The 53,325-nt window shown below is 60.7% G+C and carries 53 protein-coding genes; 18 read left to right on the top strand and 35 right to left on the bottom strand.

Features of this window, described 5'->3' with window-relative positions:
* From nuoI to V7Q10_RS03890, 16 genes are all read right to left on the bottom strand, one after another.
* Nucleotides 1-328: NADH-quinone oxidoreductase subunit NuoI (nuoI, locus tag V7Q10_RS03965; protein WP_333867747.1), on the bottom strand; the 328-nt coding region annotated here is incomplete at its 3' end.
* Between the two features lie 2 nt (nucleotides 329-330).
* Nucleotides 331-1,368, bottom strand: coding sequence for an NADH-quinone oxidoreductase subunit NuoH (nuoH, locus tag V7Q10_RS03960; RefSeq protein WP_333867746.1), 1,038 nt, complete (start codon nucleotides 1,366-1,368; stop codon nucleotides 331-333).
* Nucleotides 1,369-1,383: 15 nt separating this feature from the next.
* Nucleotides 1,384-1,785 (bottom strand): hypothetical protein, encoded by a 402-nt coding sequence (locus tag V7Q10_RS03955; RefSeq protein ID WP_333867745.1) that lies wholly within the window; start codon nucleotides 1,783-1,785, stop codon nucleotides 1,384-1,386.
* A gap of 1 nt (nucleotide 1,786) precedes the next feature.
* The gene (gene nuoG / locus V7Q10_RS03950) at nucleotides 1,787-3,808 is read right to left on the bottom strand and encodes an NADH-quinone oxidoreductase subunit NuoG (protein WP_333867744.1); all 2,022 of its coding nucleotides are present in this window, start codon (nucleotides 3,806-3,808) and stop codon (nucleotides 1,787-1,789) included.
* Nucleotides 3,809-3,985: 177 nt separating this feature from the next.
* Nucleotides 3,986-4,432: a DUF5333 domain-containing protein gene (locus V7Q10_RS03945; RefSeq protein ID WP_333867743.1), complete on the bottom strand. Its 447-nt coding sequence runs from the start codon at nucleotides 4,430-4,432 to the stop codon at nucleotides 3,986-3,988.
* An 11-nt stretch (nucleotides 4,433-4,443) separates the two neighbouring features.
* The gene (gene nuoF, locus V7Q10_RS03940; RefSeq protein WP_333867742.1) at nucleotides 4,444-5,739 is read right to left on the bottom strand and encodes an NADH-quinone oxidoreductase subunit NuoF; all 1,296 of its coding nucleotides are present in this window, start codon (nucleotides 5,737-5,739) and stop codon (nucleotides 4,444-4,446) included.
* A gap of 12 nt (nucleotides 5,740-5,751) precedes the next feature.
* Nucleotides 5,752-5,970: a DUF5337 domain-containing protein gene (locus V7Q10_RS03935; RefSeq protein WP_333867741.1), complete on the bottom strand. Its 219-nt coding sequence runs from the start codon at nucleotides 5,968-5,970 to the stop codon at nucleotides 5,752-5,754.
* 6 nt (nucleotides 5,971-5,976) lie between these two features.
* Nucleotides 5,977-6,222, bottom strand: coding sequence for a hypothetical protein (locus tag V7Q10_RS03930; protein WP_333867740.1), 246 nt, complete (start codon nucleotides 6,220-6,222; stop codon nucleotides 5,977-5,979).
* Nucleotides 6,223-6,229: 7 nt separating this feature from the next.
* Complete coding sequence (gene nuoE, locus V7Q10_RS03925) at nucleotides 6,230-7,315, bottom strand: NADH-quinone oxidoreductase subunit NuoE (RefSeq protein ID WP_333867739.1); 1,086 nt, start codon at nucleotides 7,313-7,315, stop codon at nucleotides 6,230-6,232.
* Nucleotides 7,315-8,553 carry an NADH-quinone oxidoreductase subunit D gene (locus V7Q10_RS03920; RefSeq protein ID WP_333867738.1) on the bottom strand — a complete coding sequence of 413 codons (1,239 nt, stop codon included), beginning with the start codon at nucleotides 8,551-8,553 and terminating at the stop codon, nucleotides 7,315-7,317. The genes nuoE and V7Q10_RS03920 overlap by 1 nt, the downstream gene beginning before the upstream one ends.
* Nucleotides 8,550-9,158, bottom strand: a complete 609-nt coding sequence (locus tag V7Q10_RS03915; protein WP_333867737.1) for an NADH-quinone oxidoreductase subunit C — start codon at nucleotides 9,156-9,158, stop codon at nucleotides 8,550-8,552. Before V7Q10_RS03915 ends, V7Q10_RS03920 begins: the two co-directional genes overlap by 4 nt.
* A 9-nt stretch (nucleotides 9,159-9,167) precedes the next feature.
* Entirely contained in the window at nucleotides 9,168-9,701 is a 534-nt protein-coding gene (locus V7Q10_RS03910) for a NuoB/complex I 20 kDa subunit family protein (protein ID WP_333867736.1), read from the bottom strand.
* The gene (locus V7Q10_RS03905) at nucleotides 9,692-10,057 is read right to left on the bottom strand and encodes an NADH-quinone oxidoreductase subunit A (protein ID WP_333867735.1); all 366 of its coding nucleotides are present in this window, start codon (nucleotides 10,055-10,057) and stop codon (nucleotides 9,692-9,694) included. Before V7Q10_RS03905 ends, V7Q10_RS03910 begins: the two co-directional genes overlap by 10 nt.
* 279 nt (nucleotides 10,058-10,336) lie before the next feature.
* A complete protein-coding gene (locus V7Q10_RS03900) occupies nucleotides 10,337-11,572 on the bottom strand; it encodes a DegT/DnrJ/EryC1/StrS family aminotransferase (RefSeq protein WP_333867734.1) in 1,236 nt (411 codons plus the stop codon).
* Nucleotides 11,569-12,816, bottom strand: coding sequence for a TCR/Tet family MFS transporter (locus V7Q10_RS03895; protein WP_333867733.1), 1,248 nt, complete (start codon nucleotides 12,814-12,816; stop codon nucleotides 11,569-11,571). The genes V7Q10_RS03900 and V7Q10_RS03895 overlap by 4 nt, the downstream gene beginning before the upstream one ends.
* Entirely contained in the window at nucleotides 12,813-13,487 is a 675-nt protein-coding gene (locus V7Q10_RS03890) for an HAD hydrolase-like protein (RefSeq protein ID WP_333867732.1), read from the bottom strand. The genes V7Q10_RS03895 and V7Q10_RS03890 overlap by 4 nt, the downstream gene beginning before the upstream one ends.
* Nucleotides 13,488-13,571: 84 nt before the next feature.
* Here V7Q10_RS03890 and glmU point away from each other — a divergent pair, with 84 nt between their 5' ends.
* From glmU to V7Q10_RS03875, 3 genes are read left to right on the top strand one after another with little or no spacing between them, the layout of a single operon-like run.
* Complete coding sequence (glmU, locus tag V7Q10_RS03885; protein WP_333867731.1) at nucleotides 13,572-14,921, top strand: bifunctional UDP-N-acetylglucosamine diphosphorylase/glucosamine-1-phosphate N-acetyltransferase GlmU; 1,350 nt, start codon at nucleotides 13,572-13,574, stop codon at nucleotides 14,919-14,921.
* Nucleotides 14,922-16,751 (top strand): glutamine--fructose-6-phosphate transaminase (isomerizing), encoded by a 1,830-nt coding sequence (glmS, locus tag V7Q10_RS03880; RefSeq protein WP_333867730.1) that lies wholly within the window; start codon nucleotides 14,922-14,924, stop codon nucleotides 16,749-16,751.
* Nucleotides 16,748-17,419 (top strand): DNA alkylation repair protein, encoded by a 672-nt coding sequence (locus V7Q10_RS03875; RefSeq protein ID WP_333867729.1) that lies wholly within the window; start codon nucleotides 16,748-16,750, stop codon nucleotides 17,417-17,419. Before glmS ends, V7Q10_RS03875 begins: the two co-directional genes overlap by 4 nt.
* A 7-nt stretch (nucleotides 17,420-17,426) precedes the next feature.
* On the opposite strand, the gene V7Q10_RS03870 is transcribed toward V7Q10_RS03875, so the two are convergent.
* Entirely contained in the window at nucleotides 17,427-17,849 is a 423-nt protein-coding gene (locus V7Q10_RS03870) for a hypothetical protein (RefSeq protein ID WP_333867728.1), read from the bottom strand.
* 85 nt (nucleotides 17,850-17,934) lie between these two features.
* On the opposite strand from V7Q10_RS03870, the gene moaA reads away from it, so the two are divergent.
* Entirely contained in the window at nucleotides 17,935-18,939 is a 1,005-nt protein-coding gene (moaA, locus tag V7Q10_RS03865) for a GTP 3',8-cyclase MoaA (protein ID WP_333867727.1), read from the top strand.
* Here moaA and V7Q10_RS03860 read toward each other — a convergent pair whose 3' ends face one another.
* From V7Q10_RS03860 to argE, 7 genes are all read right to left on the bottom strand, one after another.
* On the bottom strand, nucleotides 18,940-19,788 hold the full coding sequence (locus V7Q10_RS03860; protein ID WP_333867726.1) for a LysM peptidoglycan-binding domain-containing protein: 849 nt from the start codon (nucleotides 19,786-19,788) through the stop codon (nucleotides 18,940-18,942).
* Entirely contained in the window at nucleotides 19,785-20,447 is a 663-nt protein-coding gene (locus tag V7Q10_RS03855; RefSeq protein WP_333867725.1) for a rhodanese-like domain-containing protein, read from the bottom strand. The genes V7Q10_RS03860 and V7Q10_RS03855 overlap by 4 nt, the downstream gene beginning before the upstream one ends.
* A 176-nt stretch (nucleotides 20,448-20,623) precedes the next feature.
* Nucleotides 20,624-21,790 carry a M20 aminoacylase family protein gene (locus tag V7Q10_RS03850; protein WP_333867724.1) on the bottom strand — a complete coding sequence of 389 codons (1,167 nt, stop codon included), beginning with the start codon at nucleotides 21,788-21,790 and terminating at the stop codon, nucleotides 20,624-20,626.
* A gap of 9 nt (nucleotides 21,791-21,799) precedes the next feature.
* Nucleotides 21,800-22,972 (bottom strand): M20 aminoacylase family protein, encoded by a 1,173-nt coding sequence (locus V7Q10_RS03845; RefSeq protein WP_333867723.1) that lies wholly within the window; start codon nucleotides 22,970-22,972, stop codon nucleotides 21,800-21,802.
* A 58-nt stretch (nucleotides 22,973-23,030) separates the two neighbouring features.
* Nucleotides 23,031-24,278, bottom strand: coding sequence for an Hsp70 family protein (locus V7Q10_RS03840; RefSeq protein ID WP_333867722.1), 1,248 nt, complete (start codon nucleotides 24,276-24,278; stop codon nucleotides 23,031-23,033).
* Nucleotides 24,279-24,380: 102 nt separating this feature from the next.
* Nucleotides 24,381-25,724: an NAD(P)/FAD-dependent oxidoreductase gene (locus V7Q10_RS03835; RefSeq protein ID WP_333867721.1), complete on the bottom strand. Its 1,344-nt coding sequence runs from the start codon at nucleotides 25,722-25,724 to the stop codon at nucleotides 24,381-24,383.
* A complete protein-coding gene (gene argE / locus V7Q10_RS03830) occupies nucleotides 25,721-26,878 on the bottom strand; it encodes an acetylornithine deacetylase (RefSeq protein ID WP_333867720.1) in 1,158 nt (385 codons plus the stop codon). The genes V7Q10_RS03835 and argE overlap by 4 nt, the downstream gene beginning before the upstream one ends.
* A 228-nt stretch (nucleotides 26,879-27,106) precedes the next feature.
* On the opposite strand from argE, the gene V7Q10_RS03825 reads away from it, so the two are divergent.
* The 6 genes from V7Q10_RS03825 to V7Q10_RS03800 all read left to right on the top strand — a co-directional run bounded on the left by V7Q10_RS03825 (nucleotide 27,107) and on the right by V7Q10_RS03800 (nucleotide 33,845).
* A complete protein-coding gene (locus V7Q10_RS03825) occupies nucleotides 27,107-28,117 on the top strand; it encodes an ABC transporter ATP-binding protein (RefSeq protein WP_333867719.1) in 1,011 nt (336 codons plus the stop codon).
* Nucleotides 28,110-29,162, top strand: coding sequence for an ABC transporter ATP-binding protein (locus V7Q10_RS03820; RefSeq protein ID WP_333867718.1), 1,053 nt, complete (start codon nucleotides 28,110-28,112; stop codon nucleotides 29,160-29,162). The genes V7Q10_RS03825 and V7Q10_RS03820 overlap by 8 nt, the downstream gene beginning before the upstream one ends.
* A complete protein-coding gene (locus V7Q10_RS03815; protein WP_333867717.1) occupies nucleotides 29,159-30,859 on the top strand; it encodes a peptide ABC transporter substrate-binding protein in 1,701 nt (566 codons plus the stop codon). The genes V7Q10_RS03820 and V7Q10_RS03815 overlap by 4 nt, the downstream gene beginning before the upstream one ends.
* Nucleotides 30,860-30,932: 73 nt before the next feature.
* Nucleotides 30,933-31,940, top strand: a complete 1,008-nt coding sequence (locus tag V7Q10_RS03810; RefSeq protein ID WP_333867716.1) for an ABC transporter permease — start codon at nucleotides 30,933-30,935, stop codon at nucleotides 31,938-31,940.
* A complete protein-coding gene (locus V7Q10_RS03805) occupies nucleotides 31,933-32,844 on the top strand; it encodes an ABC transporter permease (protein WP_333867715.1) in 912 nt (303 codons plus the stop codon). The genes V7Q10_RS03810 and V7Q10_RS03805 overlap by 8 nt, the downstream gene beginning before the upstream one ends.
* A 59-nt stretch (nucleotides 32,845-32,903) precedes the next feature.
* Nucleotides 32,904-33,845, top strand: a complete 942-nt coding sequence (locus tag V7Q10_RS03800) for an asparaginase (protein WP_333867714.1) — start codon at nucleotides 32,904-32,906, stop codon at nucleotides 33,843-33,845.
* Here V7Q10_RS03800 and V7Q10_RS03795 read toward each other — a convergent pair.
* From V7Q10_RS03795 to V7Q10_RS03780, 4 genes are all read right to left on the bottom strand, one after another.
* A complete protein-coding gene (locus tag V7Q10_RS03795) occupies nucleotides 33,826-35,106 on the bottom strand; it encodes a DUF3422 family protein (protein WP_333867713.1) in 1,281 nt (426 codons plus the stop codon). The genes V7Q10_RS03800 and V7Q10_RS03795 overlap by 20 nt on opposite strands.
* Nucleotides 35,107-35,263: 157 nt before the next feature.
* The gene (locus tag V7Q10_RS03790; protein WP_333867712.1) at nucleotides 35,264-36,697 is read right to left on the bottom strand and encodes an NAD(P)(+) transhydrogenase (Re/Si-specific) subunit beta; all 1,434 of its coding nucleotides are present in this window, start codon (nucleotides 36,695-36,697) and stop codon (nucleotides 35,264-35,266) included.
* 12 nt (nucleotides 36,698-36,709) lie between these two features.
* Complete coding sequence (locus V7Q10_RS03785; RefSeq protein ID WP_333867711.1) at nucleotides 36,710-38,287, bottom strand: Re/Si-specific NAD(P)(+) transhydrogenase subunit alpha; 1,578 nt, start codon at nucleotides 38,285-38,287, stop codon at nucleotides 36,710-36,712.
* Nucleotides 38,288-38,426: 139 nt separating this feature from the next.
* Nucleotides 38,427-38,945: a methyltransferase family protein gene (locus tag V7Q10_RS03780; RefSeq protein ID WP_333867710.1), complete on the bottom strand. Its 519-nt coding sequence runs from the start codon at nucleotides 38,943-38,945 to the stop codon at nucleotides 38,427-38,429.
* Between the two features lie 48 nt (nucleotides 38,946-38,993).
* Here V7Q10_RS03780 and kynU point away from each other — a divergent pair, with 48 nt between their 5' ends.
* The 3 genes from kynU (at nucleotide 38,994) to V7Q10_RS03765 (ending at nucleotide 42,266) form a co-directional block, all read left to right on the top strand.
* A complete protein-coding gene (gene kynU, locus V7Q10_RS03775; RefSeq protein WP_333867709.1) occupies nucleotides 38,994-40,187 on the top strand; it encodes a kynureninase in 1,194 nt (397 codons plus the stop codon).
* A 221-nt stretch (nucleotides 40,188-40,408) separates the two neighbouring features.
* Nucleotides 40,409-41,242, top strand: a complete 834-nt coding sequence (gene kynA, locus V7Q10_RS03770) for a tryptophan 2,3-dioxygenase (protein WP_333867708.1) — start codon at nucleotides 40,409-40,411, stop codon at nucleotides 41,240-41,242.
* Nucleotides 41,243-41,438: 196 nt separating this feature from the next.
* Nucleotides 41,439-42,266 carry a L,D-transpeptidase gene (locus tag V7Q10_RS03765; protein WP_333867707.1) on the top strand — a complete coding sequence of 276 codons (828 nt, stop codon included), beginning with the start codon at nucleotides 41,439-41,441 and terminating at the stop codon, nucleotides 42,264-42,266.
* 68 nt (nucleotides 42,267-42,334) lie between these two features.
* Here the strand turns inward: V7Q10_RS03765 and V7Q10_RS03760 are convergent, their stop codons facing one another.
* Complete coding sequence (locus V7Q10_RS03760) at nucleotides 42,335-43,099, bottom strand: gamma-glutamyl-gamma-aminobutyrate hydrolase family protein (RefSeq protein WP_333867706.1); 765 nt, start codon at nucleotides 43,097-43,099, stop codon at nucleotides 42,335-42,337.
* Nucleotides 43,100-43,314: 215 nt separating this feature from the next.
* On the opposite strand from V7Q10_RS03760, the gene V7Q10_RS03755 reads away from it, so the two are divergent.
* A complete protein-coding gene (locus V7Q10_RS03755; RefSeq protein WP_333867705.1) occupies nucleotides 43,315-44,217 on the top strand; it encodes a DMT family transporter in 903 nt (300 codons plus the stop codon).
* Here V7Q10_RS03755 and V7Q10_RS03750 read toward each other — a convergent pair.
* A complete protein-coding gene (locus V7Q10_RS03750) occupies nucleotides 44,214-45,425 on the bottom strand; it encodes a pyridoxal-phosphate-dependent aminotransferase family protein (RefSeq protein WP_333867704.1) in 1,212 nt (403 codons plus the stop codon). The two genes, V7Q10_RS03755 and V7Q10_RS03750, sit on opposite strands and share 4 nt — an antisense overlap.
* A gap of 124 nt (nucleotides 45,426-45,549) precedes the next feature.
* On the opposite strand from V7Q10_RS03750, the gene ygfZ reads away from it, so the two are divergent.
* Nucleotides 45,550-46,308, top strand: coding sequence for a CAF17-like 4Fe-4S cluster assembly/insertion protein YgfZ (gene ygfZ, locus V7Q10_RS03745; RefSeq protein WP_333867703.1), 759 nt, complete (start codon nucleotides 45,550-45,552; stop codon nucleotides 46,306-46,308).
* A 73-nt stretch (nucleotides 46,309-46,381) separates the two neighbouring features.
* On the opposite strand, the gene V7Q10_RS03740 is transcribed toward ygfZ, so the two are convergent.
* Together V7Q10_RS03740 and efp are read right to left on the bottom strand one after the other, a co-directional pair.
* Nucleotides 46,382-47,203, bottom strand: coding sequence for an inositol monophosphatase family protein (locus V7Q10_RS03740; protein WP_333867702.1), 822 nt, complete (start codon nucleotides 47,201-47,203; stop codon nucleotides 46,382-46,384).
* Nucleotides 47,204-47,267: 64 nt separating this feature from the next.
* Nucleotides 47,268-47,831, bottom strand: a complete 564-nt coding sequence (gene efp / locus V7Q10_RS03735; protein ID WP_333867701.1) for an elongation factor P — start codon at nucleotides 47,829-47,831, stop codon at nucleotides 47,268-47,270.
* Nucleotides 47,832-48,047: 216 nt separating this feature from the next.
* On the opposite strand from efp, the gene V7Q10_RS03730 reads away from it, so the two are divergent.
* Complete coding sequence (locus tag V7Q10_RS03730) at nucleotides 48,048-48,374, top strand: DUF6280 family protein (protein ID WP_333867700.1); 327 nt, start codon at nucleotides 48,048-48,050, stop codon at nucleotides 48,372-48,374.
* Between the two features lie 75 nt (nucleotides 48,375-48,449).
* On the opposite strand, the gene V7Q10_RS03725 is transcribed toward V7Q10_RS03730, so the two are convergent.
* The 3 genes from V7Q10_RS03725 to V7Q10_RS03715 all read right to left on the bottom strand — a co-directional run bounded on the left by V7Q10_RS03725 (nucleotide 48,450) and on the right by V7Q10_RS03715 (nucleotide 51,459).
* A complete protein-coding gene (locus tag V7Q10_RS03725) occupies nucleotides 48,450-49,220 on the bottom strand; it encodes a hypothetical protein (protein ID WP_333867699.1) in 771 nt (256 codons plus the stop codon).
* A gap of 171 nt (nucleotides 49,221-49,391) precedes the next feature.
* A complete protein-coding gene (locus V7Q10_RS03720) occupies nucleotides 49,392-50,774 on the bottom strand; it encodes a TolC family outer membrane protein (protein ID WP_333867698.1) in 1,383 nt (460 codons plus the stop codon).
* Between the two features lie 52 nt (nucleotides 50,775-50,826).
* Nucleotides 50,827-51,459 carry a protein-L-isoaspartate O-methyltransferase family protein gene (locus V7Q10_RS03715; RefSeq protein ID WP_333867697.1) on the bottom strand — a complete coding sequence of 211 codons (633 nt, stop codon included), beginning with the start codon at nucleotides 51,457-51,459 and terminating at the stop codon, nucleotides 50,827-50,829.
* 191 nt (nucleotides 51,460-51,650) lie between these two features.
* Here V7Q10_RS03715 and V7Q10_RS03710 point away from each other — a divergent pair, with 191 nt between their 5' ends.
* The gene (locus V7Q10_RS03710) at nucleotides 51,651-52,001 is read left to right on the top strand and encodes a hypothetical protein (RefSeq protein WP_333867696.1); all 351 of its coding nucleotides are present in this window, start codon (nucleotides 51,651-51,653) and stop codon (nucleotides 51,999-52,001) included.
* 78 nt (nucleotides 52,002-52,079) lie between these two features.
* Entirely contained in the window at nucleotides 52,080-53,207 is a 1,128-nt protein-coding gene (locus tag V7Q10_RS03705) for an aminotransferase class V-fold PLP-dependent enzyme (protein ID WP_333867695.1), read from the top strand.
* The last annotated feature ends 118 nt before the right edge of the window (nucleotides 53,208-53,325 follow it).

Genomic DNA, 53,325 nt, shown 5'->3' with positions numbered 1-53,325 from the left:
AGAAACCGCAGTAGATGCATTTGGTCATGTCGATGTCATAGCGCGTGGTGCGGCGCGAGCCGTCGTCGCGGGGCTCTGCGTCAATCGTGATCGCCTGCGCCGGACAAACCGCTTCGCACAGCTTGCAGGCAATGCAACGCTCTTCGCCATTGGCATAGCGGCGCAGCGCGTGTTCGCCGCGAAAACGCGGGGAAAGCGGCCCCTTTTCATGCGGGTAGTTCAGCGTGCTTTTCGGCGCGAAGAAATACTTAAAGCCAAGGCCAAAGCCTTTGAAGAAATCCATCAGCAAGAAGTATTTGGTCGCCCGGGTCCAGTCGATATTTGCCATGATCAGCCTCCGATCATCCAGCGCGCCCAAAAGCCGCCGAATACTTCAAATTTTGCAAGGAACGCCACAATCACCACCCAGCCCAGCGACAGCGGCAAGAACACTTTCCAGCCGATCCGCATCAATTGGTCATAGCGATAGCGCGGCACGATGGCCTTCACCATGGCGAACATAAAGAAGAACACCCACATCTTGGCGACCATCCACCACCAGCCATCGGCAAGCCCCGGGATAGGCGAGAGCCAACCGCCAAAGAACAACAGCGAGATCAGCGCGCACATCAAGAAGATCGCGATATATTCGCCGGCCATGAACAACAGATAAGGCGTCGAGGAATATTCCACCATGAAACCGGCCACCAGTTCGGACTCGGCCTCTGGCAAATCGAAGGGTGGACGGTTGGTTTCAGCCAAGGCGCTGATAAAGAACAGGAAAACCATCGGGAAGTGCGGGATCCAGTACCAGTTCAGCAGGCCATAAGAGCCCTTCTGCGCCTCGACAATCGACGAAAAACTCATCGAGCCGGTCGAGATGATGATGCCGATGATGATCAGGCCCAAGGAGACTTCGTAAGAAATCATCTGTGCCGCCGAGCGCAGCGAGCCAAGGAAGGGGTATTTCGAGTTTGACGCCCAACCGCCCATGATCACGCCGTAAACCTCAAGCGACGAGGCCGCAAAAACAAACAGGATCGCCACGTTGATATCGGCCAGAACCCAGCCCTGATCAAAGGGGATCACCGCCCAAGCCAAGATCGCCAGCACAAAGCTGATGATGGGGGCGAGGAAAAACACTGGACGATCCGCGCCCGCAGGCACGACGATTTCCTTGACCACATATTTCAGCGCATCGGCCACCGATTGCAGCAGACCAAAGGGCCCCACCACGTTCGGCCCCTTGCGCATCTGCACCGCGGCCCAGATCTTTCGATCGCCGTACACAAGGAACAGCAGGCTGATCATCACAAAGGCAACAATCAGAAGGCTCTGAGCCGCGATAAGCACCGCGATCCCCAAACCAGTTTGCAAAAAGTCAGCCATGATCCCTCACGTCCTTTAAACCGTTGGTATCCCCTGCGCACCGCAATCGCGCACAGTTACCTCGGCATCTATCGTTTTCAATCCACGAGGCAGCGCCGCCGAGATGGTGTAAACCGCATCCCCACGCCAAACTCCACCCGCATTCGCAACATTCGTCCGCACATGGCGCGCAAATCCAAAGCCTCGGATCAGCGCGTATTGCGCGGCAGCACAAGCGGCATAGGCATCAACATCTGCCGTGCCGCGCGCGCCCTTCATTTCTACCCGAAAATCCACCAGATCACCGTCCAGCAGCATCGTCTCGATCCCCATATAGGTCGGGGCAAAGGCAGTCTCCGACTTTGGCCCCTGCGCACAGGCAAACAACAGGCCAGAAGCCAGTGTAACGCCTGCGACAAGGGTGCAAAGCCGGCACATCTTATTCGGCTGCCAAGGTTTGCTTGGCACGATCGGCTTCCATCGCCGCCATATCGCCCATCACCACAGAAGCGCGTGCGATGGGGTTGGTCAGATAGAACCCCTTGAAAGCATTGCGGAAGCTGGCCTTGCCCATGGCTTTGGCCGCAAGCGGCGTCCAAGCATTTTCGGCGACCGTGTCAATGGCACCCAGATGCGGATGCGCGGCCACAATCGCACGACGCAGCACCGCAAGGCTGTCCCACGCCAAAGTCTGGCCGACTTCTGCCGAAAACGCCCGCAAGATCGCCCAGTTTTCCTTGGCCTCGCCTGGCGCAAAGCCCGCGCGCATCGCAAGCTGCGGGCGGCCTTCGGTATTGACGAAAAGCGCGTTTTCTTCTGGATAGGCGGCGGCAGGGAAGATCACATCGGCGCGCATCGCACCGCGATCGCCGTGGCTGCCCTGATAGATCACAAACGGACCCGCCGCGATTTCGACCTCATCTGCGCCAAGGTTATAGATCACCTCTGCGCCCTCGGTCGCAACCGCCAGCCCGCCTTCGGTGACAGCGCCCACATCCATCGCGCCAACCCGCGCAGCTGCGGTGTGCAGAATCAACAGCTTGGCGTTCGATGCCTCGCAAAGCGCCATGGCATGGGCCAGAACCGCCTCGCCATCCGCCTCGTTCAAAGCGCCCTGCCCCACGATCACAATCGAGGCTTTCGCCTTGGTTTCTTCCGAGACAGGTGCTGCGGCAAGCGCAGCCAAGGCCGCGCGGTCAGAGCCAAGATGCGCAAAGGGGTAGGTCAGATCCACCGCTTCGCCCAGCAGACCGATATGCGCGCCCAAGGTCCAAGCCTTGCGAATGCGGGCATTCAACACGGGGGCTTCCAGCCGCGGATTGGTGCCGATCAGCAGGATGTTCTGCGCGCCGTCAATATCTTCGATCTTTGCGGTGCCGACATAGGCCGAACGATTGCCAATCGGCAGACGCGCGCCATCGGTGCGGCATTCCACCTGACCACCCAGCGATTCGATCAAGGTTTTCAACGAATAAGCCGCCTCAACCGAGACCAGATCGCCAACAAGACCAGCGATCTTTTTGCCCTTGATGGCGGCGGCGGCAAAGCTCAGCGCCTCGTTCCAGCCGGCTTTGCGCAGCTTGCCATTCTCGCGGATATAGGGCGTGTCCAGACGTTGGCGACGCAAGCCGTCCCAGACAAAACGTGTCTTGTCCGAGATCCACTCTTCGTTGACGCCATCATGGTTGCGCGGCAAAATCCGCATCACTTCGCGGCCCTTGGTGTCAATGCGGATGTTCGACCCCAGCGCATCCATCACGTCGATGCTTTCGGTCTTGGTCAATTCCCAAGGCCGCGCGGTGAAGGCATAGGGCTTTGAGGTGAGCGCGCCCACGGGGCAAAGGTCAATGATATTGCCCTGCAAATTGCTGTCGAGCGTGGCATTCAGATAAGAGGTGATCTCGGCATCTTCGCCGCGCCCGGTTTGGCCCATCTGGGTGATGCCGGCCACTTCCGAGGTAAAGCGCACGCAACGGGTGCAAGAGATGCAGCGCGTCATCTTGGTTTCGACCAGCGGGCCAAGATCCAGATCTTCCGAGGCGCGCTTTGGCTCGCGGTAGCGGCTGAAATCAACGCCAAAGGCCATGGCTTGGTCTTGCAGATCGCATTCGCCGCCCTGATCGCAGATCGGGCAATCCAGCGGGTGGTTGATCAGCAGAAATTCCATCACGCCCTCGCGGGCTTTTTTCACCATCGGCGAATTGGTTTTGACCACAGGGGTTTCGCCATTCGGGCCGGGGCGCAGATCTTTGACCTGCATCGCGCAGCTTGCCGCAGGCTTGGGGGGGCCGCCCTGCACTTCAACCAGACACATCCGGCAGTTGCCCGCAATCGTCAGACGCTCGTGATAGCAAAACCGCGGAATGGCCACCCCTGCGACTTCTGCCGCCTGAATGATTGTCATCGCGCCATCTACTTCAACTTCGATCCCGTCGATGCTGATTTTCTTGAGGTTCGACATCAGCTTACTCCGCTGCCATAGGTGAGCACGGTTGGAAAATCCACGCCTGCGCTTCGTTCAAGGAAGACCCGCCAAAGGCAGGGCCCGTATCGCTGTTTGCCCGCATATGTGCAAGCCATTCAAATGCATAAGCGGCCGTCATTGTCCCGAAAGCACCCGCTGTTCTTACACCCGCACTCATTTCCAAGACCTTATCAAACTGCCGGCCAAAGTGCCCTTTGCAATCTCGTCCCGGCCCGCGCGGCAAAAGCTTTCGCTGTCGCCCGCAACCACGCCCGCCGCTTGCAGATAGCTGTCAGACAAAGCTTTGATCCGCGCCTTCTCGGTCGGATCTTTCAGGAAAACCTTGACCTCGGCCTCGGTATAGCCCTGATCGCGCGCGAAACTTTCCAGCGCTTTCAGCTTGCTATAGGCGGTCAATAGCTTGGCGGTAATAGATGGGCAGCTTTGGCGGATCATATCGCCAACCCGCCCCGCCACCAAAGACTCGGTGATATGGGCGTTTTCGGCCAGCGGCGTGCGCGCGGCCAAAGGCCAAGCAAAGCTGACCGTGGCCAAGGCACCAAGCAGCAGCCCGCGCAGACCCGCAAGACCAGACAGCTTTTGCATACCAACCAAAGTCACAATGTTGTTCCCTATTCCGCCGCCATCGCGCCCATACGGCCGGTTTTCTTGGCCTTGATGCGGTCTTCGATTTCCTCGCGGAAATGCCGCACAAGCCCTTGGATCGGCCAAGCCGCCGCATCGCCAAGCGCGCAGATGGTATGGCCTTCGACCTGCTTGGTCACCGACAGCAGCATGTCGATTTCCTCGACCTCGGCTTCGCCGCGCACCAAACGGTCCATCACCCGCATCATCCAGCCGGTGCCTTCGCGGCAGGGCGTGCATTGGCCACAGGATTCGTGCTTGTAGAACTTCGACAGCCGCCAGATCGCTTTGATCACATCGGTGGATTGATCCATCACGATCACCGCAGCCGTGCCCAGACCCGAGCGCTGTTCGCGCAGCCAGTCGAAATCCATGATCGCTTCGTCGCATTGGGCGGCATTCAGCATCGGCACCGAAGAGCCGCCGGGAATAACCGCCTTGATGTTCTTCCAGCCGCCGCGCACGCCGCCGCAATGCACATCCAGCAATTCGCGCAAGGAAATCGACATCGCCTCTTCAACAACGCAAGGGTTGTTGACATGGCCCGAGATGCCAAAGAGCTTAGTGCCCGCATTGTTCGGGCGGCCAAAGCCTGCAAACCATTCCGGCCCACGGCGCAGAATTGTTGGCACCACAGCGATGGATTCAACGTTGTTCACCGTTGTCGGGCAACCATAAAGCCCCGCACCGGCTGGGAACGGCGGCTTCATCCGCGGCATGCCCTTTTTGCCCTCAAGGCTCTCCAAAAGGGCGGTTTCTTCGCCGCAGATATAAGCGCCTGCGCCGTGGTGCAGATAGCAGTCGAAATCCCAGCCGGATTTCGCAGCATTCTTGCCCAAAAGCCCCGCGTCATAGCATTCGTCAATCGCCGCCTGCAGCGCCTCGCGCTCGCGGATATATTCGCCGCGAATGTAGATATAGCAGGTATTGGCGTTCATCGCGAAACTGGCGATCAGCGCGCCTTCGATCAGGGTGTGCGGATCGTGGCGCATGATCTCGCGGTCTTTGCAGGTGCCGGGTTCGGATTCGTCGGCATTGATCACCAGATAGGCCGGACGCCCATCCGATTGCTTGGGCATGAACGACCACTTCAAGCCGGTCGGAAAGCCCGCCCCGCCGCGACCGCGCAGACCCGATGCCTTCATCTGGTCGATGATCTTATCGCGGCCACGTTGAATGATCTCGGCCGTGCCATTCCAATGGCCGCGCTTTTTGGCGCCGGCCAATGAACGGTCGTGCATCCCGTAAAGGTTGGTAAAGATGCGGTCCTGATCCTGAAGCATATGTGCCCCTTCCTATGCCCGGCTTGCGCGCCAGATTTGATACGTCACGACCATGGCCCAAATGAACCCAGCCATCGCTGCCAGATCAATCAGCAGAGTGTATTTGGGCGGCAAGCCCAACTCTCCGCCAATCCGCTGGCCCCCAAGCCACAGCAGCATCGTGCCCGCAATCACCAAGGCCACCAGCCTTGGTTTGCGAGACGCGCTTGTCTGTGGATCGGGCTTTGTCATTTTGCCTCAGTGATGCCCATGGCCGTCATGGCCCGCGCCGTGATCTGCCGTCACCGTGCGTTCAATGCCGCCCGCGCCCAGCAAGACGCCGAAGACGCCAAACACCACCGCCGCCACGATCAGCGCCGCTGTCAGGCCCACATCGCCAAAGCTGCGCGCCAGCAAGCCCGCGATCAGACCCGCCGCAAGCGCCACCGCCCAGCCGCCAGCCCAAGGGCCGTCAACCTCTGCATGATCGTGTGAATGGTCCATCATACCCTCAGTAATCGTTGGTTTTGGCGCGGATCAAAAACGCTTCCATGCCGATCTCGCCGATCAGCTTGGCTTGGGCCACCCATTTGTCACGGGTGACACGGCCACGGAAGCCTTTCAGATTGCTGTCCATCCAGGCAATTTCAGCCTCGCCCCAAGCGGCGATCTGGTCAAAGTGGAACACGCCCATCTCGTTGCACAGCTTTTCAAGCGCCGGGCCGATGCCTTCGATCTTTTTCAGATCATCGGCTTGACCGCCGCGCGCAGCACTTAGGCCCTGCGGTTTGGTGCCTGCGGCCTCTGTCGGCGCAACTTCCGCCTTGGGCGCGGCCGCCGCAGGCTTTTGTGCAGCAGCTTTCGCAGCCGCAGGTTTAGCAACCGCTGCCGTGGCCAGCCAAGGCGTGGTCAAAGGCACTTCGGTGCCGTCGATGCGCTTGACGGTATCGCCAATATCCACCGCATTTTGCACCGAAGCATTATAGGGCTTGCGGCCCTTTTCATACTCGTGCAGCGAGGTCAGCCCCGACAAAGGCTCGGCGGCATAGCGCCCGTTTTGCGGCCCTGCGACAGGCACTTCGCCGTTCGAGAACCGCGAAATCAGCACGCGCAATTTGTCGGCCGTCAGGTCTTCGTAATAGTCTTTGCCGATCTGGGCCATCGGTGCATTGGCGCAAGCGCCCATACATTCGACCTCTTCCCAAGAAAACTTGCCATCTGCCGATAGCTGATGCGGCGCGTTTGCAATCAATTCCTTGCAAACCGCGATCAGCTCTTCTGCGCCGCAAATCATGCAAGACGTCGTGCCGCAAATCTGCACATGCGCGATCGAGCCCACGGGCTGAAGCTGAAACATAAAGTAAAACGTCGCCACTTCCAGCGCGCGAATATAGGCCATGCCCAGCTTGTCGGCGATATGTTCAATCGCCGGACGGGTCAGCCAACCCTCTTGCTCTTGCGCCCGCCACAAAAGCGGAATGATCGCAGAAGCCTGACGCCCCTCTGGATATTTCGAGATTTGCCCCGCAGCCCAAGCCTCATTGGCAGGGGTGAAGGCAAAGGAAGCAGGCTGTTCTTTGTGCAGACGGCGAAGCATTAGCGGTCGACCTCCCCGAACACGATATCCATCGTGCCGATGATTGCGGATACGTCGGCCAGCTGGTGGCCCTTGCAGATATAATCCATGGCTTGCAGGTGCAAAAAGCCCGGCGCGCGGATCTTGGCGCGGTAGGGTTTGTTCGACCCATCCGACTTTAGATAGACGCCAAATTCACCCTTTGGTGCCTCGACCGCCGCGTAAACCTCACCTGCGGGCACGTGGAAGCCTTCGGTGTAAAGTTTAAAGTGGTGGATCAAAGCCTCCATCGAGGTCTTCATATCCGACCGGCTTGGCGGCGTGATCTTGCCGCGGGCCAAAACCGCACCTGGTTCGGCGCGCAGCTTGGTGATCGCTTGGCGGATGATGTGGATCGACTGGGTCATCTCCTCCATCCGGCACAGATAGCGGTCATAGCAATCGCCGTTCTTGCCGACGGGAATCTGGAAATCGAACTCGTCATAGCATTCATAGGGCTGGCTGCGACGCAGATCCCAAGCCAGACCCGAGCCGCGCACCATCACGCCCGAGAAGCCGTATTTCTGGATGTCGTCTTCGCTGACCACACCAATATCGGCATTGCGCATCTTGAAGATGCGGTTTTCGGTCAACAGCCCGTGCAGATCGTCCAGCACCTTGGGGAAGGTATAGGTCCAAGCCTCGATATCGTCGATCAGGCTGTCGGTCAGATCCTGATGCACGCCACCGGGGCGGAAATAGGCCGCGTGCAAACGTGCGCCCGAGGCGCGCTCGTAAAACACCATCAGCTTTTCACGCTCTTCAAAGCCCCAGAGCGGCGGCGTCAGCGCGCCCACATCCATGGCTTGGGTGGTGGTGTTCAACAAATGGTTCAAAATCCGGCCAATTTCGGAAAACAGCACGCGGATCAGCGAGGCGCGACGCGGCACCACGGTGCCGGTCAGCCGTTCAATCGCCAAGCACCAAGCATGTTCCTGATTCATCGGCGCGACATAGTCGAGACGGTCGAAATAGGGCAGGTTTTGCAGATAGGTGCGGCTTTCCATCAGCTTTTCAGTGCCACGGTGCAAAAGCCCGATATGGGGATCGCAACGCTCGACAATCTCGCCGTCCAGTTCCAGCACAAGCCGCAACACGCCATGCGCCGCAGGGTGCTGCGGGCCAAAGTTGATGTTGAAATTGCGGATGCGCTGCTCGCCGGTCAGCAGATCTTGGCTGCCGTCGTCATAGCTGTTGCGGATGATATCGCCGTCCATCATTTAGCCTCCGCTTTCTTCTCGTCACCGGGAAGAATGTATTGCGCCGATTCCCAAGGAGACAGGAAATCGAACTGGCGGTATTCTTGCACCAAGCTGACAGGTTCGTAGACGACGCGCTTTTGCACCTCGTCATAGCGCACTTCGGTGTAGCCGGTGGTCGGGAAATCCTTGCGCAGTGGGTGACCACGGAAGCCGTAATCGGTCAGCAAACGCCGCAGGTCTGGATGGCCCGAGAACAGAATACCAAACATATCAAAGACTTCACGTTCAAACCAATTCGCCGAAGGATGAATGGTATGGATCGAAGGCACCATCTCGTCTTCGCTGACAGCCACCTTCAGGCGGATGCGGGCGTTGGTGTACATCGACAAGAAATGGTAAACCACATCAAAGCGCGCCACCCGCTCGGGGTAGTCGACCGCGGTGATATCGACCAGCGAGGAAAACTTGCAGGCCGGATCCGTGGTCAAAAACGCGATCAGACCGACAACCTCTTCCAAGGCCACGGTCAGGGTCAGCTCGCCAAAGGCTACGTCGCTGGACAAGACCGCTTTGGGCTGTGCTGCGGTGATATGGGCCGAAAGGCTGTTCAAAGCGTCTGACATATCCATCCCTCAGCGAACCAGCGTGCCGGTGCGGCGGATTTTCCGCTGCAACTGCAAGATACCATAAAGCAGCGCCTCGGCCGTGGGCGGGCAGCCGGGCACATAGATGTCAACCGGAACGATCCGGTCACAGCCGCGCACCACCGAATAGCTATAGTGGTAATAGCCGCCGCCATTGGCACAAGAGCCCATCGAGATCACATAGCGTGGCTCTGGCATCTGGTCGTAAACCTTGCGCAGCGCTGGCGCCATTTTGTTGGTCAGCGTGCCGGCCACGATCATCAGATCAGACTGGCGCGGAGAGGCGCGCGGCGCGGTGCCAAAGCGTTCCAGATCATAGCGCGGCATCGAGGTATGCATCATCTCGACCGCACAGCAGGCCAGACCAAAGGTCATCCAATGCAGCGAGCCATTGCGCGCCCAGTTGATGATATCTTCGGTCGAGGTCAGCAGAAAGCCCTTGTCCTGCAACTCGGCATTCAGCGCTTGGGTGGCAACCTCGCGGTCAGCCCCTGCCTGATTGGCTCCGGTCATCACGCCCATTCCAAGGCCCCCTTCTTCCACTCATAGGCAAAGCCTACTGTCAGCACGGTCAAAAACACCATCATCGACCAAAAGCCCACCATGCTGATCTGTCCAAAGGCCACAGCCCAAGGGAACAGGAAGGCGACCTCTAGGTCAAAGATGATGAACAGAATCGATACCAAATAGAACCGAACGTCAAACTTCATCCGCGCATCGTCAAAGGCGTTAAAGCCGCACTCATAGGCCGAGACTTTTTCCGGATCGGGATTGCGTACCGCGATCACAGCGGCAGCCAAGATCAGCACAAGGCCAAGGCCAACAGCAATAGCGAGAAGAATCAGGATCGGCAGATACTCACGGAGAAGATGGTCCACGAGAAGCTCCTTCTGCTTACGATTATGCGCCCAAAGCAACATAGCCTCTGCGCTCTCTTGCGCATCGTTTATCCTTCGACCCGCGCGGGGTCAACTAAAGCAAGCAGGAAAAGATGCACTTGCAGCAACTGGATTTGTCGAATTCTAGGCTTGTCGGCGACAGGCCCCGCACTAGCGTGGGCTTTGTGCGGGCCAATCGGGCAAGTGGGTGCAGATTTAGGCAGGCCCTGTGCGGGCAAGGCTATTGATCGGCAACAGATTCTTTTCTGCCAGATGAAGCTATTGAATAACCGGCAGCTCTGCCGCCTCTGGCTCTGGCCCCTGCCCCACCGCCAGCGCTTCGGCGCGGATGATCTGGGCGATCAGGTCGCAGTCTTGCAGGCTAAAGGTCAAAGGCACCCGCATATCGACCAGCCCTGCCAAGATGCGATCGGTCTGCGGCAGCACTTGGGCGCTGGCATAGTGCCAGTGATCATAGCGGCTGGTAAAGGCCACCGGATTTGGCGCGCCAAACCATTTCAATTCGACCCCGCGCGCCAAGGTGCGGGTCAAAAACGCACCAATGCGTGCCGCCGACCAATCGGGCAGCAAAAACTGAAACGAGGATCCGACATAGCTTTCCTCGGCAGGCCGTTGCACCAAGCGCAGACCCGCCACGCCCTGCAAGCCGGCCTCGAGCCTTTGATAGCGCGCGTTCCAGCGCGCCACCCGCTCGGCCAGCAGCCGCAGTTGCGGCCGCAAAATCGCCGCGCGCAGATTGTCCATCCGCCCCGAGACATTGGGCACCTGCATGCGCACCCGCTCGAAGACCTCGGCACTGGGGGCGGCGCGATGCGCGCCGTAAAGCATATAAGACCCCGACAGCAGCACCGCCCGCGCCATCACCTCGGCATCATCCGAGACCAGCAAGCCGCCCTCGCCTGCATTGACATGCTTATAGGTCTGCATCGAATAGCAGCCGATCACGCCCTGCCGCCCCGAGGGCACGCCCTTCCAAGCCGCCCCCATGGTATGGGCGCAATCCTCGACGATTTGCAGCCCCAGCCGCGCGCAAAGCGTCCCCAGCGCCTCCATATCACACAGATGCCCGCGCATATGGCTTAACATCAAGACCCGCGCGCCGCTGGCAACCGCCTTCGCCTCCAGATCGGCGAAATCCAGCACCAGATCTTCGGTCACCTCGACAAAGATCGGCCGCGCGCCCAAGGCGGCAATCGCCCCTGGCACCGGCGCAAGCGTGAAGGCGTTGGTCAACACCGCATCCCCCGCCTGCACCCCCAAAGCGCGCAAGGCACAGCCCAAGGCATAGCCGCCCGAGGCCACCGCAAGGCAATAGCGCGCGCCGGTCTGGGCTGCGAATTCTTCTTCCAACAGCGCCGCCTCTGCCACTTCGCCCGCGACCACATTATAGCGGTGCAAACGGCCATGCTGCAAAACCGCCAAGGCGGCGGCGATGCCTTCCTCGGGAATCGGTTCTTGCTGGGTGAAACTGCCGGTAAAACGGGTTTGGGTCATGGCTTTTTCTCCTCGGATCGCAGCAGCAGCACATACAGTGCCAAAGCTATGGCACAGACCGCGGCGGCCATAAAGAACGGAATATCGGCGGCAAACCTGCCACCTTGGGCGGCAAAATAGCCAAAGCTTTGGCTGAAAAACACCGTGCCGGTCAGCATCGCCACGCTCATGATCGCCGCAATGCCGCCTTGCAATTCGCCTTGGGCATCGGCGGGCACGTTCTTGGTCATCATCGCCACCAGCATCGGATGCACAAAGCCTTCGGGCCCGTGCAGCACCATCAAGACCACGACCGGCAGCAATCCCCAAGCAAAGCCATAGCCCAAAAGGCCGAAAACTCCGGTGATCAGCCCCAAAAGCACCATTCTGCGCTCGCCAAAACGCGCAGCCGCGGGGCCGGCCAAACCGCCCTGAAACACCGCCATCACAATGCCAAACAGCGCCAATGACACCCCCACCATCGCCGTCGACCAGCCGAATTTCGTCATGCCCCAAAACGGCCAGATCGCGGGATAAATCGCGGTGCAGAACATATAGACAAACAGCACCGCGCACATCGGCAGCACGCCCTTATAGCTGCGAAACACCGCAAAAGCGCCAAAGGGGTTCGATCTGCGCCAAAGAAAGGCCCGCCGGTTTTCGCGCGCAAGCGTTTCGGGCAGCACAAACCAGCCATAGATCAGGTTCAGCCCCGAAATCACCGCCGCGACGTAAAACGGCACCCTTGGCCCAAAGGCGCCCAAAAGCCCGCCAATCGCCGGACCAATCACAAAGCCCAAGCCAAAGCAGGCGCCCAAAAGGCCAAAATACTTGGCCCGCGCTTCGGGGGCGGTGACATCGGTGATAAAGGCATTGGCAATCACCCAGCTTGAGCCGCAAACCCCTGCAATCACCCGCCCCACAAACAGCCAAAACAGGCTGGGGGCCAGCGCTTGCAGCAGATTGTCCAGCCCAAGCCCCGCAATCGCCAACAACAGCAGCGGTCTGCGGCCGAAACGGTCACTCAGATTGCCCATCAGCGGGCTACAGGCAAATTGCGCGACCGAAAAGGCAAAGAACATCCAGCCGCCGATTTTTGCCGCATCCGCAAGCCCCAGCCCGCCGACCTCTTCGATCAGCTGCGGCAAAACCGGAATGATCAGGCCAAAGCCCACCACATCCAGCAAAACGCTGATCAGAACAAAGGTTATCGCATGGCGCGAGGGGGCTTTCGGATTTGGCCCCGCGACCCCGCCAGAATTCATAGCGCCGCAGCACCCAAGATCCGCTGCGCCAAATCGGGCAGCGCGTCGTAATGCTCGAGCAGCGCTTCGGGGTTCAGCCGGGTGATCGCGCGGCCCTCGGGGCCAAAGGTCACCAGCGCCACCGGCACCCCCACGGCAAGCCCGGTCTTGCGGTCGGTCTCGGTATCGCCAATCAACATCGAACGCGCCACCGTGCCCCCGACACGGCGCACGGCCTCTAGATATGGCGCCGGATCAGGCTTGCGCGTGGGCAGGGTATCGGCCCCCACCAGCGCGCCAAAAAGATCGGTGATGCCAAGACGGCGCACCAATTCAACCGCCAAAGCCTCGGGCTTATTGGTGCAGATCGCGGTGGCAAAACCTGTGCTGCGCAGCGCCTCTACCGCCGCCACCACGCCGGGATAAAGCACGGTATGGGTGTCTATCGCCTCGCCATAAGCCCGCAGCAGCATTGGGTAATAGCGGCTGATGTCGTCTTCTGAAAACGCCACCCCCAGCCGCGCAAGCCCCGTGCGCAGCATCGCCCGCCCGCCGTGAAAGGCCACCAGCGTGTCGCGCCCATCCAGCACCACGCCGTGGCCCATATGTTCAAAGCAAGCATTGGCGGCGGCCAGCAAATCGGCACTGGTATCTGCCAAGGTGCCGTCCAGATCGAAAACCACTGTGCGCATTCTGTAACCTTGCGTGAAGAACCACCCCTTGCGGCCCAGCCCGTACGGGGTAAAACGAGGGCAAAAGAATTGGAAGGGGCTTGCATGCCGGTTTCGTTTATTGTTTTGGCCGCAGGCATGGGCACGCGGATGAATTCCGACCTGCCCAAGGTGTTGCACAAAGTCGCCGCAGCCCCGCTGTTGCACCATGCGCTGACAGCCGCGCGCAGCCTTGATCCGGCGCGCATCGTGGTGGTGACAGGCCACGGCGCGGCAGAGGTCGAAGCCGCAGCCAAGGGCTTTGACGAGGCCTGCGAATGCGTGCTGCAAGACCCGCAACTGGGCACCGCCCATGCCGTCAGCATGGCAGCCCCGCTGCTGGAGAAGATGTCGGGCGATGTCATCGTGCTTTACGGCGACACGCCCTTTATTCGCCCCGAAACGCTGGAGGCCATCTTGCACGCGCGCGCACGCCATTCGGTGGTGGTGCTGGGGTTTCAGGCCCGCGATCCGGGCCGTTATGGCCGGCTGATCTGCCAAGGCGAGAGCTTGGAAAAGATCGTCGAATATAAGGATGCAACGGAAGAAGAACGCGCCGTAACGCTTTGTAATTCTGGTGTTATGTGCGCATCAGCCGAGCTGATGTTCGATCTTTTGACACGCGTTGAAAACACCAATGCGGCAGGCGAATACTACCTGACCGATCTGCCACAGCTTGCGCGCGCGCAGGGCCTTTCGGCAGGCGTGGTGATCTGCGACGAGGCCGAGACGCTGGGCATCAACACCCGCCGCGAACTGGCGGCAGCCGAGGCCGCCTTTCAGGCCCGCGCCCGTCTTGAAGCGCTGGAAAATGGCGTCACCCTGACCGCGCCCGAAACCGTTTTCTTCGCGCTTGATACCCATATCGGCCGCGATGCGATCATCGGCCCAAATGTGCTTTTCGGCCTTGGTGTCACCATCGAATCCGCCGCCGAAGTGAAGGGTTTTTGCCATCTGGAAGGCTGCCATATCTCGCGCGGTGCGCAAGTCGGCCCCTTTGCCCGCCTGCGCTTGGGCGCGGAATTGGCCGAAGATGTGCATGTCGGCAATTTCGTCGAGATCAAGAACGCAATCTTGGATGAGGGCGTCAAGGTCGGCCATCTGACCTATCTGGGCGACGCGGATATTGGCGAATTCAGCAATATCGGCGCGGGCACGGTGACCTGCAACTATGACGGGGTGATGAAACATCGCACCCGCATCGGCAAACGCGCCTTTATCGGATCGTCTACCATGCTGGTGGCCCCTGTCAGTGTTGGCAATGATGCGCTGACAGCCTCTGGTTCTGTAATCACCGAAGATGTGCCTGCCGAGGCTGTGGCACTGGCGCGCGCCAAACAAGTGAACAAGCCAGGTCTGGCGACCAAGCTGATGGCACGGCTCAAAACGATCAAAGCCGCGAAAGGTAAAGCGTAAATGTGTGGGATTGTTGGGGTTCTTGGTCTTCACGAGGCAGCACCGCTGCTGGTTGAGGCGTTAAAGCGGCTGGAATATCGCGGCTACGATTCCGCAGGCATCGCCACGGTGAACGCAGGCAAGCTGGACCGCCGTCGCGCGGTGGGCAAGCTGGTGAACCTGTCCGATCTGTTGGTGCATGAACCCTTGGCGGGCAAATCCGGCATCGGCCACACCCGCTGGGCCACGCATGGTGCTGCCACCACCACCAATGCCCACCCGCATCGCTCGGGCCCTGTGGCGGTGGTGCACAATGGCATCATCGAGAACTTTCGCGAGCTGCGCGCCGAGCTGACCGCTGCCGGCCTCAGCTTTGAATCGCAGACCGATACCGAAACCGTGGCTTTGCTGGCGCGTCATTACATCGACCAAGGCGCTGCCCCGCTCGAGGCGGCGCGCCAGACCCTGAAACGGCTGCACGGCGCCTTTGCGCTGTGCTTTTTGTTTGAAGGCGAGAATGATCTGATGATCGCGGCGCGCAAAGGCTCGCCGCTTGCGATTGGTCATGGCGAGGGCGAGATGTTTGTAGGCTCGGATGCCATCGCGCTTGCGCCGATGACCGACCGCGTCACCTATCTTGAAGAAGGCGATTACGCCGTGATTACCCGCGCAGGCGCTGTGATCTATGACGATGCTGACCGCTTGGCCAACCGCGCCGAGACCCGGATCGAGCTGGACGCCACCCGCATTGAAAAGGCCGGCTACAAGCACTTTATGGCCAAGGAAGTCGCCGAACAGCCCGTGGTGATCGCCGATGCGCTGCGCCGCTATGTGACATCGGGCCAAGACGCCTTGCCCGCGCTGCGGCTTCCGGCCGAGGTGGATTTTAGCGGCGTCGACCGCATCACCATGGTGGCCTGCGGCACCGCATCTTATGCCACCCATATCGCGAAATACTGGTTTGAACAGATCGCCGGCATCGCCGTGGAAATCGACATCGCCTCGGAATTCCGCTATCGCGAGCCGCCACTGTCGCCGCAGCAATGGGCGCTGTTTGTCAGCCAATCGGGCGAAACCGCCGACACTTTGGCAGCCCTGCGCTATACCCGCGACAAGGTCGCCAAGATCGTGGCCGTGGTCAATGTGCCGACCTCTTCCATCGCGCGCGAAGCCGATCTTGCCCTGCCGATCATGGCGGGGGTCGAGGTGGGCGTGGCCTCGACCAAAGCCTTTACCTGCCAGCTGATCACCTTGGCGCTTTTGGCGCTGAAGGCCGCGCAAGATCGCGGTCGGCTGGATGCGGCGGGCTTGGCCAAACACCTTGGCGATTTGGCGGCCTTGCCCGGTTTGATGAACCACGCGCTGGCGCTGTCGCCGGCGATTTCCGCCATCGCAGAAGAGCTGGCCGAGGCGCAGGACGTGCTGTTTCTGGGGCGGGGTGCTATGTATCCGCTGGCCCTGGAAGGCGCGCTAAAGCTGAAGGAAATCAGCTATATACACGCCGAAGGTTATGCATCAGGTGAACTGAAGCACGGCCCCATCGCCTTGATCGACAACCGCGTGCCCGTCATCGTTCTGGCCCCGCGCGATGCTTTGTTTGAAAAGACCGTCTCGAACATGCAAGAGGTGATGGCGCGCCACGGCAAGGTGCTGCTGATCTCGGACGCGCAGGGCATTGCCGAGGCGGGCGAAGGCTGCTGGCGCACCCTGACCATGCCGCAGGTCGCTGACGCCTTTGCGCCGATCCTTTACGCGCTGCCCGCACAGCTTTTGGCCTATCACACCGCGATTGCCAAAGGCACCGATGTCGACCAACCCCGCAACCTAGCCAAGTCTGTGACCGTAGAATGATCCAATCCGCCCTTGCGCAACTGCACGCGCTTGCCGATGCCTCTCAGGCCGCCGAAGCCTTGGCCTATCATAAGGTGGATCGCCCCTACCTTGGCCTGCGGGTGCCGCAGATCGAAGAGCTGACCAAGGCGTGGCGCGCCGAGCTGGAGCTAGAGGCGCGGGTGCAGCTGGCCTCCGACCTTTGGGACAGCAATATCCACGACGCCCGCGTCGCTGCCGCCAAACTGCTGACCCAAGCCCGCATCACCCCAGATGATGGCGTTTGGGATCTGATCTGCACTTGGGTGCCCGACTTTGACGCTTGGGCCTTGGCCGATCATGTCTGCATCGCCGCACAAAAGCGCATCGCGGCAGAGCCTGCGCGGCTGGATGTGGTTGAAGGCTGGACCACTTCGCCAAACATGTGGACCCGCCGCGCGGCTTTGGTTGCCACGCTGTGCTTTACCAAGCAAAACTTTCCCAAACCCGCCGAGCTGGAGGCGCGCGACCGCATCCTTGGTTGGGCCGAGGGCTATTGCAGCGACCGCGATTGGTTCATCCAAAAAGCGGTGGCGTGGTGGCTGCGGGATCTGTCGAAACACGACCCCGCGCGAACCGAGGCGTTTCTGGCCGACCATGGCGACAGGATGAAAACCTTCGCGCGCAAAGAGGCGGCACAATATATCTAGGCGCCCGCTATTGCGCGTAGATCGACACTTCCGGCAGGTCAGTCAGCGCAAAGCCTAAAGCCCGAAACGCCGAGAAAGACAGGCTTGCCGCCCCGGTTGTCGGCAAAAGATCGACGCTGACCGAAGCGCCGCTGGCGCTGACAACGCGGCCCTTGCCTGGCCTTGGGATCAACGCCGATTGCACCCAGAACCCCGCCTCTGCGGGGCTGCCAAGACCCACCACCGCGCGGCCCAACATCCGCCCCGCTGCCGCAGCAGGCGCCAGCGCCGCCTTGGTCTGCGCCAGCGTGGCGCTGTCCAATCGGGCAGGCGATGAACCTTGCGACATCGCAGGCAACAGCTGCGGTGCGGGCTGCTGCTGTGGCGACATTGCCCCACAGGCCGAAAGCAAAGGAACAGTCAAACTGGCGACAAACAGGAAATGTTTCATTCTACGACGTTAGTCTGCCGCCCGCGCTTGCGCAACCGCCGCTTTCGACCTTGCCGCCACGCCCTGCCCGCCCTAGGTTCTGGTCATGCAAACACCTTTGATTGATCCCTTCGCCCGCGCCATATCGTATCTGCGCGTTTCGGTCACCGACCGCTGCGATTTTCGCTGCGCCTATTGCATGACCGAACATATGACCTTTCTGCCCAAGGCAGAGCTGCTGACGCTGGAAGAGCTGGATCGGCTCTGTTCGGCCTTTGTCGGCATGGGGGTGCAAAAGCTGCGCATCACCGGCGGCGAGCCTTTGGTGCGCAAGGGCATCATGACGTTTTTCGAGGCCATGGCGCGGCACCTGCAATCGGGCGCGCTGAAAGAGCTGACGCTGACCACCAACGGCAGCCAGTTGCGCAAATATGCGGCTGAACTGGCGGCTTGCGGGGTCAAACGCATCAATGTCTCGCTTGATACGCTGGATCCCGCGAAATTCGCCGAGATCACCCGCTGGGGCCGCCTGCCGCAAGTGCTGGACGGGATCGAGGCCGCGAAAGCCGCTGGCATGCAGGTGAAAATCAACGCGGTGGCGCTGAAGGGGTTTAACGAGAATGAACTGTTCTCGCTGGCCGAGTGGTGCGCGCGCGAGGGCCATGATCTGACCTTTATCGAAGTCATGCCGATGGGCGAGATGGGCGATGTTGGCCGTCTGGATCAATATTGGCCGCTGAAAGACCTGCGCGCGACGCTGGCGACCCGCTTTACCCTGATAGATCTGCCCGACAGCACCGGCGGCCCTGCGCGCTATGTGCGGCTGGCCGAAACCGGACAGCGCATCGGCTTTATCACGCCGCTGACGCATAACTTTTGCGAAAGTTGCAACCGCGTGCGGCTGACCTGCACCGGCGAGTTGTACATGTGTCTAGGTCAAGAAGACATGGCCGACCTGCGCGCGCCGCTGCGGGCAAGCGCGCAAAACACCGATCTGGAAACCGCGATCCGCGACGCCATTGCCCGCAAGCCCAAGGGCCATGACTTTGATTATTCACGCCAAGCGATAAAGGGCCAGATGAGCCGCCACATGTCGCACACGGGCGGCTGATTACAGCTGGTCGGGCGAAGGCACCACCAGCCGCTGGCCGACCTTCAGCTTGTCTGGGCTGGACAAAAGCGCGCGGTTTGCGTTGAAAATTGCTGGGTAATAGCTGACGTTGCCGTAAAACTTCAGTGCGATTGACCCAAGGCTGTCACCAGCCAGAACAGTGTAGAACTGATGGCTTTCCGCGCTGCCAATCGCCTTTTGCACCATGCGCACCTCGACCCCTGCGCCCCCTGCCACCACATCTTGCGGCCGCGTCTCGGCCAGCGTGCCCGCCGCCACCTGCGCCTTGGTGACAAGGTTTGACAACAGCACAGCCGTATCCACCCGCCCATCCGAAGTGATCAGCGCCGAGGGTACCGAGATTTCGCCCTTGCCCGCCGCCTCATTCACCAAAGTGTTGATATAAGCGTCAGTCTGCCCCTCGCGCAGCGCCTTGGAGACCAGCGTTTCCAAGGTGGGCACCGCAACCTCTGGCTGACCTCGCAGCGCTCGCAGGGCTGTCAGCGCGCTTGAGGACATCTCGCGCAGACCGCTTGGATCAGCGCTTTGCGCCGCGGCGGGCAGCACCGAAAGGTCTGACAAAATCGCCGTTGTCGCCTCATCCAAACCCGCAGCACCACCGCGCACCACGGGCTTGGCCAGCACCGCCGTCAAAGCCGCCGCAGCCGAGGCGGGCGCGGCAGGCTCTGCAACCAGCACCGGCACCGGATCATTGACGGATTTGCTGACAGCCGCGGCAACCGGCACCGCTGACGCCTGCCGATCTGGCAAAATTTTGAACGGAAAGCCCAAAATCACCGAAAGCATGGCCAGACTGATGCAAAAATAAATCCCCAGAGCCCGCGTCATGGTGCCGCCGCCGACTTGGGCGCAACAACAGTCAGCCCTAAAATCTGCCAATCCTGCATGCCGCCCCGATAATAGTGCAGTTTTTCCATCGGATACCCCGCCCCGCGCAGCGCTCGTAGCGCCCGCATCGCCTGATCGCTCCAGATGCCGTTGCAAAACACCAGCATGTCCAGCGCGTCCGAGAAATCAAACGACTCGCCCCCCAAGGGCTTGGCGCCCAGCGCGATCAGAATATCGTTGCGGTAGGGATTGTCCGAGGCCAGTGTAGCAAAAGGCAGATTGATCGCCGCAGGAATGCTGCCCTTGGCGAACCATTCGGGCAGACGCGCGTCAATCAACACCCCTGTGCCCGCTGCGACCTTGTCTTGCAAAAACCCGATCAGCTCCAGCTCGCCATAGGTATCAACCCCCGAAACCGGCGCGATCGGCTGCAAGCAAAACGGCGGGCAAGCTCTTGACGTCTTGGAAAAATCGCCAGCGATCGTCGCGGTTTCGTCTTGGTTTCGCGCGATTACAATCTCGCGGCCATCAAGCGCAATCCGCGCCTCGGCCATCTTTTCGGTCAGCCCCACGGCCTGGGCTTTAACACCGCTGGCCCCGATAAAAACCGCCACAGAGCCCGCAAGCCCAAGGCAGAAGCCACGCAACAAAACCAACATCTTGAATGAATCCCCAACAGCACCGCTAAATATCCGCATACAGCTGGCAGGCTGTAGCATCTTACAAACATCCGTCTAAATATTGACACCGCCCCCGCAAGGTTTCAACCCGCAAAAGCAAACGGCTGCCCTGACACCCGTCAAAGCAGCCGCGCTTGCGTTGTTGTCGTTGATTTTCAGGCCGCAGGCATCCGCGTCTCGACCATGCCGGCATACCAGCTTGAGCCAAAGGGGATCGCATTGTCGTCAAAGTTATAGGCGGGGTGATGCACCATCGCGGTGTCGCCATTGCCAAGGAAGATATAGGCGCCTGGGCGTTCCAGCAGCATAAAGCTGAAATCCTCGGCCCCCATCAAAGGCGCTGTGTCGGTATCGACCTGACCCGAAACCGCGCGCGCCACTTCGGCGGCGTAATCGGTGTTTTCGGGCGCATTCACCGTCACCGGATAGCCGCGCTGATAGTCGACCACGGCACGCGCACCCAAGGCGGCGGCGGTGCCCTCGGCGATCTCGGTCACCCGCTGCTGCACATAATCCTGCACGCCGAAATCCATCGTGCGCACGGTGCCCTTCATCTTGACCACCTGCGGGATGACGTTATGCGCGGTGCTGTCAGTCGCCACGGTGCAGACCGAAACCACGACCTGTTTCAGCGGATCCACCCCGCGCGAGGCGATGGTTTGCAGCGCCACGATAATATGGGCGGCCACCACGGTGGTGTCGATACAGTCATGCGGTTTGGCGGCATGGCCACCCTTGCCGGTGACGGTGATTTCAAACTGATCGGCGGCGGCCATCATCGCACCGGGTCGAATGGCGAAATGGCCAACCGGAATCCCCGGCATATTGTGCATGCCGTAAACCTCTTGAATGCCCCAACGGTCCATCATGCCATCGGCACACATCTCGCGCCCGCCACCGCCGCCCTCTTCGGCGGGTTGGAAGATCAGCACAGCGGTGCCGTCAAAGTTGCGGGTCTCGGCCAGATATTTCGCCGCCCCCAACAGCATCGAGGTATGCCCGTCATGACCGCAAGCATGCATCTTGCCCGGGGTCTTGCTGGCATAGGCGACGCCGGTTTGCTCGTTGATCGGCAGCGCGTCCATATCGGCGCGCAGGCCAATCACCCGACCCGATGTGTCGGTCTTGCCCTTGATCACCACCACCACGCCGGTGCGGCCGATGCCTTCGGTGACCTCGTCACAGCCAAAGCTGCGGCACAGCTCTGCCACTTTGCCCGCGGTGCGATGCACTTCGAACAACAGCTCGGGGTTTTCGTGGAAATCCTGACGCCAGCCTGCGATTTCGGGCAGCATCTCGGCAAAACGGTTCTTAACGGCCATCGGGCACCTCTAGGTCAGATCGAGCGGCAAGCGCTGCTCGACAAGGGTTACGAAAAAGCTGCATCCGGCGGGGATCGCTTCATCATTGAAATCATAGGCGGGGTGGTGGCACATCGCAGAATCGCCATTGCCAAGGAAGATATAGGCGCCGGGGCGGGCCTCGAGCATATAAGAGAAATCTTCCGCCGGCATGATCGGTTTGATGTCGCGCTGAACGCCGCCTGCCACCTCGGCCGCCGCTTGGGCGGCATATTCGGTATTTTGCGCCGCATTCACCGTCACCGGATAGCCGCGCTGGTAGTCGATCTGCACCTGCGCGCCAAAGGCAGCGGCGGTCGAGGTGACAATCGCGCGCACCCGCTCTTCGGCGGTGTCACGCGCTGCATTGTCCAGCGTGCGCACCGTGCCCTCCATCACCACGGTATTGGCGATGACATTTGAGGCACTGCTGTCGGTCTGAAAGGTGCCCACCGTCACCACCACCGCGTCGAGCGGGTCGATATTGCGCGAGACCACCGATTGCAGCGCCACCACGATGTGACAGCCCACCAGCGTGGTATCAATCGAGCGGTGCGGTTCTGCGGCATGGCCGCCTTTGCCGGTCAGACGGATGGTGAATTCATCCGCCGAAGCCATCAGCGGACCCGAGCGGATGGCAAATTGCCCAACCGGCAGGCCGGGGGCATTGTGCAGCCCGTAGACCTCGCTGATGCCAAAGCGCTCCATCAGCCCGTCGTCAATCATCGCCTTGGCCCCTGCCCCGCCTTCTTCGGCGGGCTGGAAGATCAGCGCCACGCTGCCGTCGAAATTGCGGGTCTCGGCCAGATATTTTGCCGCCCCCAAAAGGATCGAGGTATGGCCGTCATGGCCGCAAGCATGCATCTTGCCCGCCACTTTCGAGGCATAGGCCGCTCCGGTGATCTCGTGGATCGGCAGCGCGTCCATATCGGCGCGCAGGCCAATGACACGGCCCGAGGTATTGGTCTTGCCGTGGATCAGCGCCACCACCCCAGTGCGGCCAATGCCGCTGACTACGGCGTCACAGCCAAAGCTTTCGCACAACTCGGCCACGCGGGCCGCGGTGCGATGCACCTCATAGAGGATCTCGGGGTTTTCGTGAAAGTCGTGCCGCCATCCGGTGATTTCGGGCAACAACTCGGCAAAACGATTCCGCACAGCCATCGGCGCTCTCCTTTTTGCACCAGCCTCTGCCGAAACTCTTTTTGCTTCAAGGGCGGAATTAGCGGAATTTCCGTCGCGCGTCCAAAGCAAGCCCGGTGCCGACCGATCCCAGCATGTCGCCCGTGACAATCGCCACCCCCGGCAAGGCCGCCTCGACCAGCGCGCGCAGGGCCGGCAAACCACTCGAGCCGCCGGTCATAAAGACGCTGCCGATCTGATCCGCCCGCAGGCCAGCTTGGGCCAGAACCGCGCCGATGGTCTGGGCGATGCGCTCAAGCGGCGGGGCAACCGCGGCCTCCAGCGCTGCGCGCCCCAGCATCGGATTGGGGCCGCCTGTCAGCTCGGCCAAGCCAAGGCGGGTAAACTCTGCCCCCGAAAGTGCTATCTTGGCGGCCTCGACCGCCATGGCAAGCGCGTGGCCGCTGCGATCTTCAACGACTTTCATCATCCGGTCTAACAACTCGCCGCGATCGACGTCGCGGCGCAGGGCTTTCAGATCGGCGGCAACGCGCTGGGTGTAAAGCCCGTTGATGCGGTGCCATGTCGCAAGATCCAGAAAATAGTGGTTCGGCATCAAGCCCGCGCCCCCGCGCACCGAGGCCTTATAGCCCAAAAGCGGCATTACCTCGGCCAGACTGAGCAGGCGGTCAAAATCGGTGCCGCCGACGCGAATGCCGTCATTGGCCAGAATATCACCAGCCCGATCCACAGCCGCCGCGCGATCCGGCGAGACCCGCACGATCGAGAAATCCGAGGTACCGCCGCCGATATCCACGATCAGCACCAATTCTTCGGCCGAAACGCTTTGCTCGTATTGCAGGGCGGCGGCAATGGGTTCGTATTGAAAGGCCACATCGCTAAAGCCCAGCGCGCGGGCGATTTCCTCGAGCACGGCTTGGGCCTTGGCATCGCCTGCGGCATCGCCATCGACAAAATGCACCGGACGCCCCAAGACCACGCGGCTGAGCGGCGCGGCTTGGCGCAGCTTTTCCGTCATATGCTGCAAGAAGCGCGCAAGAACCTCGCGGAAGGACACCGCGCGGCGGCCCACGGCGGTGCGCTCGTCGATCAGGCCCGAGCCAAGCGTGCTTTTGAGCCCGCGCATCAAGCGGCCATCTTCGCCGCGCAGATAAGCCGCCATGGCCGCACGGCCATATTCGGGCGCGCCGCCATCGGCATCCCAAAACACCGCCGAGGGCAGTGTGGCAGCCTCGCCTTCCAGCGGCAGCAGCCAAGCGCGGGTATCATCGGCCAAAGCGACGGTGGAATTCGAGGTGCCAAAGTCGATTCCGCAATAGAGTGTCATCGCATTCCCCAGACCAAAACGCCGCGTTTAGTCCTGTGGCTGGGGCTTGTAAAGCAAAGCTCGGCTGCCTCCGGCGGGGATATTTAGGCCAAGATGAAAGCGCTAGAGCGAGGGGCCCGTCGTGGGGCGGCTGCCATCGGTGAAGCGGGAGGCGCGAAAGCGGTGCAGATCATGGCCAATGGCGCGGCCGCTGACCAGATCGGCGATGACGCGGCCCATGCCGGGGCCGATGCCAAAGCCGTGGCCGCTGAGACCTGTGGCGATGATCAGCCCGTCAAGGCCGGGCGCGCGGTCGATCACCGGCACCACATCGGGCATGGTGTCGATCATACCGGCCCAAGCGGCGCGCAGTTTTGGCCGGCCAAGCGCTGGCAGGGCTGCGGCGAAATCCTTTTGCACTTGGGCCAGGGTGGCAAGATTGGGCGCGGGGTTGAGCACGCGCATTGCTTCGAAGGGCGAGGCCTCGTCGGCTTGCCAGTGGCGTTTGGTGCCCCAAGCGTCGGGGAAGGCTTTGGGGGCTGCGGCGCGGAAGGTTGTTGATTTGAAGTCTTTTTTCAGAACGGGCAGGTATTTTGGCAGATGGCGAAAGGCATCGGGGCCGATGAAGAAATCATGGCTTGCGCCAGGGGCGATGGTATAGCCGCCGTCTTGTCTGCGGCGAAAGGCAAAGCGGTCATCGGCGACATTGCCGGCAAAGACCTGTGGCAGGCTTTCGGTCGCTGCCACACTGGCCAGCACCGCAAGCTGCGGCAGTGAGATGCCCTCGGCGCGCAGGAAAAGCGCGGACCAGGCCCCGCCTGCCACCACCACCTGATCGCAGGCGATGCGGCCTTGTTCGGTAAAGACGCCGGTGATGCGGCCGCCTGCGCGGTCAAGCCGGCGCAGCGCGCAGTTTTCCACCAGCACCGCGCCGCGTGCCACGGCACCTGCGGCCAGCAAGGGCACCGCTGTGGCGGGTTCGGCGCGCGCATCAGAGGCGGTGAAGAGCCCCCCCAGCCAAGGCGCCGCCAGCCCCGCGATTTGGTCTGCAATCTGCGCGCGGGTCAGCATTTGGCTTTGCAGCCCATGCCCCTGCGCCTCGGCGCGCCAGGCGTCAAAGCCTGCCAGCTCGGCTGCGCTGCGGGCGGGGTAAAGCACGCCCTCTTGGGCAAAGCCCAAAGCGGGGCCAAATTCGGCGGCGAGGCTTTTCCAGATTGACAGGCTTTCCATCATGATCGGCAATTCGGCCAGATCGCGGCCCTGTTGGCGGATCCAGCCCCAGTTGCGCGAGGATTGCTCGCCGGCGATGCGGCCCTTTTCGCACAGCACGACGCGCAGGCCCTGCTCGGCCAGATACCAGGCCGTCATCACCCCGATCACGCCGCCGCCCAGCACCACCACATCGCAGGCCTTGGGCAAGGTCGGGGCAAAGCGCAGTGGCGTGGCCTCGGAAATCGGGAAGCTCACCGCAGATCCTCGAGCAGGGCGAGCATAAAGCGTTGGCCGGCCTGCCATTCTGAAAGTTCAAGATATTCGTCGACCTGATGCGCTTGCGCGATGTCGCCGGGGCCGCAGATGACGGCCGAATAGCCTGCATCTTGGAACTGACCGGCTTCGGTGCCGTAAGACACCACGCCGGCGGCATTGGCCCCTGTCAGGCGGCGTACCAAGGCTTCGGCCGGACCTTCGCTTTCGGGTTTCAGGCCCGGCACGTTGAAAAACCGCGTCAGGGTGACGCCGGCTTGCGGGTTGACCGCCTTGAGGGCGGCATCAAGCCTTGCGGCCTCTGCCTCGAATTCGGCGGCCAAGGCGGTGATGTCCTCATCGGGCACCACCCGCATCTCGACGGCAAAGCGGCAGTCGCCTGCGGTGATGTTATGCGCGGTGCCACCCGAGATCATGCCGACATGCAGCGTGGTGAAGGGCGGATGGAAGGTCGCAGCCGCAGCAGAGGCCGGGCGGGCTTGGATCTCGGCGTTTTTGGCGTTGATCCAGCCGATCAGCCGCGCGCCTTCCATGATGGCGCTGACGCCGTAGGGCAGCAGCGAGGAATGCACCTCGTAGCCTTTAACATGCACGTGAAATCCGGTGCCGCCCTTGTGGCCATTGATCAGCCCCATGCTGCTTGGCTCGCCGATCACCGCGACACTGGCCTGCGGCAAGATCTGCTGCATGGTGGCAATCATTGGCGGGGCGCCGGTGCAGCCAATCTCTTCGTCATAAGACAGCGCCAGTTGCAGTGGCCGCGTAACGCCGCGTTTATGGGCTTGCACCAAGGCCCAGATCGAAAGGGCTACATAGCCCTTCATATCGCAGGTGCCGCGGCCATAAAGGCGGCCATCACGTTCGGTCACCACCCAAGGGTCGCTGGTCCAGTCCTGCCCATCCACCGGCACCACATCCGAATGCCCCGACAGCACCACGCCGCCTGCCTCCCAAGGGCCTACATGGGCGAAAAGTGCTGCCTTGCTGCGGTCTTCATTCCAGTGGCGGTGGCTTTCGATGCCATGGCTGGCAAGATAGGCTTCCAGCCAATCAATCAATGCGAGGTTGCTGCCCCGGCTGACGGTTGGAAAGCTGACCAACTGATCCAGTATTTGACGCGACGTCATCTCTTGCATGGCTTACCTCGTTCTTGCACGCCAAGCCTGAGCCGCGCCGCGCAGGGTGTCAAGACGCACAAAACGCCGATGCAACCACACGATGTGGCGAAAAATATTTCTGTTATTTGGTCAAATTTCGGGATTGATACCTTGGGGGAAATCGGAAAGACTTCCTGCACAATCCAAGGGCGGGAAACATCGCCTGTATTAGAATAAGAAATAAAAACAAAAACTTGGGGGTTACCTATGCCCGATGGGGCCATGCACGTTCTTGACGTGAAGGGGCTAAAGACTGTGTTTCGCACCCGCGGGGGCGAAGTGCATGCTGTCAATTCGGTAAGCTTCCATTTGAAACGTGGTGAACTGTTGGGCGTTGTCGGGGAAAGTGGTTCTGGCAAGTCTGTCACCATGATGTCTTTGATCGGCTTGCTGCCCTCGCCCCCTGCCGAGATCCGCGAAGGTCAGGTGCTTTTGGGCGAACGGGATCTTTTGAAAATCTCGGCCGACGATCTGCGCGATGTCCGCGGTGCCAAGGTGGGCTTTGTGTTTCAAGACCCGATGACCAGCCTGAATCCGGTGTTCAACGTAGGCTTTCAGATCATGGAGCCGCTGCGCCGCCACATGGGGATGAGCAAACCGCAAGCCCGGGCGCGGGCGGTCGAGCTGTTGGAACTGGTGGGTATTCCCGACGCGGCAAACCGCCTGAACAACTATCCGCATCAGTTTTCCGGCGGCATGCGCCAGCGCGTGATGATCGCGATTGCGCTGGCCTGTGACCCCGATGTGCTGATTGCAGACGAGCCTACGACCGCGCTGGATGTCACCATTCAGGCGCAGATCCTGGAGTTGGTGAAAGAGCTGCGACAAAAGCTGGGCATGGCGATCATCTGGATCACTCATGATCTGGGCGTGATTGCCGCCATCGCGGATCGAGTGATGGTGATGTATGGCGGCCAGATTGTGGAACAGGCGCCGGTGAACGATCTGTTTGCCAACCCGCAGCACCCCTATACGCGCGCGCTTTTGAAAACCATTCCGTCTATGTCGGGTGCGCGTGAAGCGCGCTTGCAGGTGATCGAAGGCCAGCCGCCGATCATCACCGCAGCGCCGGTGGCCTGTTCGTTCCGCGCGCGCTGCGCCCATGCTTTTGCCCGCTGCGAGGCCGAAAACCCGCTGCGCCGCGCGGTAGCAGGCGGCGCGGTGGATCAAAACCATGATGTCGCCTGTCACTGGACTGCGGAGGCGCGTGATGCTTGATCAAACCGCGAAACCTTTGGTCGAAGTCAGCGATCTGAAGATGTATTTCCCGATCTATTCGGGCGTGCTGCGCCGCCATACCGGCGATGTCAAAGCGGTCGATGGCGTGTCGTTCAACATCCTTGAGGGCGAAACCTTGGGGCTGGTTGGCGAATCTGGCTGTGGAAAATCGACTGTGGGCCGCGCCTTGCTGCGGCTTTACGAGCCCACGGCGGGCTCGGTTGTGATCGGCGGCGAAGATATCGCCACGCTTGCGCCCGAGGCGTTGCGCAAGAAACGCCCAAGCATGCAGATGGTGTTTCAAGACCCGCAAGCCAGCTTGAACCCGCGCATGACAGTGGCGGGTATCATTTCGGAACCCTTGGTCGAACATACCGATTGGTCGGCAGATCGCCGGCTAGAACGGGTGTTGGAGCTGATGGATGCGGTGGGGCTGAACCGCCGCTTTGCCAACCGCTTTCCGCATGAGTTTTCCGGCGGTCAGCGCCAGCGCATCGGCATTGCCCGCGCGCTGGCCTTGAACCCGAAATTCATCGTCTGCGACGAACCGATTGCGGCGCTGGATGTCTCGATCCAAGCGCAGGTGGTCAATCTGCTGGAAGATCTGCAAGAGCGGCTGGGCCTGACCTATCTGTTCATCAGCCATGATCTGTCGATGGTGCGCCATATCGCCGACCGCGTGGCGGTGATGTATCTGGGCCGCATTGCCGAGCTGTCGCCGCGTGATGCGCTGTTTGCCAACCCGCTGCACCCCTATGCCGAGGCTTTGCTTTCGGCGGTCAATGAACCCGATCCCAACCGCGCGCGGCGCGAACGGATCATCCTGCAGGGCGATGTGCCCTCGCCCGCGAACCCGCCCAAGGGCTGCAACTTTTGCACCCGCTGCCCCAAGGCTTTCGCGCGCTGTCATCAGGAAAAACCCGAGCTTGTAGAGGTGCAGCCCGGCCGTCAGGTCGCCTGTTTCCTTTATGAAGAAAACACTGCTGTCGGATCAACCGCCAGTGTCGAGGCCACAGAGCTTAATCAACAAGGAGAGACAAAATGAAACTTAAGACAGCCCTTTTGGGTGCTGCCTGCGCTTTTGCCTTTGCGCCCGCAGCTTTTGCGGAACGCGGCAGTGATGGCACTGTAAACGTGCTTTACGCACAGGCGCCTTCGACGCTGAACCCCTACCTGTCCTCGGGCACCAAAGACGTTGAGAATGCCTCGATCATTCTGGAAGGCATGGCGGGCTTTGACGAAAAAGGCGTGGTCTTCCCGCGTTTGGCTGAAAGCGTACCAACGGTTGAAAACGGCGGCATCTCGGCCGATCTGACCAGCATCACCTGGAAGCTGAAGCCAGGCCTGTTGTGGTCGGATGGCACGCCAGTGACCTCGGCTGACGCGAAATTCACCTATGAATATTGCACCGCCCCCGATGGCGGCTGCGCACAGGCCTCGCGCTATGAAGGCATCACCTCGATCGACACCCCAGACGATCAGACCGTTGTCATCAACTTTGACGGCCCAAAACCAAACCCTTATCAGGCCTTCGTCGGCGGCACCTCGCCGATCCTGCAAAAGGCCCAGTTTGCCAATTGCATGGGCGCAGCTGCATCCACCTGCACCGAGCAGAACTTTAACCCCATCGGCACCGGCCCATTCCGCGTTGTTGAATTCAAAACCAATGACACTGTGACGCTGGAAGCCAACCCGAACTACCGCGACCCAGCCAAGCCCGCTTTTGCGAAAATGGTTGTCAAAGGCGGTGGCGATGCAGAATCAGCGGCGCGCGCTGTGATGCAGACCGGCGAATTCGACTATGCTTGGAACACCCAGATCAACCCCGAGCTGCAAGCTCAGATGGAGACCGGCGGCAAAGGCAAGTTCGTCAACGGCTTCGGCACGCTGGTCGAGCGGATTGAAATGAACATGACCGATCCTTCGCCAGATCTGGCAGAGGGCGAGCGTTCGACCACCAAGCATCCGCACCCAATCCTGTCGGATATCAACGTGCGTACGGCTTTGTCCAAAGCCATCGACCGCCAGATCCTTGTCGATATCGGCTATGGCAATGCCGGCCGTCCGACCTGTAATCTGGTGCCAGCGCCCGAGTTGTTTGCCTCTGACAACACCGGTTGCATTCCACATGACATGGAAGGCGCGAAAAAGCTGCTGGACGACGCAGGCTGGGTTCCAGGCGCTGATGGCGTGCGGGAAAAAGATGGCAAGAAGCTGCACATCCTTTACCAAACCTCGACCAACCCTGTGCGTCAGGACTTCCAGGCTTTGATCAAAGATTGGTGGACCGAGCTGGGTGTGGACGTCGAGCTTCGCAACATCGACGCTTCGGTGTTCTTTGGCGGCGATGCGGGCTCGCCCGATACCTTCCAGAAGTTCTATGCAGACGTCGAAATGTATGCCAACAACTTTGACGGCACCGATCCAGAGCCCTACCTGGCCAGCTATCTGTGCAATAAGATCCCAGGCCCAGACAACCAGTGGCAGGGTGAAAACATCAACCGCTTCTGCGATCCAGCCTATGACGCGCTGGTTGCTGAAATGGGCAAAACCTCGGATATGGCCAAGCGCTCCGAGCTTGCTAAAAAGATGAACGACATGCTGACCAAAGACAGCATGGTCATCGTGCCGCTGGTCGATCGTGGTCGTCTTTCGGCTGCCTCGAACGCGCTGGGTGGCGTGAACCTGAACACTTGGGACACCGAAATGTGGAACGTACAAGATTGGTTCCGCGTCAAGTGATCTAAAGCTTTGGGCGGGGGCCATCCCCCGCCCATCCTCCCCCCCCTGAAGTCTGCTTGCGAGAGGCGCCGCCATGCTCACCTTCACGCTTCGAAGATTGCTGCTTGCAATCCCGACGCTTCTCTTGATCAGCCTTGTGATCTTTTTTCTGGTCGATCTGGCACCGGGAAGCCCTGCCTCGGAAATTCCGCTGACGGTGCCTGCCGAAGTGCGGATGAAAATCCTTGAAGCGATGGGCGTCAACGAACCGGTCTATGTCCGCTATGGGCTTTGGCTGAAACAGTTTTTTTATGTCGAGCCTTTGACCGGCATTGATGCAATCTTTGGCAGCAATTACGCCGAAGGCATGCAGCGGATCATCAGCTATCAAACCCGCTCGCCGGTGTTTGACATCATCGTGCAGCGCCTGCCGCAGACGCTGATCGTGATTGGCACTGCCTATCTGGTGGGCATCTTGATCGCGGTTCCGATTGGCATTTATTCGGCCTATCGGCAGTATTCGATCTTTGATCAGCTTGGCACCTTGCTGGCGATGATCGGGTTTTCGGTGCCGACCTTCTTTTCGGGCACGCTGCTGATTATTCTGTTTGCCGTCGGTCTGGGCTGGTTTCCAACCAAATATGACACCACCTTGACCGTCACCGATTGGGACACCTTCTGGCAACAAGTGCGGCAGATGACGCTGCCGGTGATGACCTTGGGGCTGGCCAATGCGGCCTCGATCAGCCGCTATATGCGTTCGTCTATGCTTGAAAACATGGGCCAGGACTATGTGCGCACCGCGCGTGCCAAAGGCATGTCAGAGCGTACGGTGGTGCTGAAACATGTGCTGCGCAATTCGATGATACCCGTGGTCACGGTGATCGCCCTTGGCATCCCCTCGATCTTTGGCGGCGCGATTATCACCGAGAATATGTTCGGGGTCTCGGGCATTGGCTCGGCGCTGATCGGGGCGATTCATGCCAATGATTTGCCGATGGTGCAGACGCTTGCCTTTATCTTCGCGATCCTGATCGTGCTTTTCAACCTGATCGCCGACGTGCTTTACGGCCTTCTCGACCCGAGGATCCGCTATGACTGACGCCACCACAGCGATTGAAAAACCCGCCAGCCAAATGCGGGCGATTTGGCAGCAATTTCGCACCCATAAGGGCGCTTTGTTTGGGCTGATTGTGCTGGGCACGCTGATTTTGGCCGTGGTTTTGGGGCCGTTTTTGTGGGTGCCTGAAAAGATGTCGGTGGCCAAGGCGATCATGCTGAAAAACCAAGGTCCGTCGTGGCGGTTCCCATTGGGCACCGATCAGCTGGGCCGCGATATGCTGGCGCGGATGCTGGACGCGGGCAAAGTCTCTTTGGCGGTGGGCTTTGTGGCGATGATGATCGCGATTTTTGTCGGCACCACCATCGGCATTTTGGCGGGCTATTTCAAACGGCTGGACGGGCCCTTGATGCGGCTGACCGATATGTTTCTGGCCTTGCCGCTGATTCCGCTTTTGCTGGTGATGGTGATGCTGTTTCGCGACCGCATCGCGGGGCTTGTCGGGCCAGAAATGGGGGCGTTTTTGCTGATCGTCTTTGCGATTGGGGTCACCTCTTGGATGCAGGCGGCGCGGATTGTGCGCGGCGAGGTATTGGCGCTGAAAGAGCGTGAATATGTGCTGGCCGCGCGGTCAATTGGAGCGATTCCGCGCCGGATCATTCTGCGCCATATCCTGCCCAATGTGGTCTCGCCGGTGATGGTGGCGGCGACTTTGGGGGTGGCCGAGGCGATCATCACCGAATCTGTGCTGTCTTTCCTTGGCCTTGGCTTTCCGCCCGATTTTCCGACCTGGGGGCGGCTTTTGTATGATGGGCTGTCTTATATGCAGATCTATCCCGAACGCGTGATCTGGCCGGGTGTGGCGATTTCGCTGACGGTTTTGTCGGTGAACTATATCGGTGACGGCCTGCGCGATGCGCTGGATCCGCGCATTCGCGGCAGGTAAAGCTTGCGCCACGCTTTGAAACTGCGCAAAAGCCCTCTGAGTTTCAGAGGGCTTTTTGCATGCATCTGCTATTGATCCACACCGGCGGCACCATTGGCATGGCGCAAACCGAGATCGGCTTTGCCCCGCGCGCAGGCGTGCTTGAGGCCGCCTTGGCAAAGCTTGCCCCAACCGCCCAGATCACTCTGCTGCCGCTTGCGCCGCTGATCGACAGCGCCAATGCCACCCCCGCCGATTGGAACCGCATCGCCGCAGCAATCGAGGCAGGCCACGCGCGCTATGACGGCTTTGTCGTCACCCATGGCACCGACACGCTGGCCTTTACCGCCGCAGCGCTTTGCTTTGCGCTGGCGGGTCTGCGCCGTCCGGTGATTTTAACGGGGTCAATGCTGCCGCTGACGCTGGCGGGCAGTGATGGCGCCGCGAACCTGTCAGATGCCATTGCGGCTGCGCAAACCGCGCCTGCGGGCGTCTGGGTGCAATTTGCCGGGCGTTTGCTGCATGGCGCGCGGCTGCGCAAGGCGCATTCCTCGGCCCCAGCGGCCTTTACCGCCAGCCCAACAGCTTCCCCGCCTTGGCAGGCGGCTGATGATGTGCACCGCACCGCCTATCAGCCCAGCAAGCTTGCGATCCTGACCATGGCACCGGGTCAGTCGCCCGAGCTGATCGCCCATGCCCTGAGCCACTGCGACGGCGTTGTGCTGCGGGTGTTTGGCGCAGGCACCCTGCCCGAGACGCCCGAGATAGCGGCAGCCCTACGCAGCGCCAAACAGCGCGGCACGCGGATGATTGCGGTCAGCCAAAGCCCTGAGGGCGGGGTCAGTCTGGGCACCTATGCGGCGGGCAATTTGATGGTGGAATGCGGCGTGATCGACGGCGGCGATATGACGCCCGAGGCGGCTTATACCAAGCTTGCGCATGTCCTAAGCCTGCCAGAGCCGCAGCGCGACGCAGCCCTAGCCCGCGTGATCTGCGGCGAGGTCAGCGCATCTCGCGCTTGATCCGCCGCAGCGCCAGCCAAACCCCCAGCACGACCAAAGGTGTCAGCACCGCCGTGGCCATGCCCTTGCTGATATGCAGCGCCTCGGTCACCGGATAGGCGGCATAGGCCGCAAGCGAGACCGCGTAATAGCTGATCGCCACCACCGACAGACCTTCGACGGTATGTTGCAACCGCAGCGCAAGATCGGCGCGTTTGTCCATGCTTTCTAACAGCTTTTGGTTCTGCGCCGAGCGTTCAACATCCACCCTTGTGCGCAACAATTCAGCCGCCCGCGTGGCGCGTTCTGCCATCGAGACCAGACGCGCCTCGGCCGATTTCACCGTGCGCATCGCTGGATCATAGCGCCGCATCATGAACTCGCCAAAGCTTTGCCGCCCAGCCACGCGCTCTTCGCGCAGGGCTGCAATGCGTTGATTGACGATGGCCTCGTAAGCCCCCGTCGCGCCAAAGCGGAAGGAATGCTGCACTGCCAGACTTTCCAATTCTGCCGAAATCCGCAGCAACTCATGCAGGTTTTCCTCGGCAGGCCGCGCGTTGCTGTCCAAGCCCGAGACCAGCTCTGACAGTTGCGGGTCCAGCGCGTTCAGCTTGCCCGTCAGCCCGCGCGCCCGCATCAGCCCCAGCATCGACATGGCGCGATAGGTTTCCACCTCGCACAGCCGCTGCACGATCCGCCCGATCCGCCGCGCGCCGGTGTCGGGTTTGACAAAGACCGCAAAGCGCATATGGCCCGCCGGATCAATCCTGAAATCGCCCGCAATCACCGCAGCCCCATCCACCACCCGCGCCACCGCAAGGCTTTCGGCGACGAACCATTGGTCAAGCTTGGCCAGCAAAGCGGCCTCATCGCCCAGAACCTCGACCCGCACCAAGACCGAAGCCAAGCGCACGCCGGGGGCTTCGGCCAGCCAATCCTCGGGAAAGACCTCCATCTCGTCGGGGTCAAAGGGGCGTGCGGGCAGGCCTTCGCTAAAGGCGGAATAGGTCACAAATTCGGTGTGGCTTTCCCATTTCAGCTCGGCCCGCCCGATGGTGCCGGAAAAATGCGTGGCATTGGGCTGCGGGTGCGAAGAACCGTTGCGATCCAGCAGCGCCAGCACATGCGCCATATCCTCGGCCCGATTGCGGTTTTGCGCCTCTTGCGGCTGTTTCACCGCGACATAGGCCGCCACGCAGGGCGCGCGCAGGGCCGGAAACGGGCGCGCGTGCAATTCATTGACAAGCGCATAGCGCAACGGGTGGTCGTCGATCTGGGTCATGGCTCGCCTTGTTCTTTGCGCCAGAAAGCCTCGCCACTGCGGCAAAGGCCAGAAAATTCACAGAATACAGCCGTATGCACCAAAAGTGTTGCCGCAATGCAAAGGCCCCACCTTGCGGCGGGGCCTTTGATGTCACCTGCGCAAGGGCGCGCGCGCCTTAGTCGATCAGCGGCAACAAAGCGTCGAGCGACTTTTTCGCATCGCCATAGAACATCCGGGTGTTCTCTTTGTAGAACAGCGGGTTCTCGATGCCCGAATAGCCGGTGCCCTGCCCGCGCTTGCTGACAAAGACCTGTTTCGCCTTCCAGCATTCCAGCACTGGCATGCCAGCGATCGGGCTGTTGGGGTCTTCTTGGGCAGCGGGGTTCACGATGTCGTTCGAGCCGATCACGATGGCCACATCGGTGGTGGGGAAATCTTCGTTGATCTCGTCCATTTCCATCACGATGTCATAGGGCACCTTGGCCTCGGCCAAAAGCACGTTCATATGGCCGGGCAAACGGCCTGCCACAGGGTGGATCGCAAAGCGCACGGTTTTGCCGCGCGCGCGCAGCTTGCGGGTCAGTTCGGAGACCGCTTGCTGGGCCTGCGCCACCGCCATGCCATAGCCCGGAATGATGATGATGCTATCGGCATCATTCAGCGCCGCGGCGACACCTTCGGTGTCAATCGCCACCTGCTCGCCTTCGATCGCCATCGCAGGGCCGGTGGTGCCGCCAAAGCCGCCCAAGATCACCGAGATGAACGAGCGGTTCATCGCCTTACACATGATGTAAGACAAGATCGCCCCCGATGAGCCCACCAGCGCGCCGGTCACGATCAAAAGATCATTGCCCAGCGTAAAGCCAATCGCCGCCGCCGCCCAGCCGGAATAGCTGTTCAGCATCGACACAACCACCGGCATATCGGCACCGCCAATGCCCATGATCAGGTGATAGCCGATGAAAAACGCCAAAAGCGTCATCAGCATCAGCGACCAAATGCCCGCACCGTTGAAATAAAGCACCAGCAAGATCAACGATCCCACAGCCGCGCCCGCGTTCAGGAAATGCCCGCCCGGCAGCTTTTTGGCATTGCCAGAAACCTTGCCGGCCAATTTGCCAAAGGCCACGATTGATCCGGTAAAGGTCACAGCGCCGATAAACACGCCCAAGAACACTTCGACATGCAAAATCGCCTGCTCGACCGCGTCTTTATGCGCCAATTTGGCGGCAAAGCCGATCAGCCCCGCCTTGGCGCCCTGATCCATCGCCAGCACGCGGCTAAGTTCGATATCAGCGTTATAGCCGATCAGAACCGCCGCCAGACCCACAAACGAATGCAGCGCTGCCACCAGTTGCGGCATCTCGGTCATCTGCACCCGCATCGCGACGATCCAGCCCAAAACCGAGCCCACCGCAACCATCAGCGCAATCACCCAAACATGGGCAACATCGGCCGAAAACACCGTGGCAAACACCGCCAAAGCCATGCCCGCGATGCCATACCACACCGCGCGCTTGGCGCTTTCTTGCCCCGACAGCCCGCCAAGGCTGAGGATAAACAACACAGCCGCAGCAATATAGGCAGCCTGTACAATTCCAATGCTCATGTGCCTATCTCCTTACGACTTCTGGAACATGGCGAGCATCCGGCGCGTAACCAGAAAGCCCCCCACAATATTGATCGTCGCGATCAGCACCGAAATGGCGGCCAAAACCACCACCAGCCAGCTGCCGGACCCGATTTGCAGCAGTGCGCCAAGAATGACGATGCCCGAAATCGCATTGGTCACCGCCATCAAAGGCGTGTGCAAGGAATGCGACACATTCCAGATCACCGAGAAACCGATAAAGCAGGCCAGCACAAAGACGATAAAATGCGACATGAATTCGGTGGGCGCAAAGGCTCCGACAAGGGCAAGCAACAAAGCCGCCCCCACCAGCAGACCGACTTGCGATCTGGTCTGCGCCTTGAAGGCCGCCGTCTCTGCCGCGCGCTTTTCTTCCGCCGTCAGCTCTTTGACCTTTTCCTTTGGCTTTTGCACCGCAATCGCTGCGATTTTCGGCGGTGGTGGCGGATAAGTAATCTCGCCGCCCTTGGCCACGGTCGCGCCACGAATGACGTCGTCTTCCATATTGTGATCAATCACACCGTCTTTTTTCGGGGTAAGATCGGTCAGCATATGCCTGATATTTGTGGAATAAAGCGTCGAGGCCTGTGCAGCCATCCGGCTTGGGAAATCGGTATAGCCGATCACCGTCACGCCGTTGTCCGAGACAACCTTCTCGTCCATCACCGTCAGATCGCAGTTGCCGCCACGCTCGGCAGCAAGGTCGATGATCACCGAACCCGGCTTCATCATCTCGACCATATCCTTGGTCCAAAGCTTGGGCGCAGGCCGTCCGGGGATCAGCGCCGTGGTGATGACGATGTCCATCTCGGGGGCCAGTTCGCGGAACTTGGCCAGCTGTTTGGCTTGGAACGCAGGGGTCGAGGGGGCTGCATAGCCGCCCGTCGCTGCCCCATCGGGCAGTTCGCTGGCGTCAAACTCCAGATAGACGAATTGCGCGCCCATCGATTCGATCTGCTCGGCCACTTCGGGGCGCACGTCAAAGGCATAGGTGATCGCACCAAGGCTGGTTGCAGTGCCAATCGCGGCCAAACCGGCCACGCCAGCGCCCACGATCAAGACCTTGGCCGGCGGTACTTTGCCCGCAGCCGTCACCTGCCCGGTGAAAAAGCGGCCAAAGTTGTTGCCAGCCTCGATCACCGCGCGGTAGCCCGCGATATTGGCCATCGACGACAGCGCATCCATCTTTTGCGCGCGGCTGATGCGCGGCACCATATCCATGGCGACAACGGTCGCCCCCTGCGCCTTGACCAGCTCCAGCAGCTCGGGGTTCTGTGCCGGCCAAAAGAACGAGATCAGGGTCTGCCCGGATTTCAACGCCTTGGCTTCGGCCATCTCGGGGCCGCGCACTTTGACGATGACATCGGCAGCCGCCATCACCGCCTTGGCGGTCTTTAGAACTTCGACCCCAGCGGCGGCATAAAGCGCGTCTGAAAAGCCAGCCTTGGCCCCCGCACCGGCCTGAATGCAGCAGCTATGCCCCAGCTTGACCAGCTGAAGCGCCGAATCTGGTGTCATCGCAACGCGACTTTCGCCCGCAAACACCTCTGTTATAGCACCAATCTTCACAGTCTCTCCCCCATTTTAGCCTCAGGGCGGGCCAGCCCCGCGAAACAATAATGTTGCAGAAGTAGCAGCAGCGCCCCAAAGTGCAACGCCAGATGCAGCATTGGCGCAAGATTTACGGCAAAATCCGACAGCTTTGCCGCTAAATACGCCAAATCCAGCGCGGCACCCGCGCCGACCAGGCCGCAAAAGCAGGCCCAAAGCCCGCGCGCAGCCGCGCCTCCTCGTCCAAAATATAGCGCCGCGTGATCCAAACCATAAAGCCGGCCACCACAGGCAGTGCGGCCCAAGCGCCCCAAAAGCAGGCAGCCCCCAGCAAAACCAAAGCATCGCCCAGATAGATCGGATTGCGGCTGATGCTGAAAACACCGCCCGTCACCAAGGCCGATGGGTCGCGGCGCGGAATAAAACTGGTGCGCGCAACCAGCATCTGCGCCACCGCCACCGCCATCGCGGCAAGGCCCAAAGCGATCAGGCAAAGCCCCAAGCCCTGCTGCGGCCAAACCGATGTTGCCTGCGCAATCGCCCAAATCGCACCCAAGGCAAACACCAACCACAGCGGCGGAATATCAATCTGTTTCAGCATCAAAGCCTCCCTTTGCGCCATCAAGCCCCAGCCCGCGCGCCAAAGCCAGCGCGAAGTCACTTCCAGCTTGAACATTTGCCCCCCAAGCCCGATGATCGGCGGGAAATCACGCCAAAGGCTATCATGACCGATTTTTCCGCCACCAAAGCCCTGTTCACCCTGCCCGAGGGCATGATCTATCTTGACGGCAACTCGCTGGGCCCGCTGCCGCGCGCCACCGCCGCACGGGTGGCGCAGACGGTGACGGAAGAATGGGGCAAAATGCTGATCACCGGCTGGAACAAGGCCGGCTGGATGGACAAACCGATGCATGTGGGCGACCGCATCGCACGGCTGATCGGCGCCGAAGCGGGCCATGTGGTGATGGGCGACACGCTCTCGATCAAGGTCTACCAAGCCTTGGCAGCCTGTCTTGATCTGAACCCAAAGCGGCGGGTGATCCTGTCAGACACCGGCAACTTCCCCTCAGATCTCTATATGGCCGAGGGCCTGTGCCGCACGCTTGGCCAAGGCTACGAGCTGAAAACCGTAGCCCCCGAAGCGGTGCTGGACGCGATCGACGAGACCGTGGCCGTCACCATGATCACCGAAGTCGATTATCGCACGGGGCGGCGGCACAATATGGCCGAGATCACCGCCCGCGCCCATGCCCATGGTGCGCTGACGATCTGGGATCTGGCGCATTCCGCAGGGGCGTTCCAAGTCGAGCTTGCTGCCTGTAACGCCGATTTTGCGGTCGGGTGCAGCTACAAATACCTTAACTCTGGCCCCGGCGGCCCTGCCTTTATCTATGTCGCCCCCCGCCACGCCGATCACGCCATCCCAGCCCTTTCAGGCTGGCAAGGCCACGCCGCCCCCTTTGCCTTTGATCTCGACTACCGCCCCGCAACCGGCGCTGAACGCCTGCGCGTCGGCACACCGCCCATCCTGCAATTGGCCGCCCTCGAAGCCTCGCTCGATATCTGGGACCGCGTCGATATGCAGGCCCTGCGCGCCACCTCGCTGGCCCTGACCGACCGCTATATCGCAGGCATCGAGGCAAGCTGCCCCAGCTTGATCCTTGCCACCCCCCGCGATCACGCGATGCGCGGCAGTCAAGTCTCTTTCCGCCACCCCGAAGGCTATGCCATCATGCAAGCCATGATCGCCCGCGGCGTCATCGGCGATTTCCGCGCGCCCGACATCATTCGCTGCGGCTTCACCCCACTGTTCATCGACGAAACCGACGTCGACCGCGCCGTCGCCATCATCGCCGATATCATGCAAAATTCGCTCTGGGACCGCCCAGACTACAAAACCCGCGCGAAAGTCACCTGATGCAGGCGGCTTTCATCTTGGCTCAAATATCCCCGCCGGAGGCTCCGAGATCAGCCGCGGATGCCTCCGGCGGGGATATTTTGACCAAGATGAAAGCCCTGCCAGCGCTCTGCCGGCCCGCAGGTTGGATCGCGCTTTGGCGCAAGATTGGAAATTTATCGGTGTTGAACAGGCAGCGCTAGGCCGTGCGATTGCCTTGATATTTCACACCGGAGACCAGAATGCCCCCCTATAATCCTGCCAAAGATGGTGCGCAGATGTCGTTTGATGGACGCATGTCTTATGGCGACTATTTGCAAATCGACAAGATCCTTGATGCCCAGCAGCAATTGACACCGGCGCATGACGAGATGTTATTTATCATTCAGCACCAGACCTCCGAGCTTTGGATGAAATTGGTGTTGCATGAATTGGCCGCCGCGCGCTGCGCGATTGCGGCGGGGCGGGTGCCGCAGGCTTTCAAGATGCTGTCGCGAATCTCGCGGATTTTTGAGCAATTGAATTCGGCTTGGGATGTGTTGCGCAGCATGACGCCCGCTGATTACACCAGCTTTCGCGATGGTCTGGGGCAATCATCAGGGTTTCAGTCGCATCAATATCGCCTTATCGAGTTCAGTCTGGGCAATCGCAATCTGGCGATGCTGAAGCCGCATGCGCATCGCACCGAGATCACCGCGCTGTTGCAGGCCGAGCTAGCGCGGCCCAGTCTTTATGACGAGGCCTTGCGGCATCTGGCGCGGATGGGGCTTGCGATCCCAGAAGAGGTGTTGGGGCGTGATTTGTCGCAGGCTTGGGTCAAGAATGAGGCTGTGCAAGAGGTTTGGACCCAGGTGTACAAAGACCCCACCACCTATTGGCAGGCCTATGAGCTGGCTGAAAAGCTGGTGGATCTGGAGGATTACTTTCGGCGCTGGCGGTTTAACCATGTCACCACGGTCGAGCGGGTGATCGGGTTGAAGCGCGGCACGGGCGGCACCTCGGGGGTCGGTTATTTGCGGCGCATGTTGGAGGTGGAACTGTTCCCAGAACTTTGGCACCTGCGCACGGTTTTGTGATCTTCACCGTTTTGTAAATAAGGTGCTTTGACCTCTTGCGCGGGCTCGGATAGTTTGGGGCAAGGATAATCTGGGCAGTCCAAGGCGGCTGGCTTTTTGTATAGGCTGTTTGATGCGCTTTTTGACTTCTGCGACCCATCTTGGACTGCTGATATTGGCACTTTCCGGCTGCGTGAGCCAGCCTCAGGCGGCGTTGGTGTCGCCTGAGGCAGCCGCGGCGGCTTTGACGCAAGCGAATGCGGCACATTATGCCGCACGCGCTGATGGCAGCTTTAGCGTGCCAACCGTTCCGGTGGAAAAGGTGCCCAGCGCCTATCAAAAGCAGGATGTCGATTTCGCCAGTGCCGAGCCAGTGGGCTCGATCATCATCAACCCGGCCGAGCGGCATTTGTATCTGATCACCGCCCCCGGCAAGGCCACGCAATATGGCATCTCTGTCGGCAAGGCGGGGTTTGAATGGGCGGGGGTTGCCAATATCACCAATCGTAAGACATGGCCCACATGGACACCGCCGAAAGAGATGATAACGCGCAAGCCCGAGCTTGAGCAGTGGAAAGACGGGCAGCCCGGCGGCCCCACCAATCCTTTGGGCGCACGAGCGCTTTACCTGACCACCAATGGCATTGATTACGGCTACCGCATTCATGGCACGCCGGATTGGTGGTCGATTGGTAAGAATGCCTCTTCGGGCTGCATTCGAATGATCAACCAAGACGTGATGGAGCTTTATGAGCGGGTGCAGGACGGCGCCAAGGTTGTGGTGCTGAATGCCGATGGATCCTATCCCGCCAAGCTGAAGCTGCCGCCAAAGCCTGTGGTCAAGGCCGAGCCTGTGTTAGAGCCGGTGGTTGAAACGGTTGTCGCCGCTTCGATCATCGTGCCAAAGCCCAGCGTGATGCCTGCGCCTGTGATCACCACGGGCAGTGTTGCGCCAGTTGTGGCGGCACCCGTCAGCACGGACAGTGTTGCGGCACCCGTCGTCTGCACGCAGGCTTTGGTGAATGGGGTTTGTCCCGCCAATTGATCGGCGGTGCCTGAGACACAAAGGGCGGGCGCTTTGCCCGCCTTTTTAATATGTAAACGGCTAAGGCCTTAGGCCGCCGCGTGCCAAGCCCGCAGCGCATCGCCAAAACCTGTGAACAGCGCCTTAGACACCGGGTCTTGCGCGGCGTTCCATTCGGGGTGCCATTGCACCGACAGGGTAAATCCGGGCGCATCCTTGATATAGATCGCCTCGGGGGTGCCATCTGGGGCAAAGCCGTCGATCACCACCCGCGCGCCTGCGCGGGCAATGCCTTGGCCGTGCAGCGTGTTGGTCATCACCGCAGGCGCCCCCATCAGCCGGTGGAACACCCCGCCTTGGGTAAAGCTGACCAGATGGCGCAGCGCAAAGATTTCCTCGGGCGTGCCATCGGGGGGCATGCGGTGGTTCATCCGGCCGGGAAGATCGCGGATCTCGGGGTGAAGGGTGCCGCCCATCGCCACATTGACCTCTTGAAAGCCGCGGCAGATCCCCATGATCGGCTGGCCCCTCTCGACACAAGCCCGCACCAGCGCCAAGGCGACACCATCGCGGCCACGGTCAAAGCTGCCATGCGCGGGGGTTTCTTCTTCGCCATATTCGCTGGGATGCACATTCGGCCGCCCGCCGGTGAACAAAAACCCATCACAAGCCGCCATCAGATCGGGCAGATCGGCCAAGGCGGGATCGGTCGGCACGATCAGCGGCAAACAGCCCGCCACCTCGGCAATCGCCTGCGAATTGGTCTGGCCTGCGCCATGCACCAGATAGCGATCATTGATCAGATGCGAGTTGCCGATGATCCCCACCACGGGGCGACGGGTCTGTGCGCGCATATCCGGCCTGCCATTCTTTATTTTCTAAAACAATAGCAGTCCGATGGCGAAGATGAAGGGGCAAAGCAGGAAAACCAGCCTTTGTCGTGGCAAAAGCCTGAATTTCTGGCAGATCAGGGGGGCAGCGCCTGCGCCGCTCGCGCAAAGATGTCGCAAACGAACGCGCCGAAAGCAAGCGCGCTGCCTAAAACAGGGCAAACCAGCGAAAGCCCGCCATGACCGCAAGCGCCAACCGCCCGACCGACCACAGCTTTGTGCCGCGCCCGCTGTTTGGCGTGGGCTTTATGCTGGCCGCGATGGCAGCCCTGCCCTTTATCGACGTCTTTGCCAAGATCTTGGGCGAGGAGGGCGTGCCGATCTTGCAGATCGTCTGGGCGCGCCTAAGCTTTGGTGCTTTGGTGACGCTGCCGCTGGCACTGCAGAAGGTGGGGGTGGCAGGCTTGCTGCCGCGTCGCCCGCTTTATCATGGCTTGCGCGCGGGGTTTCTGGCGCTGGCGACCTTTAGCTTTTTCTCGGCCCTGACCTATCTGCCGATTGCCGATGCTTTGGCGATCTTTTTCATCCAGCCGCTGATTGTTACCGTGCTATCGGCCTTTGTGCTGAAGGAACGGGTCGGGCCGCGCCGCTGGGCTGCGGTGGCGATTGGCTTTGTGGGCACGCTGATCATCATCCGCCCGGGCTTTGTCGAGCTGAACCCCGGCAGTCTGCTGGCCTTGGCCGCAGGCGGTTTTCTGGCGATTTACTTTGTGATGACGCGGGCGATTTCGGGCCAAGCGCCTGCCATTGTCACCACCTTTCAGACCAATATCGTCGGGGCAACCCTGCTGTCGCTGGTGGTGCCGCTGATCTGGCTGCCGCCCACGCCTGCGCAATGGGCGATATTTCTGGCACTGGGGGCGGTGGCGAACTTTGGCCATTTTCTGGTGGTGCGCGCCTATGACTATGCCGAAGCCTCGCTGCTGGCGCCATTGGCCTATACCGAGATGATCATGGCCACGCTTGTCGGCTGGTATTTCTTTGGCGATTTCCCCGATGGCTGGACCTTTGTCGGGGTCGCCGTGCTGATCGGCTGCGCGCTTTATATCTCGATCCGAGAGCGCGCAGCCAAAACCGCTTAGGCGCCAGCGCCTGCCGCCACCACGCCCGCCGCCGCCGCAAGCGCGCCGCCGCCATGCGGGATATCCAGCGCGATCATCCCCGCCTCCATCACCGCCAAAGCGCCCAAAGTCATATGCGCGTTGACATGGCCCATATGGCCCACCCGCAAAAAGCCGTGATAGGCCGGATCACTTGGCGGTGCCATGCCAAGGCCAATGCCCAAGGTCACCCCCGCCTTATGCTCGCACCAATCGCGCAGGCGAGTGGCGTGGGGCGCACCCAGCCGGGCCGCCGTCACCGCCCGCGCCCGATCGCGCGGATTGGCGACGTTCAAGCCAATCGCGGCGTTGCCCGCCGACCAGCAGTCAAAAGCCGCCCAAACCGCGCGCGCCAAACAATCATGGCGCGCCCAGACGTTTTCCAAGCCCTCTTCTTTGATCATGTCCAAAGCCTCGCGCAGGCCAAACAGATGATGCGTCGGCGCGGTGCCATCCCAAAGCTGCCAGAACTCGCCCCCCTGCACCCGTGGCGCCCAATCCCAATAGGGCGTGCGCAGATCAGCGGTCTTGCCCACCGCCCGCGCCTTCTCGGAAAACCAGACAAAGCCCATGCCGGGCGGCGTCATCAGCCCCTTTTGGCTGGCCGCCACCGTGACATCAACGCCCCAAGCATCCATGCGGTATTCATCGCAGCCAAGGCTCGCGATGCAATCCACCGCCAAGAGGGCCGGATGCCCCGCCGCATCCATCGCCGCACGCAAAGCCGCAATATCGGTGCGAATGGTCGAGGCGGTATCGACATGCGTCATCAACACCGCCTTGATCTTGCCCGCAGCATCGGCGCGCAAGGCCGCCTCGACACGGTCCATATCCACCGGCGTCGCCTTGCCAAAGTCAATGACCTCGACCTCGATCCCCATCGCGCGCGCCGATTGCGCCCAGCTTAGGCCAAACTGCCCCACTGCCAGCACCAAAGCCTTGTCGCCGCGCGAAAACAGATTGGCATTGGCCGCTTCCCAAACCGCATGGCCATTGCCGATATAGCCCGCCACCGAAGCCGTGGTGGTGCCCGCCACCGCCTTCAGATCCGGCCAAAGCGAGTCAACCAGATCATGCAAGCCGCCCTCGTAGATATTTGGCGCCGCGCGATGCATCGCCGCCAGCACACGATCGGGCATCACCGAAGGCCCCGGAATGGCAAGATAGTGGCGACCATTGGCAAGTGACATGACAGGCTCCCTAAGATTTCCCCCAATGGCTAGCGCTCGGCTTGGGCTTCGTCAATCCACCCTGCCCCGCTTGCTCTTCTGCGCCCTAAAGGCTAGCCTAAGCCCAGCGATAAGGACCGATGCGATGACAGGCGAAACCGCAACCGACCGCAGCCTCTATACCCTCACCGGCGCAGACAGGCTTGGCTTTTTGCAAGGCATGGTCAGCAATGATGTGCTGGCCTTGGGCAAGGCCGACGGCATTCGTTGGGCGGCGCTTTTGACGCCACAAGGCAAATATCTGGCCGATTTCTTTCTGATCGCGATGGGCGATGCGCTGCTGCTGGATATCAAGACCAGCATCGCCGAGGCCACCACCCGCCGCCTAAGCATGTACCGGCTGCGCGCCGATGTGCAGATCAGCCCCAGCCCGCTCTGCGTCACCCGCGGCCTTGGCCCCGCCCCAAAGGGCAGCTTTGCCGACCCGCGCCACCCGGCCTTGGGCTGGCGCAGCTACGGCGCAGCCGGCACGCCGCCGCACATAGATTGGGACGCAATCCGCGTCGCGCACTGCATCCCCGAAACCGGCATCGAGCTGATCCCCGACGACAGCTACCTGCTCGAATCCGGTTTTGAACGCCTCAACGGCGTCGATTTCCGCAAAGGCTGCTATGTCGGCCAAGAGGTCACCGCGCGGATGAAACATAAGACCGAGCTGAAAAAGGGCCTGACCACCGTCACCATCACCGGCAGCGCCCCCTCAGGCACGCAAATCATGGCAGGCGACAAGGCCGCAGGCCGGCTTTTCACCCAATCTGGCAACCAGGCCATCGCCTATCTGCGCTTTGATCGCACAGAAAACCTCACCGCCGAGACCGCCCAGATCAGCCTTTCATCTGTCTGAAAATATCCTCGGGGGGAGGCCTTGGCCAAAGGCCAAGGCTGTGGGGGGCAGACAGCCCCCCGCCCCGCCCGCCTCAGGCCAGGCTTGCGTAATCGCGCGCAACCTGCTGCCAAACCTCTTCGCAGCTCGCCAGCAGTAAAACACCGCGCCGCCGCGTGATGTCATAGACGCCGCCATCCAGAAACCGCGCCACGCCACCCGCGGCTTGCACGATCACCACCGCCGCCGCATGGTCCCAAGGGTGCGGCTCGGGACCGCTCAGCACGAAATCGACATGCCCCTGCGCCAGCATGCGGTATTCATGGCACGAACACATCATCGAGCTGATCCGCCGATACCCCAGCCCCGCCAGCGCTGCAGCGCGCTTGGCCTCGGCCTCAAACAGCACCAAGGGCACATAGCCCTGCATCCGCGACGGGTCGCGCTCGGCCGAGGTTTGCAAGACCCGCACCTGCCCCGCCGCGGTGACAAAACGCGCAGGCCCGCCCGCCCGCGCCTCGATCCAATCATCGCGCAGCGGATCATAAAGCAGGCCGTAGTCCAGCCGCCCCGCCTCTGCCACCACGGCAATCACCCCAAACAGCGCCAGCCCTTTGCTGAAATTCCAGGTGCCATCGACCGGATCGACCACCACCAGCCAGCCGCTTTGGCCAAAGCTGTCGCGCAAGGCAGGATCTGCCGCAACACTTTCCTCGCCGATCACCCGTGCTTCACGCCACGCGCGCGCCAAGATCTCGCGGATCATCGCTTCGGCCTCGACATCTGCGATGGTGACCAGATCGTCAAAGGCCGCCTTGGCCGTTACCTCGGCACTTGCCAATTGGCCAAAGCGCGGCAAGATCTTGGCCCGCGCCGCCGCCCGCACTGCCGCCAAAACCTGGCTTGGATATGCCATCGCCACCCCCAAATGAAAAAGACCGCCCGAAGGCGGCCTTTCAACAGGGCGAAACCTTGCGAGATTATGCCCGCTCGGAATATTCCATAAGTTCGGTGTGAACAATGATCTCTTCATCGACGCCGATAAAGGGCGGGATCATGATGCGCACGCCATTGTCCAAAATCGCAGGCTTAAAGCTGTTCGCTGCGGTCTGGCCTTTTTGCACAGGCTCGGTCTCGACGATCTTGCATTTGACCTTTTGCGGCAGGCTGACGTTCAAAGGCTCTTCGCCGTAATAGTTCACGGTGGCCATCATGCCGTCTTGCAAGAAGGGGCGACGATCGCCCAAAAGCTCGGCGTCGATCTCGACCTGCTCGTAGGTTTCGGCATCCATGAACACCAGACGCCCGTCGGTTTCATAAAGGAACTGCTGGTCTTTGTTTTCCAACTCGACCCGCTCGACCTTGTCTTCCGAGCGGAAGCGCTCGTTCAACTTGCGGCCATCGCGCAGGTTCTTCAGCTCAACCTGAGCGAAAGCCCCACCTTTTCCGGGCTTTACATGGTTGACTTTGACGGCAGCCCAAAGGCCTGCGTCATGTTCAACAATCATTCCCGGCTTAATTTCGTTTCCGTTGATCTTCGGCATTTGTGGCAAAACCTTGTCAAAAGGTTGAAGAAGTTAAGTCGCACCCTATATATCGGGTCCGGCTTGCTCGCAAGCCAACTAAATGCAGTAAGCCAGATCGGCAGCTATGCGCCTAGTGCATGGCCGCTATTCGAAAGACAGTCGCCCGAATCGTTACCAAAGCGTTACAAGCGCCGAACGAACGGAAAGACAAGACCAAGAAATAAGGACTTTGCCATGTTTGATTCGATTGACAGCTCGGCCTACAACTTCGAGCAGGGCCAGCGCGCGCGCAAGCTTTTTGCCGCCGTGGTTTTGGCTGCGCTTGACGATGCAATCGCTGACGACAAGAAATATGGCAATGGCCCAGACCAGATCGCCCGTTGGGCGCGCTCGCGCGATGGCCGCGAGGTTTTGTCTTGTGCAGGCATTGATCCCAACGAGCGCGTGGTCAAAGGTCTGATGGAATTCGTGTCCAAAGGCGTGCGCACCTCGGTGGCGCTGTCGCGCGAAGAAAGCGAGCGTCGTCACGCGCTCGAGCTGGAACACGCAGAAGCGGCATAAGCCAAAGCTTTCGCGGACAGAAAAAAGCGCCCCTTGGGGCGCTTTTGTTTTGGCAAAAACCGCTGAAGGCTGGTCTTAGCCCAGATCCTGCGTCGCAAGCCCACGCGCAATCTCGGCGCGGACCATTTTCCGAATGTTGCGGGTGATGCGCTCGCCCATGCTGCCAGCAAGCTCTTCGCGCAGAATGTCGCGGACCAGATCGCGCAACACCTCTTCGTTGAACAACAGCTCCTCGTCCGCCTCGGAGGACTGCGCAGAGGGCGGTTCAGCCTGCCAGTTTTGCGCAGGATCGCTTGGATCAGAGGCAAGGCTGGCAATCACACTGGCCTCGGCGGCATCCACCCATTCGGCATCGCTTTGCGCAGAGGCAGCGGGCGGCGGCAGATCGTCGGCAATTTCGTCGCGGTCAAAGCCCACCTGCGCCCAAACGGGAACCGCTTCGGCCTCTTGCTCGGGGGTCATCATCGCACCATCAAACATCGGCGCTTCGCTGACGTCTTGCTCGAAATCCCCCAGCGCTTCGGTCTCGGAAGCGGGTGCCAAAGTGGCAAACACTTTCTCCATCTCGGCAGGCTCGATCCGCTCTTCTGCTTCGGGATCGGCTTCGAAATCAACGATTTCCACCGTACGCGGATAGCGGACTTGCGGGCGCGGCGGGGAAGCTTCGGCGGTTTCAACCACCCGCAGCGCCGGAGTCAGGATCAGTTTGTCATTCGCCTCGATCGCAGGGCTTGCCACGGGGTCCGGCGTTGCTGTGCGAGTCATCGGCCGCAAATCCTCTGACACCAGCCGGCGGATCGAGGACAGCACATCCTCAATATCATTCGAACTTTGTGGCTCAGACATCAGCGGCCTCGGTGTTGCAGGTCAATTGGTTAAGACAGTCTAGCGGCGTTGCTGGCGCAAGACAAGGAATAGCCAGTCCACCGCCGATGTAAGCCGCCGCGAAAGCCAGTGGCCTTATAGAAAAGGCCCCCGCACCGGCGTGCGAGGGCCCAAAAGCACGCAAACTGCGGCTTATTTTTGGATTTTGCTCAGGATGCGATCCAGACGCTTGCCCTGCGACGAGGTTGCAGGCGCTTTCTTGACGGCATTGTAATAGGCCTCGGGGTCAAAGCTGGCGATGCCAAGGTTCAAATGCTGTGCCGTCAGCTGGCCTGTTGCGGCCAAAAGCTGATAGACACCCACATAGCGGCTGGCCTCGGATTGCAGCTTGCCGGCACGGGCATTCAACAGATTTTGCTCGGCGTTCAGCACATCCAAAGTGGTGCGCGCGCCCAGTTTGGCCTCTTCGCGCACGCCATCAAAAGCCTTTTGCGCTGCGGTCACTTGCAAGCTGCCGGCTTGGATCGAGGCATTGGCAACCGACAGGTTCGACCAAGCATTGCCCAGCGTTTCAGAGACCACAACCACGGTCTGATGGGTGCCAGCGGCGGCTGCGTCTTGCTGCGCCAGCGATTGGCGGTACATCGCCGAAAGTTCGCCGCCGTGATAGATCGGCTGGCTGAACGACAAGCCGACCGAGGTATTGCCCAAACCGGTATCGGTTTCGGTCGCGCTTGCACTGGCCGAAAGCGTGGGCAGCATAGCCCCTTTTGCAATCTGCACGCGCAGGTCAGCAATCTTGGCCTGATGCTGCGCCGCGATCACATTTGGATGGCTGCGCACTGCGATAGCGCGGGCCTCATCTTCTGATGCGGGCAAAGCAGGGGTCTTGGGCAGAGCCTTCAAATCGGCGGGATAATGGCCAGTGGTGGCCTTATACCGTTCGCGCGCAACTTCCAGATTGCCTTGAGCTGCGGCCAGCCCAGAACGCGCAGCGGCAAGAGCTGCTTCGGCCAAGGAGACATCTGTCAGCGTGACCTCACCAACCTCAAAGCGGTCTTTCGCGGCCTGAAGCTCTTGGCTGATCAGCCGCATGTTCGATTGGCGCAGGCCAACAATCTCGCCTTGCAGACGCACATCGACATAGGCTGCAACCGCGGCCAACAGCACCTGCTGCTCGACGTTGATCAGGCTGGCGCGAGTGGCAAGCACTGCCTCTTTGGCGACAGCGCCGCCCAATTTGCTGCGCCCACCGGCATAAAGCACCACGGTCGCCGTCAAGGCCGCCGAAGCGCTGTTGCTTTCATAAAACGACGTAGGCAGGCTGGTGCCCAGGCCCGTGGCGTTGTCATATTTGGTCCAAGATCCGCGGGTGGTGAAATCCACCACCGGACGCAGTTTTGCCACCGCAATTGCCGCGTCTTCATCGGCTGCGCGCAAGACCGCTTGGTTTTGCTCCAGCAGATGCGAAGATTTATAGGCCGAGATCAGCGCATCGGCCAAGGTCTCTGCTTGCGCCGAAGGCGCTGCTACCATCGCCGTTGTGACCGCAAAGGCTGCCAAAAACGTCCGCATATCGACCTCTTTCTGTCTTCTCAACGGCGGGCTGCGCCGCCGCTATTCCGCATTACAGCGCGAAAGCCTCGACCTTCGCAAACTCTTCTAATACCGGAGCCGAGGCGTTGAACGCAAAGCGCCAATTGACGCGGCCTTCGGACTTGTGCCCAATCTTCACCACGCCCAAGGCGCCCTGCATGAAAATCGCACCAATCCGACCGCCTTCGGCCAATTGCGCCAGCAAAGACTCTGGCACCTCTTGCACACCACCTTCGATAAGGATGACGTCAAACAGGCCCGCAGGCACGCTTGTCTGCACCGCCGCATTGGCAATCCCTTGGGCTGCCAAAATCTGCGACGCGGCGGCTGCCATCTCGGCCAGAGGCTCTACGCCCACCACCGATTTCGCCATCCGTGCGATCACAGCCGAAGAATAGCCCAGACCGACCGCAAGATCCAAAACGCTGTCACTTGGCAAAACATCCAAAGCATCCAACATCTTAGCCAAGGTGCGCGCCTCTAGCTGCACCCGTCCACCCAGATCAAGATTGCCGCCCATATAGGCTGCCTCTTGCAAGGCTTCAGGCACATAGGCTTCGCGCGGGATGGCAAGCATGGCTTCGATGATCGGGAACTTCGTCACATCCGATGGCCGCACCTGCGTATCGACCATCATCACCCGACGGGCAGAGAAATCGCTCATATCTGAACTCATCCGTATCATTATGTTGGATTTGTCTTGCCACATCTGTGCAGGCAGAGCAACGGCCCATTGCAGCCATTTGCCCACAGGCGAGGCGCGAATTGTCTCAGATGCAATATTATGCGGGTTTGGAAACCAAAGCTTAAGCATTGCGCCACAAAGTCATCGCACCCCTTAAGCCGGAGAATCCGATGCCCCATGCCCGCCCCCTGCCCGCCTATCCGCTGCCGCCCAATCCAGCGGACGAACTTGCCGAAACGCGTGCCGAAATTGCAAGGCTGCGCCAGCGCGAGGCTGCCTTGCGCCAAACCATTCTGGAAGATCCCGAGCTGAACGGCCTTGGCCGCTGGCACCGCGTCGAGGTCGAGGAGCATCGCGAGCTGATCCTCGACATCGGACGGCTCCCAGAACATATTTTGCAAGACCGCAGTTTCTGGTGCGAAAAACTGGTGCGCACCCTGCGCTGCCTGCCCGCTGTCAGCTTTAGCAGCCGCCGCCCCGGATGGCCGATGCAGCGCGCAAGCGGTAAGCATCTGCATTAGGGCCGCGCAACTTCTGCCTTGTAAAGCCCGCCCAGCGGTGCAGAGTGTCGCAACCCCGCCCCTAGCCGCAAAGCGCCGATGTCAGACACATATTTTCTTTATCACTCCATCGGCCTTTACCCCGAAAAGACCGCAGATCTGACCACGGCCATGGCGCAATTTGCGCAAAGCTGGGGGCGGCCTGATGATGGCCAATGGGGCTATGCGCTGGACAAACGCGCGCAGTTTGTGGCGCGTTGGCGCGCGATATTGAACGCGGGCGAAGGCACTGTGACCACGGCCGAAAACGTCACTTCGGCGTTTCACAGCTTGCTTGCGGCCCTGCCCGCCCAAGCGCTTGCCGGTCGGCGCGTCTTGGTGGGGGCGGATTGTTTTCCCTCAAACCATTTCCTTTTGGCGGGGATGGCTCAAAAATACGGCTTTACCCTGCACACCGTGCCGCTGCGCCAAGGCGCTGCTTTTGTCGAGGATGAAGACTTTCTTGCGGCCTGGACGCCCGAGGTGGGCCTTGCGCTGCTGACATGGGTGTCTTCGACGTCAAGCCACCGCATTGATCTTGATGCGATGGTCGCGCATGGCCGCAGCATGGGCTCGCTGATCGGCTGCGACATAACTCAGGCCGCCGGGCTGATCCCCTATGATGTAACAGCACCCGCGGTGGATTTCGCGATCTCGACCTCGCTGAAATGGATGTGCGGCACCCCCGGCGCGGGTGTGCTTTATGTGGCCCCGGCTTTGATTGCCACGGCCCAGCCCGAGCCGCGCGGCTGGTTCAGCCAAGACAACCCGTTTTCTTGGGATATCAATGCCTTTGCCTATGCCCCCGACATTCGCCGCTTTGACAATGGCACGCCGGGCACCATCGCAGCCCTTGCCTCACTGCCAGCGCTGGATTGGCACGCGCGCCAAGATCACGCAGCGCTTTTGGCCCATAACCGCCGCCTGACCGCAAGGCTGATCGCGGCCGCGGACGAGATGCATTTGCCGCTGATCACCCCGCGCGCCGAGGCAAAACGCGGCGGCTCTGTGATGCTGCGCCTGCCCGAGACCCTGCCCGCCGCCCAGATCGTCACCCAGCTGCGCGGCCTTGGCATCAGCACCGACGCGCGCGGCCAAACCCTGCGGCTCTCGCCCGGCATCATGACCACGCTTGCGGGCACCGAGACCCTGATCACCGCCCTGCAAAACCTGCAAATGCGCGCCTAGCCCAAGGGCTAAAGCGCCGCGATCAGCGCCGAAATCTCGGCCACCGCCGTGTCGATCACATCGCGCCGCCCGCGCGATTCGACGTTCAGCCGCAGCAAAGGCTCGGTGTTCGAAGCGC

The organism is Cypionkella sp., from assembly GCF_036782355.1.
GTDB lineage: Bacteria > Pseudomonadota > Alphaproteobacteria > Rhodobacterales > Rhodobacteraceae > Cypionkella.
Note: the sequence above shows the minus strand (reverse complement) of the source record. Positions and strands in the feature narration are given on the sequence as shown.

Excerpts from the sequence above, each read along its gene's own strand:
- V7Q10_RS03860 (WP_333867726.1), bottom strand. The coding sequence starts at position 19,788 with ATGACGCGGGCTCTGGGGATTTATTTTTGCATCAGTCTGGCCATGCTT.
- moaA (WP_333867727.1), top strand. The coding sequence starts at position 17,935 with ATGCAAACACCTTTGATTGATCCCTTCGCCCGCGCCATATCGTATCTG.
- V7Q10_RS03955 (WP_333867745.1), bottom strand. The coding sequence starts at position 1,785 with ATGTGCCGGCTTTGCACCCTTGTCGCAGGCGTTACACTGGCTTCTGGC.
- V7Q10_RS03920 (WP_333867738.1), bottom strand. The coding sequence starts at position 8,553 with ATGATGGACGGCGATATCATCCGCAACAGCTATGACGACGGCAGCCAA.
- V7Q10_RS03705 (WP_333867695.1), top strand. The coding sequence starts at position 52,080 with ATGTCAGACACATATTTTCTTTATCACTCCATCGGCCTTTACCCCGAA.
- V7Q10_RS03930 (WP_333867740.1), bottom strand. The coding sequence starts at position 6,222 with ATGGACCATTCACACGATCATGCAGAGGTTGACGGCCCTTGGGCTGGC.
- glmS (WP_333867730.1), top strand. The coding sequence starts at position 14,922 with ATGTGTGGGATTGTTGGGGTTCTTGGTCTTCACGAGGCAGCACCGCTG.
- V7Q10_RS03760 (WP_333867706.1), bottom strand. The coding sequence starts at position 43,099 with ATGCGCGCACAGACCCGTCGCCCCGTGGTGGGGATCATCGGCAACTCG.
- V7Q10_RS03820 (WP_333867718.1), top strand. The coding sequence starts at position 28,110 with ATGCTTGATCAAACCGCGAAACCTTTGGTCGAAGTCAGCGATCTGAAG.
- V7Q10_RS03805 (WP_333867715.1), top strand. The coding sequence starts at position 31,933 with ATGACTGACGCCACCACAGCGATTGAAAAACCCGCCAGCCAAATGCGG.
- V7Q10_RS03730 (WP_333867700.1), top strand. The coding sequence starts at position 48,048 with ATGTTTGATTCGATTGACAGCTCGGCCTACAACTTCGAGCAGGGCCAG.
- glmU (WP_333867731.1), top strand. The coding sequence starts at position 13,572 with ATGCCGGTTTCGTTTATTGTTTTGGCCGCAGGCATGGGCACGCGGATG.
- nuoG (WP_333867744.1), bottom strand. The coding sequence starts at position 3,808 with ATGTCGAACCTCAAGAAAATCAGCATCGACGGGATCGAAGTTGAAGTA.
- V7Q10_RS03870 (WP_333867728.1), bottom strand. The coding sequence starts at position 17,849 with ATGAAACATTTCCTGTTTGTCGCCAGTTTGACTGTTCCTTTGCTTTCG.
- V7Q10_RS03935 (WP_333867741.1), bottom strand. The coding sequence starts at position 5,970 with ATGACAAAGCCCGATCCACAGACAAGCGCGTCTCGCAAACCAAGGCTG.
- nuoF (WP_333867742.1), bottom strand. The coding sequence starts at position 5,739 with ATGCTTCAGGATCAGGACCGCATCTTTACCAACCTTTACGGGATGCAC.
- V7Q10_RS03915 (WP_333867737.1), bottom strand. The coding sequence starts at position 9,158 with ATGTCAGACGCTTTGAACAGCCTTTCGGCCCATATCACCGCAGCACAG.
- nuoE (WP_333867739.1), bottom strand. The coding sequence starts at position 7,315 with ATGCTTCGCCGTCTGCACAAAGAACAGCCTGCTTCCTTTGCCTTCACC.
- V7Q10_RS03825 (WP_333867719.1), top strand. The coding sequence starts at position 27,107 with ATGCCCGATGGGGCCATGCACGTTCTTGACGTGAAGGGGCTAAAGACT.
- V7Q10_RS03895 (WP_333867733.1), bottom strand. The coding sequence starts at position 12,816 with ATGAATTCTGGCGGGGTCGCGGGGCCAAATCCGAAAGCCCCCTCGCGC.
- V7Q10_RS03910 (WP_333867736.1), bottom strand. The coding sequence starts at position 9,701 with ATGGGCGTGATGACCGGAGCCAATCAGGCAGGGGCTGACCGCGAGGTT.
- V7Q10_RS03890 (WP_333867732.1), bottom strand. The coding sequence starts at position 13,487 with ATGCGCACAGTGGTTTTCGATCTGGACGGCACCTTGGCAGATACCAGT.
- V7Q10_RS03780 (WP_333867710.1), bottom strand. The coding sequence starts at position 38,945 with ATGTTCAAGCTGGAAGTGACTTCGCGCTGGCTTTGGCGCGCGGGCTGG.
- V7Q10_RS03720 (WP_333867698.1), bottom strand. The coding sequence starts at position 50,774 with ATGCGGACGTTTTTGGCAGCCTTTGCGGTCACAACGGCGATGGTAGCA.
- V7Q10_RS03755 (WP_333867705.1), top strand. The coding sequence starts at position 43,315 with ATGACCGCAAGCGCCAACCGCCCGACCGACCACAGCTTTGTGCCGCGC.
- V7Q10_RS03840 (WP_333867722.1), bottom strand. The coding sequence starts at position 24,278 with ATGACACTCTATTGCGGAATCGACTTTGGCACCTCGAATTCCACCGTC.
- kynA (WP_333867708.1), top strand. The coding sequence starts at position 40,409 with ATGCCCCCCTATAATCCTGCCAAAGATGGTGCGCAGATGTCGTTTGAT.
- V7Q10_RS03715 (WP_333867697.1), bottom strand. The coding sequence starts at position 51,459 with ATGAGCGATTTCTCTGCCCGTCGGGTGATGATGGTCGATACGCAGGTG.
- nuoH (WP_333867746.1), bottom strand. The coding sequence starts at position 1,368 with ATGGCTGACTTTTTGCAAACTGGTTTGGGGATCGCGGTGCTTATCGCG.
- V7Q10_RS03815 (WP_333867717.1), top strand. The coding sequence starts at position 29,159 with ATGAAACTTAAGACAGCCCTTTTGGGTGCTGCCTGCGCTTTTGCCTTT.
- efp (WP_333867701.1), bottom strand. The coding sequence starts at position 47,831 with ATGCCGAAGATCAACGGAAACGAAATTAAGCCGGGAATGATTGTTGAA.
- V7Q10_RS03900 (WP_333867734.1), bottom strand. The coding sequence starts at position 11,572 with ATGACCCAAACCCGTTTTACCGGCAGTTTCACCCAGCAAGAACCGATT.
- V7Q10_RS03725 (WP_333867699.1), bottom strand. The coding sequence starts at position 49,220 with ATGTCTGAGCCACAAAGTTCGAATGATATTGAGGATGTGCTGTCCTCG.
- V7Q10_RS03750 (WP_333867704.1), bottom strand. The coding sequence starts at position 45,425 with ATGTCACTTGCCAATGGTCGCCACTATCTTGCCATTCCGGGGCCTTCG.
- V7Q10_RS03810 (WP_333867716.1), top strand. The coding sequence starts at position 30,933 with ATGCTCACCTTCACGCTTCGAAGATTGCTGCTTGCAATCCCGACGCTT.
- kynU (WP_333867709.1), top strand. The coding sequence starts at position 38,994 with ATGACCGATTTTTCCGCCACCAAAGCCCTGTTCACCCTGCCCGAGGGC.
- ygfZ (WP_333867703.1), top strand. The coding sequence starts at position 45,550 with ATGACAGGCGAAACCGCAACCGACCGCAGCCTCTATACCCTCACCGGC.
- V7Q10_RS03790 (WP_333867712.1), bottom strand. The coding sequence starts at position 36,697 with ATGAGCATTGGAATTGTACAGGCTGCCTATATTGCTGCGGCTGTGTTG.
- V7Q10_RS03875 (WP_333867729.1), top strand. The coding sequence starts at position 16,748 with ATGATCCAATCCGCCCTTGCGCAACTGCACGCGCTTGCCGATGCCTCT.
- V7Q10_RS03845 (WP_333867723.1), bottom strand. The coding sequence starts at position 22,972 with ATGGCTGTGCGGAATCGTTTTGCCGAGTTGTTGCCCGAAATCACCGGA.
- V7Q10_RS03855 (WP_333867725.1), bottom strand. The coding sequence starts at position 20,447 with ATGTTGGTTTTGTTGCGTGGCTTCTGCCTTGGGCTTGCGGGCTCTGTG.
- V7Q10_RS03710 (WP_333867696.1), top strand. The coding sequence starts at position 51,651 with ATGCCCCATGCCCGCCCCCTGCCCGCCTATCCGCTGCCGCCCAATCCA.
- V7Q10_RS03800 (WP_333867714.1), top strand. The coding sequence starts at position 32,904 with ATGCATCTGCTATTGATCCACACCGGCGGCACCATTGGCATGGCGCAA.
- argE (WP_333867720.1), bottom strand. The coding sequence starts at position 26,878 with ATGCAAGAGATGACGTCGCGTCAAATACTGGATCAGTTGGTCAGCTTT.
- V7Q10_RS03740 (WP_333867702.1), bottom strand. The coding sequence starts at position 47,203 with ATGGCATATCCAAGCCAGGTTTTGGCGGCAGTGCGGGCGGCGGCGCGG.
- V7Q10_RS03795 (WP_333867713.1), bottom strand. The coding sequence starts at position 35,106 with ATGACCCAGATCGACGACCACCCGTTGCGCTATGCGCTTGTCAATGAA.
- V7Q10_RS03850 (WP_333867724.1), bottom strand. The coding sequence starts at position 21,790 with ATGGCCGTTAAGAACCGTTTTGCCGAGATGCTGCCCGAAATCGCAGGC.